Source organism: Streptomyces sp. NPDC101118, assembly GCF_044759445.1.
Taxonomy (GTDB): Bacteria; Actinomycetota; Actinomycetes; order Streptomycetales; family Streptomycetaceae; genus Streptomyces.
On sequence record NZ_JBIVZG010000013.1, the window covers coordinates 1 to 55369 of the forward strand.

A 55369-nucleotide genomic window follows, 5' to 3' on the forward strand; every position below is an offset into this window, starting at 1 on the left:
AGGCCCTTGTTGAGGAAGGCCATCTCCTGGAAGCGGCGCGAGAGCGTCTCGAAGGAGTACTCGGTGGTCTCGAAGATGTCCGGGTCGGCCCAGAACGTCACCGAGGTCCCGGAGTCCGAGACCTCCTCGTGCTTGGCCAGCGGAGCGGTCGGAGCGCCGAGCTTGTAGTCCTGGGTCCAGCGGTGGCCGTCGCGCTTGATCTCGACGGAGACGCGGCTGGACAGGGCGTTCACGACGGAGACGCCGACGCCGTGCAGACCGCCGGAGACGGCGTAGCCGCCGCCGCCGAACTTGCCGCCGGCGTGCAGGACGGTCAGGACGACCTCGACGGCCGGCTTCTTCTCCACGGGGTGGATGTCGACCGGGATGCCTCGGCCGTTGTCGATCACGCGCACGCCACCGTCGGCGAGGATGGTGACGTCGATGGTGTCCGCGTGGCCGGCCAGGGCCTCGTCGACGGAGTTGTCGACGACCTCGTAGACGAGGTGGTGCAGTCCTCGCTCACCGGTCGAGCCGATGTACATGCCGGGTCGCTTGCGGACGGCGTCCAGGCCCTCGAGGACTGTGATCGCGCTGGCGTCGTACGAGGTGGTGACCTCGCCGTTCTCGCCGGCTGTGGACGGAGTGTTCTCGTTGGGGTTGCCGGAATCGGCCACGAAGCGCCCTTTCTGGCACAGCACAGGCCAGACTCCGAGCAAGCACCGGTGCGAGCAGGAGCGGCTGCGTCGATCTGCGTTGTCAGCGTTTTCAGCGGGATCCCGCGAGCAGGGCGGGATTATCTACCAGTCTACCGGTAGCGCTGACATGAGTGGGGGTTTGCCGGTACCTGAGTCCGCATGTGCCGCCCTGAACCGCCGTCGTCCGACTCCCCATATTCGGGAAGGGGCTCAAAGAGGCTCACACGGGCTTTCAGCGCTTCGGGCTGTCAACCTCCGGCTACCGTGAGGGACACCTCACTCCACAGGGGTCCCACAGGAGTCCGCAGGTGTCCCGCGGGGCGTCGTTCAGCCCCTGTTCCCGTCGTTCCGGGTGGTGCCGGGGGCCCTCAGCCGGCCCGAGTACGAGGGCCTGCCGGTGTTCGGCGACAGCACCCTGATGAGCCGGACCGTGCCCTGCCCGAGGTCCTCGTTCAGCCGCGCGACCAGCTGCGCGCTCAGCATCCTCAGCTGGGCCGCCCAGGCGTCCGAGTCGCACTGCACGTGCAGCTCGCGCTTGTCCGGGTCGTCCTCGTACTTCAGCGGTACGCAGTGCCGGGCCAGCTCCGGGCCCACCAGCTCCGGCCAGCGGCGCATCACGCCGGCCACGGCGAGGGGGTTCTCCCAGCCGTGCTCGGTCTGGAGCCGGGACAGCGCGGTGCCCAGCCGCATCGGGTCGCGGCCGTCCGCCCGGGCGCCCGAGCGCAGGCCGCCCCGCTGCTTCTTCCTGTCCTTGCCCGCGGCCTGGCCGCGCGCCCGCGCGGCCTCCCTCGCGGCCGCCAGCGCCTGGCGCGCCAGGTCCACCCCGGAGGGCTCCGGGACCTTGCGGGGCTCCTCGCCGCCGCCCGCCTTGCCTTCTCCGTCCGTCACAGCCGGGTCACCTCGCCGTTCGAGACCGCGTACCGGGCGCCCACCAGGACGTCCGGCACGTCGTCGTCCACCGCCGCCGTCACCAGGACCTGCTCGCCCGGGGCCACCAGTTCCGCCAGCCGCTCGCGGCGCCGGGAGTCGAGCTCGGCGAAGACGTCGTCGAGCACCAGCACCGGCTCGTTCCCCTCGGAACGCAGCAGGTCGTACGAGGCGAGCCGGAGCGCCAGGGCGTACGACCAGGACTCGCCGTGGCTCGCGTACCCCTTGGCCGGCAGGTCGCCCAGCCGCAGCACCAGCTCGTCACGGTGCGGGCCGACCAGGGTCACGCCGCGCTCGATCTCCTGCTTGCGGGCCTCGCCGAGGGCGGCGACCAGCGCCTCGTACAGCTCCTCGCGCGTGCGGTGGACGGCGGCGTCGACCGCCTCCCCCACCGAGCTTCGGTACGTGAGCCCGAGCGGGCCGCCGCCGGGGGCGAGCTGCTCGTACGCCTTGTCGGCGAGGGGCTGGAGGGTGGCGATGAGGTCGAGCCGCTGGGCCAGGAGCTCGGCTCCGGCCCGGGCCAGGTGCTGGTCCCACACGTCGAGCGTGGACAGGTCCGCCCCCGAACTCCGTCCGGAAGACGCCCCCTGGCGGCCGCCGTGCCGACGGGCCATGGCCGCCGACTTCAGGAGGGTGTTGCGCTGCTTGAGGACCCGCTCGTAGTCGGAGCGGACCGCGGCCATCCGCGGCGAGCGCGCGGTGATCAGCTCGTCGAGGAAGCGGCGGCGCTCGCCGGGATCACCCTTCACCAGGGCCAGGTCCTCGGGCGCGAACAGCACCGTGCGCACGATCCCGAGCACGTCCCGCGGCCTGACCTGCGAGGACCTGTTGATGCGGGCGCGGTTGGCGCGGCCCGGGTTCAGCTCCAGCTCGACCAGCTGCTGCCGCTCCCCCTGGGTGACGGCGGCACGGATGACGGCGCGGTCGGCGCCCATCCGTACCAGCGGGGCGTCGGAGGAGACGCGATGGCTGCCGAGCGTGGCGAGGTAGCCCACCGCCTCGACCAGGTTGGTCTTGCCCTGGCCGTTCGGGCCCACGAAAGCGGTCACGCCCGGGTCGAGTGGGACCTCGGCCCGGGCGTACGAGCGGAAGTCGGCCAATGACAGGTGCGAGACGTGCATGATGCGGCCGACCTCCCCCGGCTCCTGCTGTTCGTCCCCAGCCTGTGGACGGGGACGGTGTACTACTTCTTGGTCTCGACCGCGTGGCCGCCGAACTGGTTGCGCAGCGCGGCGATCATCTTCATCTGCGGGGAGTCGTCCTGGCGCGAGGCGAAGCGCGCGAACAGCGACGCGGTGATCGCGGGCAGCGGCACCGCGTTGTCGATCGCCGCCTCGACCGTCCAGCGGCCTTCGCCGGAGTCCTGGGCGAAGCCCTTGAGCTTGTCGAGGTGCTCGTCCTCGTCGAGGGCGTTGACCGCCAGGTCGAGCAGCCAGGAACGGATGACCGTGCCCTCCTGCCAGGAGCGGAAGACCTCGCGGACGTCGGTGACCGAGTCCACCTTCTCCAACAGCTCCCAGCCCTCGGCGTAGGCCTGCATCATGGCGTACTCGATGCCGTTGTGGACCATCTTGGCGAAGTGGCCGGCGCCGACCTTGCCTGCGTGGACCGCGCCGAACTCGCCCTCGGGCTTGAGGGCGTCGAAGACCGGCTGCACCCGGGCGACGTTCTCCTTGTCGCCGCCGTACATCAGCGCGTAGCCGTTCTCCAGGCCCCAGACACCGCCGGAGACACCGCAGTCGACGAAGCCGATGCCCTTCTCGGCCAGCTCGGCGGCGTGCTTCTCGTCGTCCGTCCAGCGGGAGTTGCCGCCGTCCACGACGACGTCGCCCGGCGAGAGCAGGCCGGCCAGCTCGTCGATGGTCGACTGGGTCGCCTCACCGGCGGGGACCATCACCCACACGACGCGCGGGGCCTGGAGACCGTCCACAAGCTCCTGGAGGCTGTGGACATCCGCGAGGTCCGGGTTGCGGTCGTATCCGATGACGGTGTGGCCTGCGCGGCGGATGCGCTCGCGCATGTTGCCGCCCATCTTGCCGAGACCGACGAGACCGAGCTCCATCAGGTGGTTCCTTAACTGTGTGTGCGGTTTCGTACCCGCGTCCGAGCCTACGCCCGGACGCGGATCCACACCTTCCCCCGGGCGCCGCCCGGGGTGCACCGCGTCAGCCGGACAGACGCACCGGCATGATCAGGTACTTGTACGCCTCGTCCGCCTCGGCGTCGACGGCCGGGCGGCCGCTCAGCAGCGCGGGCTTCGTCGAGGTCGTGAAGGACAGCTGCGCGACCGGGGAGTCGATGGCGCTCAGGCCGTCGAGCAGGAAGGTCGGGTTGAAGGCGATCGAGATGTCGTCGCCCTCCAGCTGCGCGTCGACGCGCTCCACAGCCTGTGCGTCGTCGCTGGAGCCGGCCTCCAGGATCAGCACGCCCTGCTCGAAGCTCAGCCGGACCGGGGTGTTGCGCTCGGCGACCAGGGCCACGCGCTTGACGGCCTCGACGAACGGGGCGGTCTCGATCACGGCGACGGAGTTGAACTCGGTCGGGAAGAGCGTGCGGTACTTCGGCAGGTCGCCCTCGAGCAGGCGGGTGGTGGTACGGCGGCCAGCGCCCTCGAAACCGATCAGGCCCTCACCGGCACCGGAGCCGGAGAGCGCCAGCGTGACGGTGTCACCGCTGGTCAGGGACTTGGCGGTGTCCAGCAGGGTCTTGGCGGGCACGAGGGCGACGGCGGAGGCGTCCGGGCTCTCGGGCTTCCACAGGAACTCGCGGACGGCGAAGCGGTAGCGGTCGGTGGAGGCCAGCGTGACCCGGTCGCCTTCGATCTCGATGCGCACGCCGGTGAGGACCGGCAGCGTGTCGTCGCGGCCGGCGGCGATGGCCACCTGGGCGGCGGCCGACGCGAAGACCTCGCCCGGGACGGTGCCGGTTGCGGTGGGCATCTGGGGCAGCGCCGGGTACTCCTCCACAGGCAGGGTGTGGAGTGTGAACCGCGAGGAGCCGCAGACCACGGTCGCCCGTACACCGTCTGTGGAAATCTCCACCGGACGGTTGGGGAGGGCGCGGCAGATGTCGGCGAGCAGCCGGCCGGAGACGAGGACGGTGCCGTCCTCCTCCACGTCCGCCTCGACCGAGACGCGGGCCGAGACCTCGTAGTCGAAGCCGGAGAGGCTCAGCGAGCCCTCCTCGGCCTTCAGGAGAAGGCCCGCGAGAACGGGGACCGGCGGCCGGGCCGGGAGGCTACGGGCCGCCCACGCCACCGCCTCCGCGAGTACATCGCGCTCCACCCGGATCTTCACCGGAACCGCCTCCTGCTGTTGCTGGCTCGCCCTGCTGGCCTTCGTCGTCGGCTGAATGCCGGAGACCAGTCTGACGTACGGCGCCGACAGTCGGTGCTGCTGCCCGTCAAGTCGGGCCGAAGTCGTCGGGAGAGCCGAGAGGCGAGTTGTGCACAGGCCCTGCTTGAAAACCGATCCAGGCCTAACTGTCTATGGGGGTAGTAGTAGGGCCTGTGGATTCCGTGGATAACCGCGTCCGCGCAGGTCAGCAACCGTTTTTTGTCCACCGACCCTGTGGGCGGAGGCAGTGGACAACAGGGGTCTCCTGTGGAGAAGCGAAAGTTCTGCACAGTCCGTCCCCAGGTGACCCGGGGTACTCCACAGCTCTGTCCCCAGCTTTACCCGGTTTCCCCACAGCCCAACCATCCACATCGGTGTGACGCCTTTCACTCGGGCCGGTGAGAGGGGCGGTGTGGTTGCCGAACAGTGGACAACGGTGTGGAGAAGCTGGGGAAAGCTGGGGACAACCGGGCCCGGGCTGTGGGCCACCGGTGGACAACCATGGGGACGGTCCTGTGGACAGCTTGATCGTCCACAGCCTGTGGACTGCCGTCGCGCACAATTCCACAGCCCCCTGACCAGCCCTGATGCTCCATCAACAGGGGTGCCTGTGGACGGAATGTGGGTGGATCCGGGGGTCCCCAGGGTGTGGACGGGAAAAACTCCAAGATCTGTGGAGGACGCCCGTAACCAAGCGGCTAATCGAACAGATCCCGGTGTTCACGCGAACGGCCTAGCGAATCGCCGGGGGGCCCTGGGGACGCCGAAACGGCCCCCGGACGGTCCCGAGGCGGCTCCGCGACGGTCCCGAGGCGGCTCCGCGACGGTCTTGAAGCGGCCTCGCGACGCCCTCGGACGCCCTCGCACTGCCCCCGGGAACGGCGAAGGGCGCCCCGGGATCGAGTCCCGGAGCGCCCCTGAGGCGGTGCGGTCAGCCGTTCTTGATGCGGTTGGTCAGCTCGGTGACCTGGTTGTAGATGGAGCGCCGCTCGGCCATCAGCGCGCGGATCTTCCGGTCGGCGTGCATCACGGTCGTGTGGTCGCGGCCGCCGAACTGCGCGCCGATCTTCGGCAGCGACAGGTCGGTGAGCTCCCGGCACAGGTACATCGCGATCTGTCGGGCCGTGACCAGCACCCGGCTCCGCGAGGAGCCGCACAGGTCGTCAACCGTCAGCCCGAAGTAGTCGGCGGTGGCCGCCATGATGGCGCCGGCGGTGATCTCGGGTGCGGTGTCCTCACCGCCCGGGATCAGGTTCTTGAGGACGTCCTCGGTCAGGCCGAGGTCCACGGGCTGCCGGTTCAGGCTGGCGAACGCCGTGACGCGGATCAGCGCGCCCTCCAGCTCGCGGATGTTCCGCGAGATCCGGGAGGCGATGAACTCCAGCACCTCCGGCGGAGCGTTCAGCTGCTCCTGCACCGCCTTCTTCCGGAGGATCGCGATCCGGGTCTCCAGCTCGGGCGGCTGGACGTCCGTGATCAGACCCCACTCGAAGCGGTTGCGCAGCCGGTCCTCCAGGGTGACCAGCTGCTTGGGCGGCCGGTCGGAGGACAGCACGATCTGCTTGTTCGCGTTGTGGAGCGTGTTGAAGGTGTGGAAGAACTCCTCCTGCGTCGACTCCTTGCTCGCCAGGAACTGGATGTCGTCGACCAGCAGGATGTCCATCTCGCGGTACCGCTTCCGGAAGGCGTCGCCCTTGCCGTCGCGGATCGAGTTGATGAACTCGTTCGTGAACTCCTCCGAGCTCACGTACCGCACCCGGGTGCCCGGGTACAGGCTCCGCGCGTAGTGCCCGATCGCGTGCAGCAGGTGCGTCTTGCCGAGACCGGACTCGCCGTAGATGAAGAGCGGGTTGTACGCCTTGGCCGGCGCCTCGGCGACGGCCACCGCGGCGGCGTGCGCGAAGCGGTTCGACGCCCCGATGACGAAGGTGTCGAAGAGGTACTTGGGGTTCAGGCGCGCGGTCGGTTCGACCGGTCCCGAGGACGAGCCGGACGAGGGCGGGGGCGGCGCGGCCTTCGGCTCGGCGCGCTGCTGCTCGTACGGCTTGGGCTCGTACGAGGGCTGCTCGAAGGACGGCTGCTCGTACGCGGGCGGCTCGTACTGCTTCGGCTCGTACGGGCGCGGCTCGTAGGACGGCCCCGGCTGCTCGTACCCGCCGGACCCGGAGGGCGACGCGTACGGGTCCCGCTCCTGGAAGCCGCCCAGGCGCGGCTGCTGCCAGCCGTACTCCTCCTGCTGGGAGGGGCGCGGCCAGGCACCGGGCTCGGGACGCTGCGGCTGGTAGTCCGGGTAGGCCGGACGGGCCGTGGGCAGCTGGTCGTAGCCGTCGTCGTAGCGCGGACGGTCCTGCGGGGCGGGCGGCGCGGGGGCCGGTGCGGGCTCGCCGACCGAGTCGTCCACCGTGATGGCGATACGGATCGGACGGCCGCACTCGCGGCTGAGGGTCTCGCTGATCAGCGGGGCCAGCCGGCCCTCCAGGACGCGCTTGCCCCATTCGTTGGGGACGGCCAGGAGAGCGGTGTCGGCGACCAGCGCGAGCGGCTGGCAGCGCTCGATCCACTGCTTGTCCTTGGCCTCGATGCCCTGCTGTCCCTCTCCCAGGAGATGCTCGAGAACCCTCGGCCACACTGCGGCAAGATCGGCAGGTACGTCAGCCACAGGGCACGCTCTCTCACAGGTCCCACGAATGTGTGGTTCTTTGGGACGGTCGGGACAAAAAAATGCGGGGTCAAGCCAAGGTAGTCAGCGCGACCCGTGCGGTTCAAGTTGTTGTCCACAGGCTGTGCACAGTGCGGGTCGGGCTCGACTCGGTTTGACCGGATGGACTAGTCCCGCGTACCGTAACCAGGTCGAGTTGTCGATGGCTGCTGCCGCCTGCCTACCGATGGGCGAAGATCACGGAATGTGATCGTTTAGCGGTGTCCACTCGGGCGAACACGCGAAAGTTCCTCGTGGGCGCACGGTGACAGCCAGGCGATGTACCGCCACAACGATTCATTTTCTGGAGCCCCCGAGTGAGCAAGCGCACCTTCCAGCCGAACAACCGTCGTCGCGCCAAGACCCACGGTTTCCGTCTGCGTATGCGTACCCGTGCCGGCCGTGCGATCCTCGCCAACCGCCGCGCCAAGGGTCGCAGCGCCCTGTCCGCGTAATCGCGCACAGGTCATGACGTCGTGCTGCCTACCGAAAATCGGCTGAGGCGGCGCGAGGACTTCGCGACCGCGGTACGACGAGGCCGCCGGGCCGGCCGCCCGCTCCTCGTCGTCCACCTACGTACCAGCGGTGCAACGGACCCGCACGAGCCGGGGGACTCAGCTTCCCCGACGCGTGCGGGTTTCGTCGTCAGCAAGGCAGTGGGCGGTGCGGTCGTCCGCAACCAGGTCAAGCGCAGACTGCGCCACCTGATGCGCGACCGGCTCGCCGAGCTGCCCCCCGGTAGCCTGGTGGTGGTACGTGCGCTGCCCGGATCGGGCGACGCCGACCACGAACAACTGGCCCGGGACCTGGATGCCGCCCTGCAGCGGCTGCTGGGAGGCGTGGCTCGATGAAGTACCCGCTGCTCGCTTTGATCAAGCTGTACCAGTGGACGATCAGTCCGCTGCTCGGGCCGGTGTGCCGCTACTACCCGTCGTGTTCGCACTACGGGTACACGGCCATCGACCGGCATGGTGCGGTGAAAGGGACGCTTCTGACCGCCTGGCGGATCCTGCGGTGCAATCCGTGGTCCCCAGGCGGAGTCGATCACGTCCCACCTCGCAAACGCCCGCGTTGGCACGAACAGCTGCGCAGTGCGTTGCGTAGACCTCGCAATGCTCAAGGAGCCTGATTAGTGGACACGATTGCCAGTCTGTTCAGCTTTATCACCACGCCCGTGTCGTGGGTCATCGTCCAGTTCCACAGTCTGTACGGGGCGATTTTCGGTCCTGACACCGGTTGGGCCTGGGGACTGTCCATCGTTTCCCTGGTGATCCTGATCCGCATCTGCCTGATCCCGCTCTTCGTGAAGCAGATCAAGGCCACGCGGAACATGCAGGCGATCCAGCCGAAGATGAAGGCCATCCAGGAGCGCTACAAGAACGACAAGCAGCGCCAGTCCGAAGAGATGATGAAGCTGTACAAGGAGACGGGTACCAACCCGCTCTCCTCGTGCCTTCCCATCCTGGCGCAGTCGCCGTTCTTCTTCGCCCTGTACCACGTACTCAGCAACATCGCGAACAACAAGCCGATCGGCGTCATCGACCAGTCGCTGCTCGACAGCGCCCGTCAGGCGCACATCTTCGGCGCCCCGCTCGCCGCGAAGTTCACCGACAGCGCCGAGAAGGTCGAGGCCCTGGGCGCTTCGCTGACCGACGTGCGCATCGTGACCGCGGTCATGATCGTGCTGATGTCGCTGTCGCAGTTCTACACGCAGCGCCAGCTGATGCAGAAGAACGTCGACCTCACGGTCAAGACCCCCTTCATGCAGCAGCAGAAGATGCTGATGTACATCTTCCCGCTGATCTTCGCGGGCATGGGCATCAACTTCCCCGTCGGTGTCCTCGTCTACTGGCTGACCACCAACGTGTGGACCATGGGCCAGCAGATGTACGTGATCAACCAGAACCCCACCCCGGGTTCCAAGGCTCAGGACCAGTACCTCCAGCGCCTGCTCAAGCACGTCGCCTCGCACGGGAACGTCAAGGGTCGTCGTCGCAAGAACGTCGTCGCCGCGATCGTGGCCAAGGGCCCGGACCGCAACGACAACGAGCGGAAGTTCGTCTCCGCCCTGGCCAAGCAGGGCCTGGCCGCCCAGGCGGACGGCACGGTCTCCAAGAGCACCGTGGCCACCGCCGACGCGGACTCCGCCAGCAGCTCCGCCGCCAAGCGGCAGCAGCCCAAGCGGCAGAGCAAGTCGCAGCGCCAGACCCCCAAGACCTCTCCCAAGAAGTAAGAAGGAGTCCATCCCGTGACGGAAGGCACCACCTCCGCCGCCGCCGAGGGTGGCGACACCCTCACCCGCCTCGAGCAGGAGGGTGAGATCGCGGCCGACTACCTCGAGGGTCTGCTCGACATCGCCGATCTCGATGGCGACATCGACATGGACGTCGAGGCCGATCGCGCCGCCGTGTCGATCATCAGCGACTCCGGCAGCCGTGACCTGCAGAAGCTGGTCGGCCGCGACGGAGAGGTCCTGGAGGCGCTCCAGGAGCTGACCCGTCTCGCGGTCCACCGCGAGACGGGTGACCGCAGTCGCCTGATGCTGGACATCGCCGGCTACCGCGCCAAGAAGCGCGAGGAGCTGGCGGCGATCGGCGCCAAGGCTGCGGAAGAGGCGAAGAGCTCCGGCGAGCCGGTGAAGCTCCAGCCCATGACGCCGTTCGAGCGCAAGGTCGTGCACGACGCGGTCGCGGCCGCGGGTCTGCGCAGCGAGTCCGAGGGCGAGGAGCCCGCGCGCTTCGTCGTTGTGCTCCCGGCCTGACCGGAATAGTGGAGTGGTCGGCCCCGTCTGTATCGCAGACGGGGCCGAAGTTTGTCAGCCTGGCATTTCAACCAGCACATGTGAGTCGACCGCAGTGCGTACGGAAGGACGGTCCCCCGTGACGGAGGCAGCAGCTGAGCTTCCCCCGGCGCCCGAAGAGGCGCGGACGGTGTTCGGTGAGTATTTCCCGGAAGCTGTCCGCTACGCGGAGCTGCTGGCGGATGCGGGGGTCAAGCGCGGCCTGATCGGTCCGCGTGAGGTGCCCCGCCTCTGGGAGCGGCACCTGCTGAACTGCGCCGTGCTGGCCGAAGTGGTGCCCGAGGGCGTCACCGTCTGCGACGTCGGCTCGGGTGCGGGACTGCCGGGCATCCCGCTCGCCCTGGTGCGGCCGGACCTGAAGATCACCCTCCTCGAGCCGCTGCTGCGGCGGACGAACTTCCTGCAGGAGGCCGTGGAGCTGCTGGGCCTGGACCACGTCACTGTGGTGCGGGGCCGGGCCGAGGAGATGTTGGGCAAGCTGCCGCAGGTGCATGTGGTGACCGCCCGTGCCGTGGCTCCGCTGGACCGGCTGGCCGGCTGGGGTGTGCCGCTGTTGCGTCCGTACGGAGAGATGCTCCTGCTGAAGGGCGACACGGCGGACGAGGAGCTGCTCGCCGCGAAGACGGCGCTCGCCAAGCTCGGTGTGGTGAAGACCTCGGTGCTCCAGGTCGGCGAGGGCGTGGTGGACCCGATGTCCACCGTGGTCCGGGTCGAGGTGGGCGAGAGCCCTGGCGGCGTGCGTTTCGCGGCGAAGCGGGCCAAGGCCGCGCGCGTGGGGCGGGCCCGCAGGCGCCGTTGAGGTCCCGACGGTATGGATTTCGGAGTGTCGTAGCGGGATGAAGTGCCCGCGCGTGCATCGTGTTTCACGTGAAACGTCGCTCTCTGCTGCACGGAATCATCAGCCGCGGCCGAGCGGTTGCGTCCCCCCGCAACCGCCAGGAGACGGGGGTCGCGGGGTTGTCCACATCTGTGGATTCATCCACAGGAGTACGGGCCCCGCTGGTTCGCACCCCCGTAGACATGGGAGGCTCTGTTCATTCCGAGCCTGAAGTCGAGGAGAGTGAATCCGTGCGGTCCGACGCCAACCTCGCGGGGCCGGTGGCCGACCCGGTCCCCGGACCCCGCACCGAGTCCCCGGGGATGGGGGCATCCCCAGCGGACGCGGCGGGAGATGTTTCACGTGAAACACCGCCTCCGATGGACGACACCCCCATCGGCCGCGCCGCCCAGCTGGCGGTCGAAGCCCTGGGTCGTGCGGGTGAAGGACTTCCTCGTCCGGAGCAGACGCGGGTCATCGTGGTCGCCAACCAGAAGGGTGGCGTAGGCAAGACCACCACCACGGTGAACCTGGCGGCCTCGCTGGCGCTGCACGGAGCCCGGGTGCTGGTCATCGACCTCGACCCGCAGGGCAACGCCTCGACGGCGCTCGGCATCGACCACCACGCAGAGGTGCCCTCGATCTACGACGTGCTCGTCGAGAGCCGGCCGCTGCTGGAGGTCGTCCAGCCGGTACCGGACGTCGAGGGCCTGTTCTGCGCGCCGGCCACGATCGACCTGGCGGGCGCCGAGATCGAGCTGGTCTCCCTGGTGGCGCGGGAGAGCCGACTGCAGCGGGCCATCCAGGCGTACGAGCAGCCGCTGGACTACATCCTCATCGACTGCCCGCCCTCGCTGGGCCTGCTCACGGTCAACGCCCTGGTGGCCGGGGCCGAGGTACTGATCCCGATCCAGTGCGAGTACTACGCGCTGGAGGGTCTGGGACAGCTGCTGCGCAACGTCGACCTGGTGCGGGCCCACCTCAACCCGGCCCTGCACGTCTCGACGATTCTGCTCACCATGTACGACGGCAGGACCCGGCTGGCCTCCCAGGTCGCCGAAGAGGTGCGCAGCCACTTCGGGAACGAGGTCCTGCGGACGAGCATCCCGCGCTCGGTCCGTATCTCGGAGGCGCCGAGCTACGGCCAGACGGTGCTCACCTATGATCCTGGCTCCAGTGGCTCCCTCTCCTACCTGGAAGCGGCGCGCGAGATCGCGCTGCGAGGAGTGGGAATCCAGTACGACGCCCAGCACGCCCACCTGGGCGGCGGCAGTAACAGCACGCAGAACATGTCGGAGGGGATCCAGTGAGTGAGCGACGTAGAGGGCTTGGGAGGGGGCTCGGCGCTCTGATCCCTGCGGCTCCGCAGGAGCAGTCGGGTCCGGTGGTGGGTGCGGGGTCGACCTCGCCCGCGGCCGTACCGGTGCTGACGGCGGAGCGTGGAGTGGCGGCGGCCAAGGTGGCGACCCTTCCGCACGCGACTGTTTCACGTGAAACGGAGGCGCCGGAGCCGGCGGCCGTGCAGCCCGAGGCCGCTGAGGTGGCCGGTGCGACCTTCGCGGAGCTGGAGCTCGACTCCATCACCCCGAACCCGCGCCAGCCGCGTGAGGTGTTCGACGAGGACGCCCTGGCCGAGCTGGTCACCTCCATCCAGGAGGTCGGCCTGCTGCAGCCCGTCGTGGTGCGCCGGCTCGGGCCGGAGCGCTACGAGCTCATCATGGGCGAGCGCCGCTGGCGGGCCTGCCGTGAGGCCGGCCTGGAGCGGATCCCCGCGATCATCCGCGCGACGGACGACGAGAAGCTGCTCCTGGACGCGCTCCTGGAGAACCTCCACCGGGCACAGCTCAACCCCCTGGAAGAGGCGGCCGCGTACGACCAGCTCCTCCAGGACTTCAACTGCACCCACGACCAGCTCGCGGACCGCATCGGGCGGTCCCGCCCGCAGGTGTCCAACACGCTGCGTCTGCTGCGGCTGTCTCCGCCGGTACAGCGCAGGGTCGCCGCGGGCGTCCTGTCCGCGGGCCACGCCCGTGCGCTCCTGTCCGTGGAGGACTCCGAGGAGCAGGACCGCCTCGCCCACCGCATCGTGGCCGAGGGCCTCTCGGTCCGCGCGGTCGAGGAGATCGTCACTCTGATGGGGTCGCAGCCGACCAGCTCGGTGAAGCCGAAGGGTCCCCGCGCGGGGACCCGGGTCTCCCCCGCGCTGACGGAGCTGGCCTCGCGGCTCTCCGACCGCTTCGAGACCCGGGTGAAGGTGGACCTCGGGCAGAAGAAGGGCAAGATCACCGTCGAGTTCGCGTCCATGGACGACCTGGAGCGAATCCTGAGCACGCTGGCTCCCGGTGAGGGGCGTGTGCTCGCGCAGGGCGACAGCGAGAGCTGAGCCGAGGGCGGACCAAAGGGCGGGCTGAGGCCCGCCCTTTGCTTTTCGCCGGTGTTGGCGCCCGGGCTCCGTGGCTACGATGCAATCAGCTATGGCGTATCCACTCGGAGACACCTCATGAAGAGGGGGCGGGGGCCATGCGATCGGTGAGACGTACCGGCCTGCTGACGGCGGGCCTGGGACTCGGAGCCGTAGGAGGGTTTGTCGGATCATGGGTCGTCGGCTTGTACCGCTCACGTTGGACAACCTCCGGGACCTCCCCAAGCGCTGCCGGTCCTGCGTCTTCTGGGAACTGGACCCGGTCAGCGGCGAAGCCGCGATAAAGGCCGGCACCCCGGAGCTGGAGAAGGAGGCGTGGATCTCCGCCGTCCTGTTGGAGTGGGGCTCCTGCGGGCGCGTGGTCTACGTCGACGAAGTGCCGGTGGGCTTCGTGCTCTACGCGCCCCCTGCCTATGTCCCGCGGGCCATTGCCTTCCCCACCAGTCCGGTCTCGCCCGATGCCGTCCAGCTGATGACGGGCTGGATCATGCCGGGCTACCAGGGGCAGGGGCTGGGCAGGGTGATGGTGCAGACGGTTGCCAAGGATCTGCTGCGCCGCGGCTTCAAGGCCATCGAGGCGTTCGGGGACGCCCGTTGGGACGGTCCGGCGTGCATGCTGCCGGCCGACCACCTCCTGGCGGTGGGGTTCAAGACGGTGCGTCCGCACCCCGTGCATCCGAGGCTGCGGCTGGAACTGCGCTCCACGCTGTCCTGGAAGGAGGACGTGGAGCTGGCTCTGGACCGCCTCTTGGGGGCGGCGCGCAAGGAGCCCGTACTGCGTCCGCTCTGAGAGCTCCAGAGAGCAAGGGACGTCAGACGCAGGAAGCGGGAAAGGGGGCCGCCCACAGGGCGGCCCCCTTTCGATGTTTCACGTGAAACATGGCTCCACGTGAAACGGGGTCTTACTTGGCCTCGATGAAGACATCCAGGTCGCGGAGGAGCGCGGCCTTCGGCTTGGCGCCGACGATCGTCTTGGCGATCTCGCCACCCTGGTAGACGTTCAGCGTCGGGATGGACATGACGCCGTACTTCGCGGCCGTCGCCGGGTTCTCGTCGATGTTGAGCTTGACGATCTCGATCTGGTCGCCGTGCTCGGCCGCGATGGCCTCAAGGGACGGGGCGATCTGGCGGCACGGGCCGCACCACTCTGCCCAGAAGTCGACCAGGACGGGCTTCTCGCTCTTGAGCACAACCTCGTCGAAGTCCGCGTCGGTCACGTTCTTCAGGGTGCCGGCCACTGGGGCCTCCTTCTTCTTTACTGCGGTGGGGTGTGGGGGAAGGCGGTCAGACGGTCGCGGCCGCGTGCTCCGAGTCGGAGAGGGCCGCGAGGAAGCGCTCCGCGTCCAGCGCGGCGGAGCAGCCGGTGCCGGCGGCCGTGATGGCCTGGCGGTACGTGTGGTCCACGACGTCACCGGCACCGAAGACACCGGTGATGTTGGTGCGGGTCGAGGGGGCGTCCACCTTGAGGTAGCCCTCCTCGTCCAGCTCCAGCTGGCCCTTGAACAGCTCGGTGCGCGGGTCGTGGCCCACGGCGATGAAGAGACCGGTCACCGGGAGTTCGGAGGTCTCACCGGTCTTGGTGTTGCGCAGCGTCAGACCGGACAGCTTCTGCTCGCCGTGGATCTCGGCGACCTCGCTGTCCCAGGCGAACTTGATCTTCGGGTCGGCGAAGGCGCGCTCCTGCATGGCCTTCGAGGCGCGCAGGCTGTCACGGCGGTGGACGATCGTGACCGACTTGGCGAAGCGCGAGAGGAAGGTCGCCTCCTCCATCGCGGTGTCGCCGCCGCCGACGACGGCGATGTCCTGGTCCTTGAAGAAGAAGCCGTCGCAGGTCGCGCACCACGAAACGCCGCGGCCGGACAGGGCGTCCTCGTTGGGAAGGCCGAGCTTGCGGTGCTGCGAGCCGGTGGTGACGATCACGGCCTTGGCGCGGTGGACGGTGCCCGCGGTGTCGGTCACGGTCTTGATCTCACCGGTGAGGTCCACGGCGACGACGTCGTCCGGCACCAGCTCGGCGCCGAAGCGCTCGGCCTGGGCACGCATGTTGTCCATCAGGTCCGGGCCCATGATGCCGTCACGGAAGCCGGGGAAGTTCTCGACCTCGGTGGTGTTCATCAGCGCGCCACCGGCGGTGACGGCACCCTCGAAGACGAGCGGCTTGAGCGATGCGCGTGCGGTGTACAGGGCGGCGGTGTAACCGGCCGGCCCGGAGCCGATGATGATCACGTTACGGACGTCGCTCACGGGTGCTTTCCTCGTCTCTGCGGACTGCCTGCTGACTACCGGGGGGCCGGTCTCTGGTCTCACCCCACCCAACGGATCCTACGGCGCCCGCATTCCCCGGTTGTCCGCCCTGTGGACCAGGGCTGTCAGGTCCGGGGGTAGGTGCCCGTCAGCAGGACCTTCCCGCGGCCCGTGGGATCGGAGACCGTGCAGGCCGAATCGACGACGTAGGCATCGGCACGAGACTCGTCACCCTTGTGCGGCAGGACCACCAGATAGGCGTCGTGCCCCTGGAAGATCCCCCGTTCGGCGGCGAGGGGCGAGTCCGTGCGGCCCGTGCCCGCGGCCACACACGCGGGCAGCGTCCCGGCCATGGGCTTGCCGGTATCCAGGAGCTCGGGCTTCGGGGCCGTCCGCTCGTCGAAGGTGCTGGCTGTCCCGGAGGGGGCCTGGGCGTTCCGGTCGCCGCTCAGCAGCCGCTGGACGTCGCCGGGCAGGCGCGCGGCGCTGTACTCCCCCGGACCGTCCGCGGAGCTGACAGCGGTGGCGTCCTTCTTGGCGTCGAAGGCGCCGTCCACGCCGAGGTTCTGGAAGAGCATGACGCCGACGGCACAGGCCGCCGCGGTCACGATGCCGGTGAGGACGGCCACCCGGCGGCGGCTCCGCCTGCGGCCGGGACCGGTCGCGCCCGTGGCGTGGCCTGCCGGACGGGTGGTTGCGGACGTCTTCCGAGCCGCGGACGTGCTCGATGTTTCACGTGAAACATCGCTTGCCGCCGTGTGAGAGGGGACGGAGGGCTCGTGGTCCGCGCCTCCGGGGGCGATGGTGTCCAGGAGCGCCTCGGCCGCCAGGGCGGCGTCGATGCGTCCGGCGATGTCGGCCGGCATGCGCTGCGGCCCCGGCAGGGTTCCCAGGAGGCCGCGGATCTCCTCCAGGGACGCCCGGACGTCCGCGCACAGCGGGCATTCGGTGAGGTGTGTGCGCACCTCGGCCGTCCTGGCCGGCGAGAGGAGGCCTTCGGTGAGATCGGAGATCTCCGAGACGTCCGGGTGCCGGATCGTGCCGGTCTTGGAAGTCACGCTCGCCCACCTCCGCCCTTCACAGCATCTGGGTCCCTGGATTCTGCTGCCGGTGGGACGGGTGTCCCCTGCGACCGGTTCCTTCCCCGGTCAGCGGCACTGTTATCCCCGGCATTCGAGCGCAGATGAGTGAGCAGGGGAAGAAGTCTCGCCCGTCCCCGGGCGCAGCGGCTCTTCACGGTGCCCGTGGGCACGTCGAGCATCCGCGCGGCCTCGGCCACCGGGTAACCCTGCATGTCGACGAGGACCAGAGCAGCTCGCTGCTCGGCAGGAAGGGTGTTCAGAGCGGCCAGCAGCTCACGGTGGAGGTCCTGGCGCTCGGCGGGCGCCTCGGCGGACTCATGGGGCTCCAGGAGCCTTTCGAAGGTCTCTGGGTCGTCCACTGCGGAGGTCCTGCGCGAGGCGACCTTCCGAGCCCGGTCCAGGCACGCGTTCACGGTGATGCGGTGCAGCCAGGTGGTCACCGCGGACTGGCCCCGGAAGGTGTGCGCGGCGCGGTAGGCGGAGACGAGGGCGTCCTGGACGGCGTCCGCCGCCTCCTCGCGGTCCCCGAGGGTGCGCAGGGCCACGGCCCAGAGCCGGTCCCGGTGGCGGCGTACCAGCTCGCCGAAGGCTTCGGGGTCGCCGGCGACATGTCTGGCCAGGAGTTCCTGGTCGCCGATGCCCCCGGATGCGGCGTCGTCCAACGGTGAGCCCCCTCCCCCTGTCGTCGTGTCAGCCGGTGAACTTCACGTCGGTGATGCCCTGCTTGTAGCCGGATCGGCTGAACTCGTCGGACCCGGACTTGGGTACGTCGGTCAGCCAGAGGACCACGTAGCGGGTCTTCTTCGGCTGCTTGGCCTTGACTACCAGTTTGTCGGCCGACGTGGTACCCGATGCGATCTTCTTCTTCGGGTCGAGAGCGGCACTCGTGGACATCGAGTCGACCGCGTAGAGCACGGCCGTGGTGTGGTCACCGCTGTAGCGCAGCGCTATCGACGCGGCGCTGACCTCCTTCTCGGAGCCGAGGTCGAAGACCAGGCCGACACCTTCCTTGAAGGGGGCGAGCTTCGGTCCGTCGACGTAGCTCTTGGAGCGCCAGTAGGTGGAGGTGTCGCCGTCGTAGGCGTTGGCCACGCCGTCCCGGTTCTGTGACGTGCCGTCGGGGAAGTACTCGTCGGCACCCTTGACGGCGAGCGGGACGGGCGCCTTGTTCTTCGGGCCCTCCTCGCCCTCCTCCGTCTGGGACTGGGTGGTCCCTCCACCGCTCTTGCGGTCGAGGATGGTGTCGGCGAGCTGCCAGCTGCCGAGGCCGAGCGCGGCGATCAGGAGCGCGGCCACACCCCACTTGAGCACGCGGCCGGTGCCGCTCTGGAGCGGCGCGGGCGGCGGTGCCGTCGCGATGACCTGGGTGACGCCTCCGGGGCGCGCGGCGGCGCGCCCGTAGGTCCCCTGCTGGTAGGTGGTCTGCTGGTACTCGGGCGGAGCCGCGAAGGTCGGCTCCGGGGGCCGGATGCGCGGCATGGCGGCGACGGCCTTCGCCAGCTCCTCCGGCGTGGTGCAGGGCGGTTCCTGACGCGAGGCGGTGGCGCCGTCGTTGGCGAGGGCCCGCATCGCGATCTCGGCCAGTCCCCGGTGCACGCCGGCGCGGACCTGGTCCGGGGGCAGCAGGCCGACGCCCTTGGGCAGGCCTGACAGACCGTACGCGTCGTTCTCGTACGGCCAGCGCTGGGTGAGGGAGGCGTACAGCAGCGCGCCGATCGCCTCGGTGTCCGCACGCTGCGGGGTGTCGCTGCTGATCCCGCGCAGCGCGGCGTTCACGGCCAGTCCCCGGATCCGGTACTGGCCGGTGGACGTGCGCAGTATCGCGCTGGGTGTCAGCCGCAGGTGGGCCAGGCCCTCGCGGTGGGCCGCTGCCATGGCCTGCGAGATCTGGGTGACCAGCTGGTACGACTCGTGGGCCTCCAGCGGGCCCGCGGCGAGCAGCGCGGTCAGCTCCGTGGAGTCCGGCAGCCACTCGTGGACGACGTAGACGAGGTCGTTCTCCTCGACCGCGTCCAGGACCTGCACGAAGCGGGGATCCCCGAGCAGGGCTGAGGAGCGGGCGGCGGCGAGCACGGACCTGGCGCGGGGGTGGTCTGCGGGCAGCAGGTGGACCCCCACGGCCCGGCGCAGCTTCTCGTCCATGGCACGCCAGGAGCTGAAACCGTCCAGACGGGTGACGCACTCTTCGAGGCGGTAGCGTCTGGCCAGCTTGTGGCCGCTGTGCAGTTCGGGTGCGGAGGCCGCGCTCCTGCCGCGTTCGCCCTCCGTCTCGGCCGTGGTCCTGTCCGTCGCCTGCCGGGATTCCTGGGTGTCTGCCGCCCCGTCGGCCGTGGCCTTCTCCGCCTTGGCGGTCAGCGGCTCGTCGCCGCCGTTGTCGGCCACGTCGACGGCAGCCGTGCTACGTTCCGCCACCGTCGTTCCTGCCTCCCCATCCGTTGCGCGCTGTCGGCCAGTCTGCAAAGCCATGCCAATTGTGCCCACAGTCCGCCGCTATGCACGACACGCGTCGGCGGCGGAAGGTTGTGCTGGACCTACTCCCCCGGCCGCCGGCCGGGGACGGTCCCGCCCGGCGGCAGCTGGAGGGTTCAGCGGCCCAGACGTCCGCGGACCATCCCGACCATCGCGTTGAGTTCCTCGATCCGCATGCGCTTGGCCGCCACGAAGAAGACGCCCAGCAGCACGACCCCACCGGTCAGCAGGGCGGCCAGGGAAGCCAGCGCTCCGCTGCCGAGCAGCCGGGTGATGGCGAAGGCCACCCCGCCGCCGAGCGCGGCCGCCGGGACGCAGGCGCCGGCGAGGCGCGCGTACGTCCGCACGACGTGGGAGCCGTCGAGGTCGCCGCCGAGGCGGGTGCGCAGGCGGCGCCACGCGACGCCCACGCCGACCGCGAAGGCGAGCCCGTAGGCGCCGGCCATGCCGACGACGGCCCAGCGCGCGGGCAGGACCACGAACGCCAGACCCGAGACCGCCGCGTTCACGGCGGCCACGATGACCGTGTTGTAGAAGGGGGTCCGGGTGTCCTCGTAGGCGTAGAAGCCGCGGAGCACGACGTACTGCACGGAGTACGGGATCAGGCCGAGGCCGAACGCCATCAGCACGTAACCGATGTTCTGGGCACCGCTGCCGGACCCCGCGTACAGCAGGGTGGCCATCGGGACGCCGAGCGCCAGGAAGGCGAACGCGCAGGGCACGATCGCCACGGCCGAGGTGCGCAGGCCGTACGAGATGTCGTCGCGGACGGCCGCGGCGTCACCGTCGTGGGCGGACCGCGAGATGCGGGGCAGGACGGCGGTCATCACCGAGACGGTGATGATGGCCTGGGGCATCTGCCACAGTGCCAGCGCGTAGTTGTAGGCGGTGATGCCCGTACCGGAGTGGCCCTGCTTGTCCGCGACCGAACCGGCCCAGGTGGCGAGCTGGGTGACGACCACGAGGCCGACCTGGTTGGCGAGGACGAAGAAGAAGGTCCACTTGGCGAGGCCGACGGCCTTGCCGAGGCCGTGGCCGCGCCAGTCGAAGCGCAGCCGGGGCTTGAAGCCGGCCTCGCGCAGGTACGGGACCATGGCCAGGGCCTGGACGGTCAGGCCGAGCAGGGTGCCGATGCCCAGCAGCCGCACGCCCTCGGGGGTCACCGAGGCGGCGCTGACGTGGGTGCTGGTGAAGCCGCCGAAGGCCCAGATGAAGGCGCTGAAGGTGGCGATCACGACGATGTTGTTGAGGACCGGGGTCCACATCATCGCGCCGAAGCGGCCGCGGGCGTTGAGGATCTGACCCATCACCACGTGGACGCCCATGAAGAACATGGTCGGCAGGCAGTAGCGGGCGAAGGCGACCGCCACCTCGTTCTGCTGCGGGTCCGAGGCGATCTTCGGGGACATCATCGCGATGAACAGCGGGGCGGCCAGGACGCAGATGGTGGTGACGCCTGCGAGCAGCACCACGACCAGGGTCAGCAGCCGGTTGGCGTAGGCCTCGCCGCCGTCCTCGTCGTTCTTCATCGCCCGGACCAGCTGCGGGATGAAGACGGCGTTGAGCGCGCCGCCGCCGACGAGGATGTAGATCATCGTCGGCAGGGTGTTGGCGATCTGGTAGGTGTCGTTGAACGTGCCGACACCGATCGCGGTGGCCATGACCAGCGTGCGCAGGAAGCCCGTGATGCGGGAGACGATCGTGCCGGCGGCCATCAGCGCGCTGGACTTCAGCAGGCTCGCCGCGCGGCCGGCCGGCTTGCTGGGGGCCGGCGCGGCCACCGGGGCGTCCTCGGCGGGCGCGGCCGGCGCCGCCTGCTGGTCGCGGTAGAGGTGTGCGAAGGCGTCCGGCTCGGGCGGGGCGTCGGTGGCCTTGGTCACCAGCGCGTCCACGCCCACGAACTGGGTGGTGGTGGCGTGGTCGCCGTACGGCAGGTGGCGGGACGGGCCGTCGGGCTCGGGCGGCGGGGTCTGGGCCCAGACGCGCGGGTCGGGGGAGTGCGCGGGTGCGGACGGCCGGTCGTACAGCGGACCGGGCTCCCGGAACGTGCCCGGAGCCGGCGGCGGGTGCGCCGCGCGGTCGTACAGCGCCTCGGTCACCGGGTCCTGGGCGGCCAGGTCCTGGGCGCGGTACGGGTCCTGCTCGTATGCCTCCTGGACGTACGGGTCCTGGGCAGGAGCGGCGGGCGGCGGGACCTGCCCCGGTACGGGGGCGTCCTGGCCCGTCTCTCTGGTGCCGCTCGCGCCCTGCGCGCGGTCACCGTCGTACGGCGCGTTCATCGAAACCCCACCTCATCGTCCCCAGGCCCGGCCGGCCACGGTGTCGCTCAACGGTCCACTGTCTCACCCGTGCCGGAGGAGCTGTTGCTTTCCGGTCCGGTGTCCGGCGTCGGGTCACTCGGCTGCGTGCTCTCCTCGGCGGCGGCCCTGGCCGCGACCCTCTTGCGGCTGGCGTACATCTTCACCCCGGCCAGCACGAGAAGCAGCACCCCGCCCGCGATGACGAGCAGCACGGTCGAGGTGATCTCCGTGGCCTCGACCTTGAAGCGGCGCTCCTCGCCGTAGGGGATGCCGTCCTTGGTGTAGAGCTGCGCCACGACCTCCACGGGACCGCTGGCGGTCGCGTTGGCGGTGAACTTCACGGACTGGCTGTGGCCGCCCCGGACGTCCACCTCCTGGTCGGCCTCGCCCTTGTCGCCGAACATCAGGCGCGTCGGGTTGGTGGACTTCAGCCGCAGGATCAGCCCGTGCACGTCCTGGACCAGGCCGTTCTGCACCGTCACCGGGATGGTCGCGCTGCGGCCCGAAAGATGGGCCTTCGTCTTGGGGATCAGCTTGACCTGCCGGGTCAGCTCGATCAGGTAGTCCTGAACGCCGTCGCGGTACGCCCGCGCCTCGTCCGGACGCCCCCGCCACGACGTGGACATCTCCCGGTTGAAGGTGTTCCCGAAGGGGATGTCGACCCGCTCGGGGTGCGAAAGGATCACCTTGAAGTGGTCGAGCGTGATCTGCGTCGTGCGGATCTTCTCGAAGGCCGCCTGGGGCAGCTCCTGCCTGCGCAGGGAGTTCGGGTACTGGCCGGCTCCGGGGACCAGGGTGGTGGCCCGCGGGTCGGGCTTGGCCTTGGCCGCCGCCTCCAGGTCGCTCGCCTGCGTCCAGCGGCTGCCGCCCAGCACACCCAGGGCCTCCGCCATCGACTGGGCCTGGCTGGTCGTGGGCATCCGCTGGGGGGCGATCACGATGCTGCGCTGGGCGTCGACGTCCTGGAGGTTGAGGGCGAGGCTCTGCGCCAGGAACTCCTGCACGGCCAGCGTCGACTTCTCGGAGTTCAGCATGTCGCCCTCGAAGGCCTTCGAGAGCCGGGCGTCGGCGACCACGGCCGTGGCGCCCGCGCCGATCGGACGCGCGGCGGTGGGCGTGTACCCCAGGCCGCCCGTCTCCTGGAAGGTGTCGCTGCGGGCCAGCACGTTGTGCGCGCCCGCCGAGGTGGCCACGTTGACGATCGCCGGGTCCAGCGCGCCGTCGACCGGCCAGGCGAAGTCCGTCGAGGGCTCGACGTGGAGCACCGTCTCGACGGCCTGCCTGGCCTTGTCGGTGGCCGGACGCAGCTGGCCCAGCGATCCGGAGACGTTCTTGCCGCGGTGGGCGAGCGAGGCCAGATCGGGATCGGCGAACGGCAGGGCGACGACCTTCTTGCCCTGCACCGCCGCTTCGAGTGACGCCAGCCACTGCTTGGCGACGGCCTGGTTCCTGCCCCGGACGGTCTCGCCGTCCTCCGTGACGACCTTGTAGTTGCCGGCCATGGCGGCCACGCTCGCGAGGAGGTCCGGATCGATCACCCAGGTGACCGGGAGCTGGCTGCCGAGCGAGACGAGCTGTTCGAGACGGCCTCCGGGACGCAGCTCCGCCGCCAGGTCCTCGTTGCGGAAGACCGGGGTCTGGAGCTCGTCGGAGCCCGTCTGCGCCAGCAGGTGCGTGGCGGAGATCAGCGGCCAGGCGTAGCTGACCTGGGTCTTCTTGGCCGCGCCCTCGGGCTGCCAGGGGAGGAAGGTCCGCTCGATGCCGAGCACCTGCTCGTCGGGCCTGCTCTCGGTCTCACCGGACACCGAGACGCCCAGCTGGTAGACACCGTCCTCGCCGAGTCCGAGCTTGCTCACCGGGATCTTCAGGGTGAAGGGCTGGGCGACGTCCGGCGGCAGGGCCGAGATCTTCACCGCGGAGCCGGCGACCTCGGGGGAGTCGCTGCCCGGCCGGAAGCCGGTGCGGTCCGCCGCGTCGTCGATCGTGCCGCGGTCGGTGAGCCGCTGGCCGACCCGGAGGCCGACGTGGGCGTCGGTGACCGTCTCCTTGCCGTGGTTGGTCACAGTGCCGGAGATCGTGAGGGTGTCGCTCTTCACAGGCGCGCTGGGGGCCAGCGAGTCGAGGGAGACGTCGACCGTGGACGAACCGTTGGAGGCGGGCGCGGCCTGGGCAGGGGACTCCGCCGGCACGTAGATCAGACCGGCCAGGACGGGGGTACCGGCGAGCAGGACCACTGCTCGGCGCAGCCAGCGGCGGGCAGGGGCGGGGGAGCTCCCCAGGTTGTCTGCCGCCTCGGCCACGCGATCGCCCGTCCTCGTCGTGTCAGTGGTCGTCGGTTGTGCGTCCACGCATGGTAACGAGGCCCGCTGTGCCGGAGTGCCGCGGACTGCTCCACATGAACGGGCGGGCTCGGGGGGTGTCCGGAGCCTCACAGCGGGTAAACGAGGGAGCTCCTGCGGGGAGGGCCACGTACCCTTTTCTGTTGTGCCGAACGCCAACGAAGACAACCCCAGCGCCCTGAGCCAGGTGCAGCACCGCGCCGTGAGCGAGCTCCTGCGCGTCGCGCCCGTCGCCGACGATCTCGCCCGCCGTTTCAAGGAGGCGGGCTTCAGCCTCGCCCTCGTCGGCGGGTCCGTCAGGGACGCCCTGCTGGGGCGCCTCGGCAATGACCTCGACTTCACCACCGACGCCCGTCCCGAGGACGTTCTGAAGATCGTCCGCCCGTGGGCGGACTCCACCTGGGACGTGGGCATCGCCTTCGGCACGGTCGGGTCGCAGAAGGACGGCTACCAGATCGAGGTCACGACGTACCGGTCGGAGGCCTACGACCGGACCTCGCGGAAGCCCGAGGTCTCGTACGGCGACTCCATCGAGGAGGACCTCGTCCGTCGCGACTTCACGGTGAACGCGATGGCCGTGGCCCTGCCGGAGAAGGAGTTCATCGATCCGCACGGCGGCCTGGACGATCTCGCGGCCCGGGTCCTGCGTACCCCCGGCACCCCGGAGGACTCCTTCTCGGACGACCCGCTGCGCATGCTGCGGGCGGCCCGTTTCGCGGCGCAGCTGGACTTCGAGGTGGCCCCCGAGGTCGTCGCCGCGATGACGGCCATGGCGGACCGCATCGAGATCGTCTCTGCCGAGCGTGTGCAGGGTGAGCTGAACAAGCTCCTGCTCGCCTCCCACCCCCGCAAGGGGCTGGGGCTGCTCGTGGACACCAGCCTCGCGGCGCACGTACTGCCCGAGCTGCCCGCGCTGCGGCTGGAGAGCGACGAGCACCACCGGCACAAGGACGTGTACGAGCACTCCCTGATCGTCCTGGAGCAGGCGATCGACCTGGAGGAGAACGGCCCGGACCTGGTCCTGCGCCTGGCCGCCCTGCTGCACGACATCGGCAAGCCCCGCACACGCCGCTTCGAGAAGGACGGCCGGGTCTCCTTCCACCACCACGAGGTGGTGGGCGCCAAGATGACCAAGAAGCGCATGACTGCGCTCAAGTACTCGAACGAGATGGTCAAGGACGTCTCCCGGCTCGTGGAGCTGCACCTGCGCTTCCACGGCTACGGGACGGGCGAGTGGACCGACTCCGCCGTGCGCCGTTACGTACGTGATGCCGGCCCGCTGCTGGACCGGCTGCACAAACTGACCCGCTCGGACTGCACGACCCGGAACAAGCGCAAGGCGAACGCCCTCTCCCGCGCCTACGACGGGCTGGAGGAGCGGATCGCCCAGCTCCAGGAGCAGGAGGAGCTGGATGCCATCCGTCCCGACCTGGACGGCAACGAGATCATGGAGGTCCTGGGTGTCGGCCCGGGACCGGTGATCGGCAAGGCGTACCAGTTCCTGTTGGAGCTGAGGCTGGAGAACGGGCCGATGGAGCGCGACGCCGCGGTGTCGGCCCTCAAGGAATGGTGGGTCGGCCAGAGCTGAACCCGGGGCGATGTTTCACGTGAAACATCGCCCCGTTTCACGTGAAACATCGCTCGGGCTGTCGTCCCCGCCGCGCGAGCGCCAGGGCCACCGCACCGTAGATAACGGCAACGGCCACGATCAGGGGGACGGACTTCCCGTCGGGCGGCAGCATGAGCGCGGCCACGCCCGCCGCCCCTACAAAGGCGACGTTGAAGAGCACGTCGTAGACGGCGAAGACACGGCCGCGGAAGGCGTCGTCCACCCGGAACTGCACCTCCGTGTCCGTGGAGATCTTCGCTCCCTGGGTGACCACGCCCAGGAAGAAGGCGGCGACCAGCATGGGCTCCGGGGCGAAGGGCAGCCCCAGGGCGGGGACGAGCACCGCCGCGACCCCCGCCAGTCCGGTGATCCAGCCGAGCGTTCCGAAGCGCCCCGCTCCCCAGGGTGTGATCACGGCCGCTATGAAGAAGCCGCCGCCGGAGACACCGACCGCGAGTCCGAGAAGGGCGAGCCCCTCGGATTCGGTCGTGGACCAGGCGTAGCGGCAGAGCATCAGCAGCATCACCGTGAGGGCGCCGTATGCGAAGCGCATCAGCGTCATGGCGGTCAGCGCCCAGGCGGCCGGTCGCCGCTCCCCCAGGTGCCGCAGGCCCGCGGCCATCCCGCGGACGGTCAGCACCACGGCTTCCAGCACGGACGGATGAGAGTGCCCGAGGTCCCGGTCGGGGCCCAGCAGCGCGACGGGGAGCCGCAGCGAGGCCAGGGCGGCCCCGAGGTAGAGAACGGCGCCCACGAGGACGACCACGGCGTTGGAGTCCGCGGCCAGCAGCCGGACGGCGAAGGCCAGACCGCCGCCGGCCACGGCCGCCAGGGTGCCGGCGGTGGGCGAGACCGCGTTGGCCATCACCAGCCGGTCGGTGTCCACGACACGGGGCAGTGAGGCGGAGAGGCCGGCCAGCACGAAGCGGTTCACGGCCGTCACCGACAGGGCGGAGGCGTAGAAGAGCCAGTCGGGGACGGAGGCGAGGACCAGCCCGGCAGTGCCGCAGGCCAGGAGGGCCCGCAGCAGGTTGCCGTAGAGGAAGACCTGCCGGCGCCGCCAGCGGTCGAGCAGGACTCCGGCGAACGGCCCGATGACCGAGTACGGCAGCAGCAGGACGGCCATCGCGGAAGCGATCGCCGCGGGCGAGGTCTGCTTCTCCGGGGAGAAGACCACGTACGTGGCCAGGGCGACCTGGTACACGCCGTCGGCCGACTGGGAGAGCAGTCGTACGGCGAGCAGGCGGCGGAAATACCTCACGCGCAGGAGTACGCGCAGATCACGTACGACAGGCATGAGGGCAAGACTCACACACGCGAAGGGTCCCCGGGCACATTGCCCGGGGACCCTTCGCGAAGATCGGGTGAGGAGCCCGCACAGAGCGGGACACACCGGTCTTGCTTAGCGCTCGACCTCGCCCTTGATGAACTTCTCGACGTTCTCGCGGGCCTCGTCGTCGAAGTACTGGACCGGCGGGGACTTCATGAAGTACGAGGACGCGGAGAGGATCGGGCCACCGATGCCCCGGTCCTTGGCGATCTTCGCGGCGCGCAGGGCGTCGATGATGACACCGGCGGAGTTCGGGGAGTCCCACACCTCGAGCTTGTACTCGAGGTTCAGCGGAACGTCACCGAAGGCACGGCCCTCGAGGCGGACGTAGGCCCACTTGCGGTCGTCGAGCCACGCGACGTAGTCGGACGGGCCGATGTGGACGTTCTTCTCGCCCAGGTCCCGGTCGGGGATCTGGGAGGTGACGGCCTGGGTCTTGGAGATCTTCTTGGACTCCAGGCGCTCGCGCTCGAGCATGTTCTTGAAGTCCATGTTGCCGCCGACGTTCAGCTGCATGGTGCGCTCGAGGACGACACCGCGGTCCTCGAAGAGCTTCGCCATCACGCGGTGCGTGATGGTGGCGCCGACCTGCGACTTGATGTCGTCACCGACGATCGGGACACCGGCCTCGGTGAACTTGTCGGCCCACTCCTTGGTGCCGGCGATGAAGACCGGGAGGGCGTTGACGAAGCCGACCTTGGCGTCGATGGCGCACTGCGCGTAGAACTTCGCGGCGTCCTCGGAACCGACGGGCAGGTAGCAGACGAGGACGTCGACCTCGCGGTCCTTCAGGACCTGGACGACGTCGACCGGCGCCTCGGCGGACTCCTCGATGGTGGCCTTGTAGTACTTGCCGAGACCGTCGAGGGTGTGGCCGCGCTGGACGGTGACGCCGGAGGCGGGCACGTCGCAGATCTTGATGGTGTTGTTCTCGCTGGCGCCGATGGCGTCCGCCAGGTCGAGACCGACCTTCTTCGCGTCCACGTCGAACGCGGCGACGAACTCGACGTCACGCACGTGGTAGTCGCCGAACTGGACGTGCATCAGGCCGGGGACCTTGGACGCCGGGTCGGCGTCCTTGTAGTACTCGACGCCCTGCACCAGCGAGGCGGCGCAGTTGCCCACGCCGACGATGGCTACGCGAACCGAACCCATTCCGGTTGCTCCCTGTTTGTTCTCGGACGAGGCCTGCACGACGCAGGCCTCACTTTGCAGTGTCGTCGGACGGGCCGGATCGCATCTGATCCTTTCCCGCCCGCTCGCTCTCGATGAGCTCGTTCAGCCAGCGCACTTCGCGCTCCACGGACTCCATGCCGTGACGCTGCAGCTCAAGCGTGTAATCGTCGAGCCGTTCGCGCGTCCTGGCGAGCGAGGCCCGCATCTTCTCCAGCCGTTCTTCAAGCCGGCTGCGGCGACCTTCGAGGACCCGCATGCGCACTTCCCGCTCGGTCTGGCCGAAGAAGGCGAAGCGGGCGGCGAAGGACTCGTCTTCCCAGGTGTCGGGGCCGGTGTGCGAGAGCAGCTCTTCGAAGTGCTCCTTACCTTCCGCCGTCAACCGGTAGACGATCTTGGCGCGGCGCCCTGCGAGTGAAGCGGCGAGAGCGTCTTCCGGGGCGCTGCCCGGCTCTTCGATCAACCAGCCGTTGGCGACCAGCGTCTTGAGGCAGGGATAGAGCGTCCCGTAGCTGAACGCCCGGAACACCCCCAGCGAGGTATTGAGCCGTTTGCGCAGCTCATAGCCGTGCATGGGGGATTCGCGCAGCAGACCGAGGACGGCGAACTCAAGGATGCCGGAGCGCCTGCTCACCCGCCGATGCCTCCTCTGCCCCTAGTCCCTTATGCCGAGCTGATGTATCGGCTCGATACATCCAGACGATAGAACTGGCCGTCGCACTCGGCAAGGGGAGACATGGTGACCGGCGTCACATCATCAATTCGTTGGGGGCAAGTTGCCTGATTTGGGGTGAACTTCGGCACTGCGAGGGTTTTGACCGTGCGTAGTCTGTGCGCCATGACTCCGGTGGAACCGGAATTCACCTGCCGCTTCCAGGCGCACTCGCCTGTCCGAGGAGTAGTCGTTCGATGAGCGAGCACCGTCGCAAACCGCCGCAGCCGCAGGGCGGGGGACGCGCCGCCAACCGGCGGGCCGCCCAGCAGGGCTCCGGCCGCCGGGCCGCGACCGGGCGGGACGTGCCCACCGGGTCGCCCTCAGGTCCCTACGGGCAGCAGTCGTACGGACAGGATCCGTACGGCCGCCCTCCGCACGGGCAGGAGCCCGCGTACGGCGGCCGCGCCGAGGCCCGCCGGGCCGCGCAGCGCGGAAGCGGAAGCCGCAGGCGCGCGCCGGAGCAGGGCGCCGGGCGCGGCCGTACCCCGGACAAGCGCTTCATCAACTACCCCCGCTCCGACAAGGACGGCTGGAAGCGCTTCGTACCCTCCTGGAAGCTGGTGGGCGGTACCGCCCTCGGCTTCTTCGCGGCCATGACCGCCGCCACGGGCATCGCGCTGGCCATGGTCGGCGAGCCCGACGTGAACGACCTGGCCGTCGCTGAGAACAACGTCTACTACTGGGCGGACGGCACCCAGATGGCCGCCGTCGGCGGCGAGCGCAACCGGCAGATCGTCCCCTTCGAAAAGATCCCGAAGGAGATGCGGGACGCCGTCATCGCGGCGGAGAACGAGTCCTTCGACACCGACCACGGCGTCGACCCGATGGGCATCGCCCGTGCCGTGTGGAACATGGCCAAGGGCGGCTCGACCCAGGGCGGCTCGACGATCACCCAGCAGTACGTGAAGAACACCTTCCTCGACGCGGACCAGACGCTCACGCGCAAGGCCCACGAGCTGCTGATCTCCGTGAAGCTGGGCTACACCGGCGACAAGAACAAGGTCATGGCGGGGTACCTCAACACCGCCTACTTCGGCCGGGGCGCCTACGGCCTCCAGGCCGCCGCGCAGGCGTACTTCAAGAAGAACGCCGAGCAGCTCGACCCCTCCGAGTGCGCCTTCCTCGCCCAGATGCTCAAGGGCCCCAACCTCTACAACCCGGATGGCGGCATCGGCGCCGCAGCCACCCCCAAGGCCAACACCGACCGTGCCAAGCTCCGCTGGGCCTGGGTGCTGGACCGGGAGGTGGAGGTCGGCCGGATGACGCAGGAGGAGCGCAACAAGTACCGGACCTTCCCCAAGATCCAGCCTCCCGCGGAGGCCCTGTCCCTCAGGGGCCAGACCGGCTACCTGGTCGAGATCGCCAAGCAGTATGTGCTCAAGAAGTCGGGCATGACGATCAACCAGCTCGACCACGGCGGCTACCAGATCCACACGACCTTCGACAAGAAGAAGGTCGACGCCCTGGCCAAGGCCGTGGACCAGACCCGCGAGGAGTTCCTGGACGAGAAGGAGCGCCCCGAGACGGACAAGTTCGTCCAGTTCGGTGCCGCCTCGGTCGACCCCAAGAGCGGTGCGATCGTCGCCATATACGGCGGCGCCGGCATGGACAAGAAGCACTTCACCAACAACGCCAACACCTCCGGTGTCCCGGTCGGCTCGACCTGGAAGCCGTACGTGCTGGCCGCGGCCATGGAGTACGGCACCCAGAACACCGACGGTGAGGGCCTCTCCCCGGAGAGCAAGTACAACGGCAACGACCTGATCGTCATCAAGAACCGCGACGGCGACCCGGTCATGGGCAGCAACGGCCGTCCGTTCCGGCAGAAGAACGAGAGCCCGACCCGCTACGGCATGGTCACGCTCGACGAGGCCATGCAGAAGTCGATCAACACGCCGTTCGTACAGCTCGGCTTCGACGTCGGCCACAGCAAGGTCCGCGAGGTCGCCGAGTCCACGGGCATCCTCGACGAGTCGATGAACCCGAACAACGACGCCTCGTTCATGCTCGGCACCTCGACCCCGAGCGCGATCCGCATGGCCGACTCGTACGCCACCTTCGCCGCCTCCGGCACCCACCACGAGCCCTACTCCGTGACCAAGGTGGAGACCAAGGACGGCCCGCTGGAGGGCTTCGAGAAGCCCGCGGCCAAGCGCGCCATGGACAACTCGGTCGCGGACAACATCACCAAGGTGCTCGAGAACGTGGTCAAGCAGGGCACCGGTACCAAGGTGAAGAAGCTGGGCCGGCCGGCCGCCGGCAAGACCGGTACCACCGACAAGAACAAGTCGGCCTGGTTCGTCGGCTACACCCCGCAGCTGTCCACGGCCGTGACGCTCTTCCGTACCGACCCCACCAGCGAGGACAAGGAGCTGATGTCGATGAACGGCACCGGCGGCGTCTCCTCGATCCACGGTGGTGACATCCCGGCCGAGATCTGGACCACGTACATGAAGGCGGCCCTGAAGGGCCAGCCCGAGCTGGACTTCCCCGAGGCCGAGGACATCGGCGTCGAGGCCGACGGCGACGGCGGTCCCTCGCCTTCGCCGACCCCCTCGATGACCGTCTCCGAGTCCCCCTCGCCGGAGCCGAGCGAGTCCCCCTCGCCCACCGCGACCCGCACCCGCAAGCCCAAGCCCACCTGTGGCCCGCGGGACTGGAACTGCGGTGAGGACGGCGGCACCGACTCCGGCACCACCGAGGGCAACGACGGCGGCGGGGACGGCGACCCCTCCGGCTTCCCGAGCCCGACGTACAGCAAGCCGACCAGCGGCGGACGGAGCGGCGGAGGCAACAACGGCGGCCTCCTCGGCGGTACGGACAACTAGTCCCCCGCCGCCGGAGCCGGCACGGCGCAACACGTACGAGGGCCGTCGCACCACCCGGTGCGACGGCCCTCCGCGTTCCCGGCCGGGTACGGCAGGATGAGCGCATGACGAAGGTGCACGAGGACCGCCCCGTACTGCCCACCCAGCAGGACGAGGTCGCCGCGGCCGGCAGCGTGCTGTTCGGCGGCCCGCTGGGACGCCGCGCGCTGCTCGGCGGCCACTGGCTGACCCCGGTCCGCGTCATCGCGCTCGTGACCATCGGGATGTTCGCGCTGGGCATGGTCCAGAAGGTGCCCTGCTACGACTGGGCGTGGTTCCGCGGCGCCACGGCGCAGTACACCCACGCCTGCTACTCGGACATCCCGCACCTCTACGTGGCGCGCGGTTTCTCCGACGGCCTCACGCCGTACTTCGACCGGCTCACCGGCGACATGCAGTACCTGGAGTACCCGGTGCTCACGGGTCTGTTCATGGAGGTCGCCTCGTGGCTGACCCCGGGCAGCGGTTCCATGCAGCACCGCGAGCAGATCTACTGGATGGTCAACGCCGGCATGCTGATGGCCTGCGCGGTCGTGATCGCCGTCTGCGTCGCGCGCACCCACCGTCGCCGCCCCTGGGACGGGCTGCTGGTGGCCCTGGCCCCCGCGTTCATGCTGACGGCGACGATCAACTGGGACCTGCTCGCCCTGGCCCTCACGGCCGCCGCGATGCTCATGTGGTCGCGGAGCAGGGCACTGGCCGCCGGCATCCTGATCGGCCTGGCGACCGCCGCGAAGCTGTACCCCGTCCTGCTCCTCGGGCCGCTCTTCCTGCTCTGCTGGCGGACCGGGAAGTGGCGCGAGTTCGGGCGGGCCGCCCTCGGCGCGCTCAGCGCGTGGCTGCTGGTCAACGTGCCCGTGATGATGTGGGCGCCCGAGGGGTGGAAGAAGTTCTACACCTTCAGCCAGGAGCGTCCGGTCGACTTCGGCTCGTTCTGGCTGATCATCTCGCAGCGCACGGGCAACCCGCTGGAGGACGTGAACACGTACGCCACGCTGCTCATGCTGGGCCTGTGCGGGGCGATCGGCCTGCTCACCCTGACCGCGCCGCGCCGTCCGCGCTTCGCCCAGCTGGCCTTCCTGGTCGTGGCCGCGTTCATCCTGACCAACAAGGTGTACTCGCCGCAGTACGTGCTCTGGCTGGTCCCCCTCGCGGCGCTGGCCCGGCCGCGCTGGCGGGACTTCCTGATCTGGCAGGCCGGGGAGGTCCTCTACTTCCTGGGCATCTGGTTCTACCTGGCGGGCACGACCGGCGGCGAAGGGGCGAAGGGCCTGCCCCTGGAGGGCTACCACCTGGCCATCGCCGCCCACCTGCTCGCGACGCTCTACCTCTGCGCCGTGGTCGTGCGCGACATCCTGCTGCCCGAGCGGGACGTCGTACGACGGGACGGGTCCGACGACCCCTCGGGGGGCGTGCTGGACGGGGCGCCGGACGTGTTCGTGCTCGGACACGCCACGAGGGCGCCGCACGACGCGGCGCCCTCGGAGGGTCAACGGGTGGACTGGGGGGCCTCCGTACGCGACTGACGTACGGCGGGCCCGCCCGCCCGGGTCAGCGGTCGACCAGCCGGTCCGGCTGCGTGGTGGTGTGCCGGAGGTGGGCCACCAGCTCGTCGCCGACCGTCGGCTCCGTGGCGTCGGAGGGCACGAAGAGGATCGAGACCTGCATGTGCGGGGGCTCGGCGAACCAGCGCTGCTTGCCGGCCCAGACGAAAGGCGAAAGGTTCCGGTTGACGGTCGCGAGGCCGGCCCGGGCGACGCCCTTGGCCCGGGGCATCACGCCGTGCAGGGCCTTCGGGGCCTCCAGTCCCACGCCGTGCGACGTGCCGCCGGCCACCACGACCAGCCAGCCGTCCGAGGCCGCCTTCTGCTGGCGGTAGCCGAAGCGGTCGCCCTTGGCGACCCGGGTGACGTCGAGGACCGCGCCGCGGTACTCGGTCGCCTCGTGGTCGCCCAGCCACAGCCGGGTGCCGATGCGGGCCCGGAAGCGGGTCTGCGGGAACTGCTGCTGGAGCCTGACCAGCTCCTCCGCCCGCAGGTGGCTGACGAACATGGTGTGCAGCGGCAGCCGGGCGGCGCGCAGCCGGTCCATCCAGCCGATGACCTCCTCGACGGCGTCGGAGCCGTCGGGGCGGTCGAGCGGCAGGTGGAGGGCGAAGCCCTCCAGGCGGACGTCCTCGATGGCGGCCGCGAGCTGGCCCAGCTCGTCCTCGGAGACGCCGTGCCGCTTCATCGAGCTCATGCACTCGATGACCATGCGGACGCCCACCAGGGCGCGGACACCGTCCACGGAGGACACCGACCGGATCACCCGGTCCGGCAGCGGCACCGGCTCCTCGCCCCGCCGGAACGGGGTGAGGACCAGCAGGTCGCCGCTGAACAGGTCCTTGATCGAGGCGGCCTCGTACGTCGTGCCGACCGCCAGGATGTCGGCGCCCAGCCGCGTCGCCTCCTCGGCGAGCCGCTCGTGGCCGAAGCCGTAGCCGTTGCCCTTGCAGACGGGGATCAGTCCGGGGAACTGGTCCAGCACCTGCTTGTGGTGCGCACGCCAGCGCGCGGTGTCGACGTAGAGCGTGAGCGCCATGCCCGACCGGAACCTTTCTCGAGTGTGTGAGGGGTGGGGTGCTGCTGTCAGCGCCGCGACATGTAGATGTCGAGGGCCTTGTGCAGCAGCTTGTTGAGCGGGAAGTCCCACTCGCCGACGTACTCGACGGCCTCGCCGCCCGTGCCGACCTTGAACTGGATCAGGCCGAAGAGGTGGTCGTTCTCGTCGAGGGAGTCGCTGATGCCGCGCAGGTCGTAGACGCTCGCGCCCAGGGCGTAGGCGTCGCGCAGCATGCGCCACTGCATCGCGTTCGAGGGGCGGACCTCGCGCTTGTGGTTGGCGGAGGCGCCGTACGAGTACCAGACGTGCTGGCCGACCGTCAGCATGGTGGCGGCGGCCACGGCTTCGCCCTCGTGCTTCGCGAGGTAGAGCCGCATCCGGTTCGGGTCCTCGGAGTTGAGGGCCGTCCACTGGCGCTGGAAGTAGCTGAGCGGGCGGGGGCGGAACTTGTCGCGTTCCGCCGTGATCTCGTACAGGCGCTGCCACTCCGGCAGGTCGTCGTAGCCGCCCTGGACGACCTCGACGCCGGCCTTCTCGGCCTTCTTGATGTTCCGCCGCCAGAGCTGGTTGAAGCCCTTGAGGACGTCGTCGAGCGAGCGGTTGGCGAGCGGCACCTGGAAGACGTACCGGGGCTGGACGTCGCCGAAACCGGCGCCGCCGTCCTCGCCCTGCTGCCAGCCCATCCGGCGCAGCTTGTCGGACACCTCGAAGGCGCGCGGCTCGATGTGCGTCGCCTCGACGTCACGCAGGCGCTTGACCTCGGGGTCCTGGATGCCCGACTTGATCGCGGTCGCGTTCCAGCGGCGGATGACGACCGGCGGGCCCATCTTCACCGTGAAGGCGCCCTGCTGCTTGAGGTGGGCCAGCATCGGCTGGAGCCACTCGTCCAGATTGGGGGCGTACCAGTTGATGACGGGGCCCTCGGGGAGGTACGCGAGGTAGCGCTTCACCTTGGGCAGCTGGCGGTACAACACGAGGGCCACGCCCACGAGTTCGCCGCTCTTGTCGAACCATCCGAGGTTCTCCGAACGCCACTCGTTCTTGACGTCGGCCCACGCCGGGACCTGGCAGTGGCTCGCCGAGGGCAGGCTCTGGATGTAAGCCAGATGCTGCTCTCGGCTGATGGTCCTCAGGGACAGGCTCATGCGGGGCGTCTCCTCCGGCGGCTTCGCTGGTATGGCGCGAAGCCTACTGCGACAAGGGCGCCACCCATCTGGGGGACGTCCCGTGGACGTGCCGGGCCGTCCGGTGGCGCCCTGCCGCGGAGGAGGCCCGGTCAGCCCATGAGGCCGCCGAACAGGCCGCCGTGCGCCATGCCGAGGCCGAAGCCGATCGCGGACGCGCCGAGCCCCAGAACCATGCCGAAGCGCTCGCGTGTCGTCTCGGAGATGAACTGTCCGTACGCGCCCGTCACGATGCCGATCAGGCCGGCCCACGAACTCAGCAGGTGCAGGTTGTGGAAGAACGCGGTGACGAAGGCCACGGCGCCGAGCACCAGCGTGATCGCGAGAAGGGTGTCCTGGAGCGGGTGCGGCTTGCCGTCGGTCGCGAAGAGGGAGATCTGGGACTGGGGTCGCATTGCCTGTGCCATGAGGGCACCTCCCGGCGATGGAGAGTGGTGCCGCGGGGCCGCCCGGCCGTCTGCCGGGCATAGCACCGCGCACACCCGTTGTGTACAGATTGTGGCCCCTCGCTGCCGGATTTCAACCGGAAGGAGGTGAGCAGGTACTCTGTACGGTCTGCGCGGTGTCTGCTCTCAGGCCAGTCGGCTCTGGGAACGCCGCGCGGCACGCATCACGACCCTCCTGCCACGGAACGACCGTGGCCGCTGAGTCCAAAGGAGGTGGGTTCCACATGCGTCACTACGAGGTGATGGTCATCCTCGACCCCGATCTCGAGGAGCGCGCTGTCTCCCCGCTGATCGAGAACTTCCTCTCCGTCGTCCGTGAGGGCAACGGAAAGGTCGAGAAGGTCGACACCTGGGGCCGTCGTCGTCTCGCTTACGAGATCAAGAAGAAGCCCGAGGGCATCTACTCGGTCATCGACCTGCAGGCCGAGCCTGCGGTCGTCAAGGAGCTCGACCGCCAGATGAACCTGAACGAGTCGGTCCTCCGGACCAAGGTCCTCCGCCCCGAGACCCACTGAGCTTCCGCTCAGAGGTAATCGGGTTCGAGTAGCACAAGCAGCCAGCAGCAATCCCCGCCGAGAGGTTCATCCATGGCAGGCGAGACCGTCATCACGGTCGTCGGCAATCTCGTCGACGACCCCGAGCTGCGCTTCACCCCGTCCGGGGCGGCAGTCGCGAAGTTCCGTGTCGCGTCCACCCCCCGCACCTTTGACCGCCAGACCAACGAGTGGAAGGACGGCGAGAGCCTGTTCCTGACCTGCTCGGTGTGGCGGCAGGCGGCCGAGAACGTCGCCGAGTCGCTTCAGCGCGGCATGCGCGTCGTCGTGCAGGGCCGGCTGAGGCAGCGGTCGTACGAGGACCGCGAGGGTGTCAAGCGCACGGTCTTCGAGCTGGACGTCGAGGAAGTCGGCCCCAGCCTGCGCAACGCCACGGCCAAGGTCACCAAGACCGCCGGTCGTGGTGGCCAGGGTGGCTACGGCGGTGGCGGCCAGCAGGGCGGCGGCGGTGGCGGCGGCTGGGGCGGAGCCCCCAGCGGCGGTCCGCAGGGCGGCGGAGCTCCCTCCGACGACCCGTGGGCGTCCAGCGCGCCGGCCGGCGGCCAGCAGGGCGGCGGCGGTGGCGGCTGGGGCGGCAGCTCCGGCGGCAACGGCGGCGGCTACTCGGACGAGCCGCCCTTCTAGGGCGGCCCGTACCCAAACTTCTTGATCACACAGGAGAAACACCATGGCGAAGCCGCCTGTGCGCAAGCCTAAGAAGAAGGTCTGCGCGTTCTGCAAGGACAAGACCGCGTACGTGGACTACAAGGACACGAACATGCTGCGGAAGTTCATTTCCGACCGCGGCAAGATCCGTGCCCGTCGCGTGACCGGCAACTGCACGCAGCACCAGCGTGACGTCGCCACGGCCGTCAAGAACAGCCGTGAGATGGCGCTGCTGCCCTACACGTCCACCGCGCGATAAGGGAAGGGTGACCAACTAATGAAGATCATCCTGACCCACGAGGTCTCTGGCCTCGGCACCGCCGGCGACGTCGTCGACGTCAAGGACGGCTACGCTCGCAACTACCTGGTCCCGCGTGGCTTCGCCATCCGCTGGACCAAGGGCGGCGAGAAGGACGTGGCGCAGATCCGCCGCGCCCGCAAGATCCACGAGATCGCGACCATCGAGCAGGCCAACGAGGTCAAGGCCCAGCTCGAGGGTCTGAAGGTCCGCCTGGCCACCCGCTCGGGTGACGCCGGTCGCCTCTTCGGTTCCGTCACCCCGGCCGACATCGCCACGGCGATCGAGTCCTCCGGTGGCCCGAAGGTCGACAAGCGCCGCGTCGAGCTGGGCTCGCCGATCAAGACCCTGGGTGCGCACCAGGTCTCCGTGCGTCTGCACGCTGAGGTTGTCGCGCAGCTCGGTGTCGAGGTCGTCGCCGCCTAAGTGCCGCGCATGAAGGGCCGCACCCTCCGGGGTGCGGCCCTTCGTCGTTTCACGTGAAACATCGCCCGTCCGCTGTTTCACGTGAAACAGCGGACGGGCGGACAGCGGGACAGGTGGTCCGCGGCAGTGGCAGCGGTCAGCGGGTGGCGCCGGTGACCAGCCAGCGGCCCGACCGGGCGCGCAGCTGCAGGGTCGCCATCCTGACCAGCATCATCAGCGTCATGGCCCACCACAGAGCCGTGAGGCCACCGCCGAGGGCGGGCACGAGGAGCGCGGCGGGCGTGAACACGGCCAGGGTGAGCAGCATGGCCCAGGCCAGGTAGGTACCGTCGCCCGCGCCCATCAGCACACCGTCGAGCACGAACACGATGCCCGAGACCGGCTGTGAGAGGGCGACGACCAGGAGGGCGGGCAGCAGGGCGCTCTCCACGCTGGGATCACTGGTGAACAGCGGGATGAAGAGCGGCCGGGCGACGACGACCAGCAGGCCGAGGACCACGCCCGAGACGATTCCCCACTGCACCATCCGGCGGCACACGGCCTTGGCGCCCGTGGTGTCGCCGGCCCCGAGGTAGCGGCCGATGATGGCCTGGCCCGCGATGGCGATGGCGTCGAGGGCGAAGGCGAGCAGGCTCCACAGGGACAGCAGGATCTGGTGGGCCGCGATTTCGGCGTCGCCCAGTCGGGCCGCCACGATGGTCGCGATCACCAGGACGGCCCGCAGGGAGAGCGTCCGGACCAGCAGGGGCGCACCTGCCTGGGCGCAGGCCCGGATGCCGGCGGGGTCGGGGCGCAGTGAGGCGCCGTGGCGCCGGGCGCCGCGCACGACCACGACGAGGTAGGCGACGGCCATGCCGCACTGGGCGATCACGGTGCCCCAGGCGGAGCCCGCGATGCCCAGTCCGGCACCATAGACGAGGCCGACGTTCAGGGCGGCGTTGGCGGCGAACCCGCCGATGGCGACGTACAGGGGCGTACGGGTGTCCTGGAGGCCGCGCAGCACCCCGGTGGCGGCCAGTACCACGAGCATGGCCGGGATGCCGAGAGCGGAGATCCGCAGGTAGGTCACGCCGTACGGGGCCGCGGTGTCGGAGGCGCCGAGCAGGCCGATCAGCCAGGGTGCCGCGGGCAGGACCACGGCGATCACCAGGGCGCCGAGCAGCAGGGCGAGCCAGATGCCGTCCATGCCCTGGCGGATCGCCGCACCGAGATCGTCGGCGCCGACGCGCCGGGCGACGGCCGCGGTGGTCGCGTACGCGAGGAAGACGAAGACGCTGACGGCCGTCGTCAGGAGCGCCGCGGCCACACCGAGCCCGGCCAGCTGGGACGTCCCGAGGTGGCCCACGATGGCACTGTCGGCCAGCACGAAGAGAGGCTCGGCGACGAGCGCGCCGAAGGCCGGCAGGGCGAGTGCGAGGATCTCGCGGTCGTGCTGCCGGGGCCTCGCCTCGGGTCCTGGGGGCGCTTGTGTCATGTGCTCAATCTAATCTTCCACAGGTAATAGATGCAATGGCCGAATGACCATTACGTCGGGGTGTCGTACGACACTCCTCGTGCGCCGTTCGCGCCGATCTTGAAACCCTCGCCAAACTTTTTGTCCCCCACAGGTGCTGCATGGGGAAAGGCCAGGTCAGATGGGGTGTGGGGGGAGTGGCTATGAGTTTGTCCACAGTGCCGTCCCCCGCTCCGTACACAGGATCCGGAGAGTTACCCACAGACTTGGCGTGCTCATCCACACAGCCTGTGGATAACCAGATTGGCTGACGGTGCCCGCGGGCCTACCGTTGTGCGTCGTCCCGCCTCTCTTCCGGCACCTGCCGGCCGGGGGACACCCCCCGCCGGAGGCGGGGGGAGAGTGCCCCGGAGAGCGCGATTCGGACGCCTGAAATGTCAGAGCCGTGTCGTAGAAAGAGTGACACGGCGAGGTCCGCGCGGCGGACGGGAGGAGACGGCCCGGTGAGCATTCCCGAGCCCATGGACGACCCCTGGGCCGACAGCGGACCCAGCGACGTTCTCCCGGTCTCCCGGCCCCGTCGTGGCGACCGCCCGCGCCGCGGTGAGGAACAGCACGAGCGCGGCCGTGAGGGCGGCGACTGGGACGGCGGTGGAAGCGGCTTCGAGCGCGTGCCCCCGCAGGACCTCGACGCCGAGCAGTCCGTGCTCGGCGGCATGCTGCTGTCCAAGGACGCCATCGCCGACGTGGTCGAGGTCCTCAAGGGCCAGGACTTCTACCGGCCGTCGCACGAGACGATCTACCAGGCGATCCTGGACCTCTATGCCAAGGGCGAGCCCGCCGACCCGATCACCGTCGGCGCGGAACTCACCAAGCGCGGCGAGATCACCAAGGTCGGCGGCGCGGCCTACCTGCACACCCTGGTGCAGTCGGTGCCCACCGCGGCCAACGCCGAGTACTACGCCGAGATCGTCCACGAGCGGGCCGTGCTGCGACGGCTGGTGGCCGCCGGCACCAAGATCACGCAGATGGGCTACGCGGCCGACGGCGACGTCGACGAGATCGTCAACAGCGCCCAGGCCGAGATCTACGCCGTCACCGAGCAGCGCACCTCCGAGGACTACCTGCCGCTCGGCGACATCATGGAGGGCGCCCTCGACGAGATCGAGGCGATCGGCTCGCGCAGCGGACAGATGTCCGGTGTGCCGACCGGCTTCACCGACCTCGACTCCCTGACCAACGGCCTCCACCCGGGCCAGATGATCGTCATCGCGGCCCGCCCCGCGATGGGCAAGTCCACCCTGGCGCTCGACTTCGCCAGGGCCTGTTCGATCAAGAACAACATGCCCAGCGTCATCTTCTCCCTCGAAATGGGCCGCAACGAGATCGCGATGCGCCTGCTGTCCGCCGAGGCCCGGGTCGCGCTGCACCACATGCGGTCCGGCACGATGACCGACGACGACTGGACCCGGCTCGCCCGCCGGATGCCCGACGTCTCCGCGGCGCCCCTCTACATCGACGACTCCCCGAACCTGTCGATGATGGAGATCCGCGCCAAGTGCCGCCGCCTCAAGCAGCGCCAGGACCTCCAGCTCGTCGTCATCGACTACCTCCAGCTGATGCAGTCAGGTGGCGCGCGGCGCCCCGAGAGCCGCCAGCAGGAGGTCTCGGACATGTCGCGAAACCTCAAGCTGCTGGCGAAGGAGCTCGAGGTCCCGGTGATCGCGCTCTCGCAGCTGAACCGTGGTCCCGAGCAGCGCACCGACAAGAAGCCGATGGTCTCCGACCTCCGTGAGTCCGGTTCCATCGAGCAGGACGCCGACATGGTCATCCTGCTGCACCGCGAGGACGCCTACGAGAAGGAGTCGCCCCGTGCGGGCGAGGCCGACCTGATCGTCGCCAAGCACCGAAACGGTCCTACGGCGACGATCACCGTGGCCTTCCAGGGCCACTACTCCCGCTTCGTCGACATGGCCAACACCTGACCCGCCACCTGGAGGGTCAGAACCTGCGCAGCGAGCGACGCGCTCGCCCCATGCGTGAGGTCTGACCGTCTCCGCCAAGCCCGCCCTGGTTCCTCAGTCCTTGGCGGAGACGTCCAGGGCGGTCCCGTACAGGCGCGCGACCCGGAGCAGGATGGTCACGCGCCGGTCGGGCAGCGGCTGCTCACCAGGGGCCGCCGCGTCGGCCGGATCCACGATCTCCGCCTCTCCCTCCGCCACGGCGAACGACCAGATGTCCGGGCCGCTGACATGCAGTGAGGCGTGCGGGTCGCGGCGCAACTGGCGGACCTTGAGGCGGTCGGCGGTGGAAGAGACCCTCAGCACGCGCTCCTCGGCGTTCCAGTCGTAGAGGACGGTCGACAGGTGCGGGTGGCCGGTGCTCCTGACGCTCGCGAGTACGCCGAACTGCTGCCGGCTCAGCAGCTGGGAGAGCTCTTGGTCGGTGAGCGCTCGGGGGGCCGGGCCGTCGTTCCGGGTGGTGCCGGTGGTGGTCCCGGTGGCGGTGTGCTCGCTCATGTCGGTCAGCCTTTCGGTGGGGGGCGTGCGCGCGATGGGGCGGAGTCGAATGCGGCCAACGCCTGGTCTCCCGTGCAAGTGGTCGCAACAAAGGAGACCGTAGCAGATAGTTCCGTTGCGGACTATCTGGTTCAGTCTCATTCAAGAGCAGGGGTCGCCGCCGTCGACCCGTCGGTTCGCGCGTCGGTGCTGCTGCTCAGCGCCTCGTCCCGTACCTGGTCAGGACCACGCCGCCGGCGATCGTCCGCGTCTCCAACAGGTCCAGCTTCACCCAGCCGTCCAGCGCGGTGAAGAACGGCGTGCCGCCGCCCACCAGGACCGGATGGGCGGCGATCACGTACTCGTCGACCAGCCCGGCGCGCATGGCGGCCCCGGCGAGCGTCGCGCCGCCGATGGTCATCGGTCCGCCGTCCCCGGCCTTGAGACGGGTGATCTCGGCGATCGCGTCGCCGGTGACCAGGCGGGCGTTCCAGTCGACCCTGTCGATCGTGGAGGAGAACACCACCTTCGGCGTGTCACGCCAGTTCCGTGCGAACTCGATCTGCGCCGGGGTGGCACCGGGCTGCTGGTCGCCGGTCGGCCAGTAGGAGCTCATCGTCTCCCACAGCTTGCGCCCGTACAGCGACAGGCCACTCGCCAGCTCGTGGTCGAGCCACCACTGGAACAGCTCGTCGCTCGGCGGTCCGCTCCAGCCGATGTCGTCACCGGCCGCGGCGATGTAGCCGTCCAGCGTCAGGTTCATGCCGTAGATCAGTTTCCGCATGGTCCGGCCTTCCGTTCCGTGGGTGCCCGGCGCACGGACCAGGGTGGTGTACCCCGCCGCACGCCGCCCCTCACTTGGCCGGTGTGTCCTTGAGGGAGTCCGCGTACAGGGCCACGGCGACGCCGACGACGACGTAGGCGATGTTCGCGTAGACCTCGTAGCCCGCCGGGCTGAGGTACCGGAGGAAGCCGAAGAGGCGGAAGCCGCCGAACCATTCGTGGACCAGCCCGCTGATGCCGCCCGCGATGAGGACGAAGCCGAGGAAACCGAGGATCTTCTTCATGCCTCCGACGGTAGGAAGCCGCGCGGGGTGCCGGTATCGGGCTGCGGGTGACTCCGGTGCGACCGAAGTACCTGTGCGCGGCCGGGCTGTCGTCCGAAGGTATCGGCTCCGCCCCGAGTACGGCCCGCGCCTCCGCGTGCGGCCTAGATTTGCCGGTATGAGCCGTCCCACCGCCCGTGACCGCCTGGCCGACCTCGGCTTCGTCATCTTCGCGGCGGTCTTCTCCCTGGTCACCGCGGAGGAAGCGCTGGCAGGCCGGGAACTCTCCGAGCAGGCGTTGTTCTACGACTCGCTCGTCGGCGGCCTCGCCTGCGCGGCGCTGTTCCTGCGCCGCAGCCTGCCGGTCCCGCTGGCCGTCGTACTCCTCCTCGCGGGCATGTTCTCGCACTTCGTCACCGGGCCCGCCCTGGTGGCCGTGTTCACCGTCGCGGCGACGCAGCCGCTGCGCGTCACGCGCTGGGTCGCCGCCGTCGCGGTCGCCCCGCTGCCGGTGTTCCTGATCCGGCGGCCGGACGCCCCGCTGCCCGTCTTCACCTCGGGCGTCGTCTACTTCGCGCTGGTCACCGCCGCCTTCGGCTGGGGTCTGTACGTACGCTCCCGACGCGTACTGATCACCGAGCTGCGGGACCGCGCCGAGCGGGCCGAGGCGGAGGCGCAGCGCACCGCGCGCGAGTCCATCGCCCGTGAGATGCACGACGTGCTGGCCCACCGGCTGTCGCTGCTGAGCGTCCACGCCGGGGCGCTGGAGTACAACGCCGGTGCGTCGCCGGACGAGGTCCGCCGGGCCGCCGGGGTCATCCGGGACAGCGCCCACCGTGCGGTGGAGGACCTGCGCGAGATCATCGGCGTCCTGCGGGCCCCGGCGGGTGCGGACGGGGGCGAGCGGCCCCAGCCCACGCTGGCCGACCTCCCGCGCCTCGCCGCCGAGTCCAGGGAGACCGGCGCGTCCGTGGGACTGGACCTGGCGGTGACCGATGCCGGCGAAGTCCCCGCGCCGACCGGCCGTACCGCGTATCGGATCGTCCAGGAGGGCCTCACCAACGCCCGCAAGCACGCGCCCGGTTCCCGGGTGGGCGTGAGGGTCGGGGGGACACCCGGCACCGGGCTGGAGGTGGAGGTGCGCAACGCGCTGGCCGGGGTCGGCCGGGAACGGGCCATACCGGGGACGGGACACGGTCTCGTCGGGCTGGCCGAGCGGGTGCGGCTCGCGGGCGGTCGGCTGGAACACGGCACGCAGGGCACGGAGTTCCGGCTGTACGCGTGGCTACCGTGGGAGCCGCCCCGTACGCCGTCCACTCCTGGAGCCCCCTCGTGACCGAGCAGCCGGCGATCCGCGTCCTCCTCGTCGACGACGACCCGCTGGTCCGCTCGGGCCTCCGCCTGATGCTCGGCGGCGCGTCCGACATCGAGGTGGTCGCCGAAGCGGCCGACGGCGCCGAGGTCGCCCCGCTGGTGGACGCGCACGCGCCCGACGTGGTGCTGATGGACATCCGGATGCCCGGCGTGGACGGGCTCGCCGCCACGGAGACGCTGCGCGCCCGGCCCGGGCCGCCCGAGGTGATCGTCCTGACCACGTTCAACACCGACGAGCACGTGCTGCGCGCCCTGCGCGCGGGAGCCGCCGGCTTCGTCCTCAAGCACACCCCGCCCGCGCAGATCGTCGACGCGGTCCGCCGGGTCGCGGCGGGGGAGCCGGTGCTCTCGCCGGCCGTCACGCAGCAGCTGATCGCCCAGGTCGCGGGCGGCTCCGGGCAGCCGGGACGCGCGGCACGGGCCCGTGAGCAGCTCGCCGGACTGGGCCCCAGGGAGCGGGAGGTGGCCGTCGCGGTCGGCGAGGGGAAGGCCAACGCCGAGATCGCCGCGGAGCTGTACATGAGCCTGCCGACCGTCAAGACCAACGTCTCCCGGATCATGGCGAAGCTGGGCCTCAACAACCGCGTCCAGATCGCCCTTCTCGTGCACGACGCCGACGAGATCTGATGCGAAGCTCTGGGCATGACTTCCGCACCTGAAGAGCTGCTGCCCGCGACCCATCGTGCCCTGCTGCACAGGATCGCCGTCGCCCAGGCCGAGGGCCGGGCGCCGTCCCTCGTCGCCGCCGTCGTCCGGGGCGGCGCGACCGTGTGGGAGGGGGCCAGGTCGTGCGTCGAGGGCCACGCCCCGGACGGCGGGGTGCAGTACCGGATCGGCTCGATCAGCAAGACCTTCACCGCCGTGCTCGTGCTGCGGCTCCGCGACGAGGGCCTGCTCGACCTGTCGGACCCGCTGGAGAAGCACCTTCCGGGTACGGGAGCCGGTGAGGTGACCATCGGTCAGCTGCTGTGCCACGCGGGCGGCCTGGCGGCCGAGACGCCCGGACAGTGGTGGGAGCGCTCGCCCGGATCGCTGCGGCCCGAACTGGCCGACGTCCTGGGAGGGGCCCCGTTCAAGCACGCCCCGGGCCGCCGGCACCACTACTCCAACCCGGGGTACACGCTCCTCGGCGCGCTCGTCGCCGCCGTGCGCGGGCGGACCTGGGAGGAGGTGCTGCGCTCCGAGGTCCTGGAACCGCTGGGCCTGACCCGGACGAGCGCGCTGCCCGAGGCCCCGCACGCGGGTGGCTGGGCCGTGCACCCGTGGGCCGACGTGATGCTGCCCGAGCCCTTGGAGGACCTCGGGCTGATGGCGCCGGCCGGTGCGCTGTGGTCGACCACCGAGGACCTGGCGCGGTTCGCCGCCTTCCTGCTCAGGGGCGACGACCGGGTGCTCGGCGCCGCGACGGTACGGGAGATGCGCGTGGCCGTGTCGCCGCCGGAGCCCGGCCTGGCCGATCTCGGCTACGGGCTGGGGCTCCAGATCCAGCGGTCCGGCGACCGCACGCTCGTGGGCCACGGCGGATCCCTGCCCGGGTTCGTCGCGGGGCTCTGGCTGAGCGAGACGGACGACGTGGCGGCCGTGGTGCTGGCCAACTGCACGTCGGGGCTGGCGGCTTCGACCCTCGCCACCGATCTCGTACGGATCGTCGCCGAGGCGGAACCGCGGATCCCGGAGCCCTGGAGCCCCGCACCCGAGGCGGATCCGGCGCTGCTGGAGCTGACCGGCCCCTGGTACTGGGGCACCGCCCCCCATCTGCTGCGCCTGACGCGGGACGGGAACCTGGAGCTGGCGCCCCTCGGGGGCCAGGGCCGCGCCAGCCGGCTGCGCGCCGAGAACGACGGCACCTGGACGGGCGAGAACGGCTACCACGCGGGCGAGACCCTGCGCGCGGTGCGGCGCCCCGACGGCACCCTGAGCCATCTCGACCTGGGCTCGTTCTGCTTCACCCGGACGCCGTACGACGAGACCGCGCCGGTCCCGGGCGGGGTGGACCCGCGCGGCTGGCGGGGCTCGCAGCAGGGCCTGTAGGCAGCGCGAAGCAGCGCCTCTAGGCGACCAGTTCGCGTTCGAGCGGGGTCCGGAAGCGCGGGGTGACCCGGGCCCCGCCCAGCCAGGCGCCGAGGCGAGCGGCCTCGGCGCCGATCAGGGCCGCGGCCTCGGCCCCGAGGTCCGACAGCAGCCGCCACACGATCTCGCCGTCGGAGCGCTGGGCCCAGCCGCCCACGACCTCGCCGTTCCACCAGACCGAGGGGCCGATGTTGCCGGCCCGGTCGAAGAGCGCAGGGCGATGGCCGGGGTCGAGGTGGAAGCCCCGGTCGGCCCAGCCCATCCCAGTGGGGTCCAGCGCGGGGAGCAGAGCGACCCAGGGTTCGGGGGCGGGTACGGGTCCGCTGTCGCCCGGCGCCACCAGGGCGGTGGCGCCGCCGTCGAGCAGCACCTCCTCCGCGCCGACGGCGGCGAGGGCCCTGCGCGCCTCGGTGAGCGTCCAGCCGGTCCACCACTTCAGGTCGGCCGCGGTCGCCGGTCCGTACGCCCACAGCCAGCGGCGCGCGAGCTCGGCCCGGGCCTCCGCGACGGGGAGCGCGGGCCAGGGCTCGGAGTGCGTCCAGCGGAACTGGCTGGAGGTCCAGGTGCCCCGGGGGCGGTCCCGCCGGATCCGTCCCTCGGCGGCGAGCACCCGCAGGACCCGCGTGGCCACCCCCTGGACGGTCTCGTACTTCTTGCCGGGGAACACGGTGATCTTCCGGCGGAGGGTCTCGACGGACGACGACAGCTGGGTGCCGGTCAGTGGGCCCCGCGCATCGAGTTCCGCAAGCGTGTCCGCCTCGGCGCGGGCCAGCCAGGCGGCGTCCAGCCCCTGGCCGTCCTCCTCGAAGTGCTTGAGCAGCGTCGCGCGCTCCTTGGCGGCGATCGCCCGGGCCGTGGACGCGTCCACGTACGGGGCCAGTTCTCGCGAGACGGCGAAGAGGGTGTTCCGCATGCTCAGCAGGCGGACCACCGCGAGGTCCTCGTAGAACTCGCCCTCCATCGCGGTGATGTCGGGGTCCTCCAGCCGGGCCCGGGCCGAGAGGAAGACCGTCGCGGCATCCGTGGCGTGCAGGGCGACGACCGCGTCCGCCGCTGCGGCCACGGTCGCCGCACGGGCGGAGGGCGCCAGGCAGTGGCGGACGCCCAGCCGCGCCCGGCGCTCGGCATCGGTGATCGTGCGGAGGCTCTTGCCCATGCCCAGGATGGTAGGGGTGGAACGGCCCGGTCAGAGCTGGAGCTTGAATCCGACGTGCGAGGCCGTGAAGCCGAGCCGCTCGTAGAAGCGGTGGGCGTCGGTGCGCGTCGCGTCCGAGGTGAGCTGTACCAGCGCGCAGTCCTGCCGGCGGGCCTCGGCCACCGCCCACTCGATCAGCTCGGAACCCAGACCGCTGCCGCGTTCGTCGGCGTGCACCCGGACGCCCTCGATGAGCGCCCGGGTGGCCGCGGTCCGGGAGAGCCCGGGGATGACCGTCAGCTGCAGGGTCCCCACGATCCGGTCCCCGCGCACCGCGGCGACGAGGTGCTGGTTCGGGTCGTCCGTCAGCCGTCGCAGGGCCGTACGGTACGGACCGAGGTCGTCCGGGGTTTCGCGGCTCGCGCCCAGCGGGTCGTCCGCCAGCATCGAGACGATGGCCGGCAGGTCGGCCTCGGTGACCGGGCGGATCTCCAGCTGCTTCGATTCGTTCATGATCACGAGCCTAGGCTCAACCCGCCGCCACGGTCAGGGGGGCGAAGCGCCGGGTCCAGTCCCCGGGCAGGTCCGGGAGGCCCTTGGTCATCACCGCGTTGAAGGCGATCGATTCCAGGCCCCGGGCCTTCAGCCAGTCCCGCAGCTCCTCGTGGCGCACGTCCACGTCCGTGCGCAGCGGCCGGTCGGTTCCGGCGGCCAGCCCGCTCACCAGCGCCTTGGCCGTCTCCGTGTCGCGGGCGATCAGCGGACCCACGACATGGGTGCTCATGTTGGGCCAGGCCGACGCGTACCCGATGAGGTTGCCCGCCCCGTCCTCGGCGACCAGCAGCCGGTCCGAGAAGGCGGGCAGGCGCGTGATCATGTGGGTGCGGTCGGCACCGAAGACGTCCGCGTCCAGACGCAGGATGGCGGGCAGGTCCCCCGCGACCGCCGGCCGGACCTTCACGCCGGACCCGCCGTCCGGGCCGGCCGCGGCCTCGAAGTGCCCCATCAGCATCTCCGCGCGCCCGGGGGTGTCGAAGCCCAGTTCCTCGTAGAGCGGCCGTCCGTAGGGTGTGGCGTGCAGGGTCAGCGGTAGCGGAGCGAGTTCCTCGCAGACGGTGGTCATCAGCCACCGCCCCAGCCCCTGGCGTGCGAAGCGTTCCGCGACCAGCACCATGCCGATGGCCGCCAGTTCGGGCCCGGTGCCCGTACTGCCGTACCGGGTGACGACACAGGCGGCGGCCAGGCCCTGCCCGTCCGGGGCGTCGACGCCGTAGCCGGTCCCCGCCGCGAGCAGCAGCCCCCATTTGTGCTCTTCGCGAGGCCAGCCGCGGTCCTCGGAGAGATCGGCACAGCGGGGCACGTCCTCCACGGTCAGCGTGCGGATCGTCGGGGTCGGCAGCGGCGTGGACAGCGATGATGAGGGCATTCGATCAGCCTGGATCACCACCGGGTGGCAGTCCAGCCGATTTCACCCGCGTCCTGCGAGTCTTCTCTCAAGATCGCGATGTTTCACGTGAAACATGACGGCTGGCACCGTCTAGCCTCGACTGCCATGACGGCACTCCACCTCTTCGATCTCGACGGCACGCTGATGCACGGCACCGCCGCACCCGCCGAGATCTCGCGCCAGCTCGGTCTGTCGACGGAGATCGCAGCCCTGGAAGCGGAGTTCAGCGCCCGCCGGATCGGGCCGCCCGACTTCGCGGTACGCCTGCACACGCTCTGGGCCGGGCTCACGACGGAGCACGTCCGCGCCGCCTTCGACGGGGCGCCCTGGCTCCTGGGCATCAAAGAGGTCTGGCAGGAGATCCGCGAGCGGGGCGACTACTGCGCCGTCATCTCGCTGTCCCCGTCGTTCTTCGTGGAACTCCTCCTCGAATGGGGAGCCCATGCCGCCCATGGCTCGGTCTTCCCCGAGGTCCCGTTCACCCGGCCCGTGGACATCGCCGGGATCCTCACGCCCGCGGGCAAGGTGGACGTGGCCGACCGTCTCTGCGCCCGCTTCGGCGTGAGCCGGCAGGACTGCGTGGCCTACGGGGATTCCGCGACCGATGCGGCACTCTTCGAGGCCGTCCCGGTCTCGGTGGCGGTCAACGCCCGCCCCCATCTGGCGGCCGTCGCCACCCATGTCTACCAGGGCTTCGACCTGCGGGAGGCGTTCCGCCTGGTGCAGCAGCCACGGCGCGCGGGGGACGGATCCTAACCCCAAATTCGGCGTGAAACGCGGAGTTTCCGCGTTTTGCACCGACTGCGGTAGTGGGCTGGCATGCTGCGAAAGCCCGGAATCACGGATTCGAGGCCGAGGCGCGCGCATACGAACGAGTTGCTACCGACCGAGTTGCTCGAAGCGAGGCACCGCATGGACGCTCCGCCCACCAGACCGGCCAGGGGTATGGCCCAGATACGCAAGGTGGGCCGCTCGCAACCCAGGCCCGCCTCCCGTCCCGCCCCCGGCGTACCGCCCCCCGCGGCAGAACCGGTCCTGCCGCCCCCGACGGGCACCGTGCAGGACACCCCGGAGGGCGCCCCGCCGGACGAGGCGGCGGATCCCCTGGCGGGCGGAGCCGAACCCTCGCCGGACGCCGTGCTCATCCGCCGCACGCTGGCGGAGATCGCGCCCATCGCCGACAAGGTCACCTCGTACTTCTACGCGCTGGTGTTCACCCGGTACCCCGATCTCCGCGCGATGTTCCCGGCGGCGATGGACGCCCAGCGGGACCGCCTCCTCAAGGCCCTGCTCACCGCGGCCGAGCACATCGACAACCCGGCCGTCCTCGCCCCGTACCTGCGCCGTCTCGGCAGCGGCCACCGCAAGTACGGAACCCTCCCCGACCACTACCCGGCGGTCGGCGAGGCCCTGATCGGCGCGCTGTCGCGGTACGCAGCGGACACCTGGGGTCCGGGGGCCGAAGCCGCCTGGGTGCGGGCCTACACCGCGATCTCCCAGATCATGATCGACGCGGCCGCCGAGGACGAGCGGGCGCGGCCGGCGTGGTGGCAGGCCGAGGTGGTCTCGCACGAGCTGCGCACCCCGGACATCGCCGTCGTCACGGTCCGCCCGGACCAGCCGTACCCCTTCCTGGCCGGGCAGTACACCAGTCTGGAGACGCCGTGGTGGCCGCGGGTCTGGCGGCACTACTCCTTCGCCTCCGCGCCCCGCGGCGACAACCTGTTGTCCTTCCACGTGAAGGCGGTCCCGGCCGGCTGGGTCTCGAACGCCCTCGTCCGGCACGCCCGGCCCGGTGACGTGCTGCGCCTGGGGCCGCCCGCCGGATCCATGGTGGTCGACCACTCCACCGACAACGGCATGCTCTGCCTCGGCGGGGGCACGGGCATCGCCCCGATCAAGGCGATGATCGAGGATGTCGCCGAGCACGGTGAGCGCCGCCCGGTCGAGGTCTTCTACGGGGCGCGCAGCGATGTCGACCTGTACGACATCGACACGCTCCTCGGCCTCCAGCAGTCGCACCCGTGGCTGTCCGTACGCCCGGTGGTCTCGGACGGACTGACCGGCCAGTTGCCACAGGCGATGGGCGAGCACGGCCCGTGGAACTCCTACGACGCCTACATCTCCGGTCCCCCGGCGATGATCCGCAGCGGGGTGGCCGCCCTCAAGCGCATCGGCATCCCGGGCGAGCGGATCCGGCACGACGCCGTCGAGGAACTGGTGTCCGCGGGCTGAGCGGTCCGGGCGGCCCAGGTCTCTGGATGCGCCGGCCCAGTGGACCGGGTCCGCCCGGTGAGCCCGCGTCAGCCCAGGTCGGGCGCGTGCATGGCGCGCACGCCCTCGATGTTGCCGTCGAGGTAGTGCCGCAGGGACAGCGGTACGAGGTGGACGGCGGCGATCCCCACCCGGCTGAAGGGCACGCGCACGATCTCGTACTCGCCCTGCGGCTCGTCGACCTCGGGGCCGTGCCGCTTCGAGAGGTCCATGGACTCCAGGCGGCAGACGAAGAAGTGCTGCACCTTGACTCCGGTCACCCCGCCCTCGGCGATGTGCTCCACGGTGTCCACGAAGCAGGGCACGACGTCGGTGATCTTCGCGCCGAGTTCCTCGTGCACCTCCCGGTGCAGGGCGTCGACGACCGTGGCGTCGGTGGGCTCGACTCCCCCGCCGGGGGTGAGCCAGTAGGGATCGACCCCGGGCTTGGTGCGCTTGATCAGGATCAGGTCTTCACCGTCGAGCAGGATGGCGCGGGCGGTGCGTTTGACCACGGGACGTTCGGTCATGGGAGAAGATTGGCCCAGGACACCCCGTCTGAAACTCACCAGGCCCCGGCTTCCGCCAGCAGCCGCTCGTGGGCCCGGGCGAGGTGCGGCAGCCCCAGCGTCCCCGCCCGCGCGACCAGGAAGTACGTCCGCAGCGGCGGTACGGGCGGCTCGATCAGCGCCACCACCTGCCCCAGCGCCAAAGCCTCCTCGCACAGGTAGCGCGGCAGTACGGCCAGCCCGGCCCCCGCCGTCACGCACGCCAGCACCGCCCGCAGGTCGGGGACCACCACGGCGGCGGGCGCGCCCGGTACGGCGTCGAAGACCGCCGCCCAGTACCGGGTCACCAACGGCAGCGATTCGTGCACCTCGACGAGCGGCAGCCCGGCCAGCACCCCGGAGCCCTTCTCGCGCAGGGCGACCGGGTCGGCATACGCGGCCCAGGCGGGGGCACCGACCAGGACGTGCTCCTCGTCGCACAGGGCGTGCACCGTGAACAGCGGGCCGCGGGGCCGGGCGGTGGTGACGACCAGGTCGTGGTGTCCGGCGGCCAGGCCCTCCAGGATCTCGTCGGCGTCCGCGAGCAACGAGGTCCGCAGCGTCTGGCCCGCCTCGACCAGCGGCGCGAGTGCGGGCATCACGCGCAGGGAGACGAATTCGGGCGGCCCTGCCAGGTGCAGGGAGCGCAGGCCGGGGCGGGTCGCGTCGGCACCCGTGCCGGTGATCTCCAGCAGCGCGTCCAGGTGGGGGGCGGCCCTGTGCGCCAGCTCGTCCCCGACCGCCGTCGGGGTGACCCCCCGGGCCCGGCGCAGGAACAGGGGGCGGCCCAGCTGCCGCTCCAGGGTGCGGATCTGGGAGGTCACCGCGGGCTGGGACAGGCCGAGCAGGGCGGCGGCCCTGGTGAACGACCCGGCGCGGTGAACGGCGACGAAGGTGCGCAGCAGGGAGAGGTCCATGGCTGCCCCTCTCCGGTAGACGTCGCCCCACGGGCTCCCGGCGGACTCCCCACTATAAATATGTCGATAGGTCGCTGTCGTTAACGTGATTGGACTCTGACGCAGAGTCAACTAGCCTTGTCCGCGTGGTTCTTAGCGCCCTGACCGCGCGGGACCCCGGACGCTCCGAGCCATGAGGGGGGAGGCTCGGAGCGTCCTGCTGCGCTCTGTGTGTCCGCAGGTCAGCGGGCGGCGGCCGCGTCCAGGGCCCTGAGCACGTCCGCGACCAGGTCCTCGGTGTCCTCGACGCCCGCCGAGAAGCGGATGAACCCCTCCGGCACGGCGTCCCCGCCCCAGCGGCCGCGCCGCTCGGCGGTGGACCGCACGCCTCCGAAGCTGGTGGCGTCCTCGACCAGCCGCAGGGCCGTCAGGAACCGCTCGGCGGTGGCGCGGTCGGGAAGCGTGAAGGACACGACGCCCCCATAGCCCCACATCTGCCGGGCGGCCACCTTGTGCGAGGGGTCGGAGGGCAGCCCGGGATAGCGGAGACCGCTCACCCCGTCCCGTCCGTCCAGGGCCTCGGCGACGGCGAGGGCGTTGGCCCACTGCCGCTGGACGCGCAGCTGGATCGTGGCGATCGAGCGGTGTGCCAGCCAGGCCTCCATGGGCCCGGGGATCGCGCCGACCACCTTGCGCCAGCGCCTCACCCGCGCCGCCAGATCCGGGTCGCGGCAGGTGACGTAGCCGAGCAGCAGGTCGCCGTGGCCGGTCAGTCCCTTGGTCCCGCTGGCCACGGAGAAGTCCGCGCCCAGCTCCAGGGGCCGCTGCCCCAGGGGCGTGGCCAGGGTGTTGTCGACCGCGACCAGGCAGCCCCGCTCGTGTGCCGCCTCGGCCAGCCGCCGTACGTCGCAGACGTCGAGGCCCGGGTTGGACGGGGTCTCGATCCACAGCAGTGCCGCGCCGTCCAGGACGTCCAGCTGCGCTTCCCCGGCGGTGGGGGCCGTGCGCACGTGAACGCCGTACGCCTCCAGCTGCTCGCGCACCAGCGGCAGGGCCTGGTACCCGTCGGAGGGCAGCACGACGGTGTCGCCGGACCGGGCGCCGGAGAGCAGGACGGCCGAGACCGCCGCCATGCCCGAGGCGAAGACCACGGTGTCCGCGTCGTCGTGGCCGGGCGCCTCCAGTTCGCCGATGGCCCGCTCCAGCAGGGTCCACGTGGGATTGGTGTCACGGCCGTACGTGTACGGACCCGCCACCTCGCCCGGCAGGTGGAAGTGCGCGGCGAAGGCCGGGCCGGGGAGCACCGGCTCGTTCTTGACCGGCTCGGGGACCCCGGCGCGGACGGCGCGGGTGCCGTCGCCGTATGCGTCCCGGGCGTTCATGCGGCGGTCCTTCCCATGGTGGTGCCGATCAGTCGTTGTCGGGCAGGAGCACGTTCAGTGCCCACGAGACGACGCTGATGATCAGGCCGCCGACAAAGGCGGCCCAGAAGCCCTCGACGTGGAAGTCGAGGTTGAGCTTGCCCGCCAGCCACGAGGTCAGCAGCAGCATCAGAGCGTTCACGACCAGGGTGAACAGGCCCAGGGTGAGGATGAACAGCGGCAGGGAGAGAAGTTTCACCACCGGTTTGACCAGGAGGTTGACGAGTCCGAAGACCAGCGCGACCAGCAGCAGGGTCAGCGCCTCCCTGCCCAGGCTGTCGCCGGTCAGCGTGATGTCGTGGACCCGCCAGATGGCCACGGCCAGCGCGCCCGCGTTCGCGAGTGTCTTGACTAGGAAATTCGTCATGTGTCTGATCGTGGCAGAGAAGATCCGTGACGGACATCGGCAGAAGAGCAGATCCGGGAAACACTAGGGGCGCAAGGCGATGAAGGCATTCCGGCTGGACGAGCTCGAGGCGGAGCGCGCGGCCAACGAGGGCGCGTACCTCCAGTTCCTGAGGGAGCGGAACATGTCGGTCGGGCTGTACGCGCTCGACGCGGGCCAGAACGATCCGCAGCAGCCGCACCGCCAGGACGAGGTGTACTTCGTGGTGAGCGGCCGCGCGTCGATCACGGTGGGGGACGAGACGACGACGGTGGCCCGTGGCAGCGTCGTGTACGTGCCGGCCGGGGTGCCGCACAAGTTCCACCACATCTCCGAGGACCTCAAGGTGCTGGTGGTGTTCTCGCCGCCGGAGGCCTGATCGGGGTCGGGGGCGCCGTCCCCCTAGGGGTTGGATCAGGGGACTCCAAGGGCTCGGGAGTCCCCGTTCCCTTCGCCGCGCTCCTAGCATCGAAGCCAGGAACGAACCCGAAGGGAAGAGGTAGAGGAAATGGACGGCATCCGGGAGATATTCGCAGGCATGCCCTGGTGGGTGAAGTGGGTCGCTGTCCCGCTCCTCGCACTGCTGGTCTTCGGCGGGGTCATCACCTCCTTCCTCACCGCGCTCATCGGCATCGTGTTCAAGGTCCTCGTCTTCGTCGCCCTCGTCGGCGGTCTGATCTTCGTGGTCCGCAAGTTCACGGGCACGAAGAGCACGTCGACGCGCGGCGACTGGTAAGCGGTGGCCCGCCGGTACGGGCGTTAGCCCGCCTGAGGGAACGTGACTCCCCAAACCGCCCGCAGGTCAGGAATCGGCGGATAGAGTGGCAATCTGTGCCGTCCCTGGGCGCCGTGCGGCCGGTTCCCCTCTGACCAGCGGTTTTC

At 70.3% G+C, this 55369-nt stretch carries 52 protein-coding genes and 2 pseudogenes; 24 read left to right on the forward strand and 30 right to left on the reverse strand.

The window, feature by feature from the left end; all coding sequences use genetic code 11:
- From ACIQUQ_RS20985 to dnaA, 6 genes are all read right to left on the reverse strand, one after another.
- Window positions 1–680, reverse strand: a 680-nt coding sequence (locus ACIQUQ_RS20985) for an ATP-binding protein (RefSeq protein ID WP_403977872.1), incomplete at its 3' end; no start/stop codon positions are given.
- A gap of 324 nt (window positions 681–1004) precedes the next feature.
- Window positions 1005–1565, reverse strand: a complete 561-nt coding sequence (locus tag ACIQUQ_RS20990) for a DUF721 domain-containing protein (protein WP_403977875.1) — start codon at window positions 1563–1565, stop codon at window positions 1005–1007.
- A complete protein-coding gene (gene recF, locus ACIQUQ_RS20995) occupies window positions 1562–2725 on the reverse strand; it encodes a DNA replication/repair protein RecF (protein ID WP_403977878.1) in 1164 nt (387 codons plus the stop codon). The genes ACIQUQ_RS20990 and recF overlap by 4 nt, the downstream gene beginning before the upstream one ends.
- Window positions 2726–2787: 62 nt before the next feature.
- Entirely contained in the window at window positions 2788–3666 is an 879-nt protein-coding gene (gene gnd / locus ACIQUQ_RS21000) for a phosphogluconate dehydrogenase (NAD(+)-dependent, decarboxylating) (RefSeq protein ID WP_403977881.1), read from the reverse strand.
- 103 nt (window positions 3667–3769) lie between these two features.
- Window positions 3770–4900, reverse strand: a complete 1131-nt coding sequence (gene dnaN / locus ACIQUQ_RS21005) for a DNA polymerase III subunit beta (RefSeq protein WP_399944052.1) — start codon at window positions 4898–4900, stop codon at window positions 3770–3772.
- 970 nt (window positions 4901–5870) lie between these two features.
- Window positions 5871–7598, reverse strand: coding sequence for a chromosomal replication initiator protein DnaA (dnaA, locus tag ACIQUQ_RS21010; protein ID WP_403977884.1), 1728 nt, complete (start codon window positions 7596–7598; stop codon window positions 5871–5873).
- 356 nt (window positions 7599–7954) lie between these two features.
- Between dnaA and rpmH the strand changes: the two genes are divergently transcribed.
- The 9 genes from rpmH (at window position 7955) to ACIQUQ_RS21055 (ending at window position 14466) form a co-directional block, all read left to right on the forward strand.
- Entirely contained in the window at window positions 7955–8092 is a 138-nt protein-coding gene (rpmH, locus tag ACIQUQ_RS21015; protein WP_030457638.1) for a 50S ribosomal protein L34, read from the forward strand.
- A gap of 21 nt (window positions 8093–8113) precedes the next feature.
- Window positions 8114–8488 (forward strand): ribonuclease P protein component, encoded by a 375-nt coding sequence (gene rnpA / locus ACIQUQ_RS21020; RefSeq protein WP_403977887.1) that lies wholly within the window; start codon window positions 8114–8116, stop codon window positions 8486–8488.
- Complete coding sequence (yidD, locus tag ACIQUQ_RS21025; RefSeq protein WP_399944060.1) at window positions 8485–8766, forward strand: membrane protein insertion efficiency factor YidD; 282 nt, start codon at window positions 8485–8487, stop codon at window positions 8764–8766. Before rnpA ends, yidD begins: the two co-directional genes overlap by 4 nt.
- A 3-nt stretch (window positions 8767–8769) precedes the next feature.
- Complete coding sequence (yidC, locus tag ACIQUQ_RS21030) at window positions 8770–9870, forward strand: membrane protein insertase YidC (RefSeq protein ID WP_403977890.1); 1101 nt, start codon at window positions 8770–8772, stop codon at window positions 9868–9870.
- Between the two features lie 15 nt (window positions 9871–9885).
- On the forward strand, window positions 9886–10398 hold the full coding sequence (locus ACIQUQ_RS21035) for a protein jag (RefSeq protein ID WP_403977892.1): 513 nt from the start codon (window positions 9886–9888) through the stop codon (window positions 10396–10398).
- Between the two features lie 118 nt (window positions 10399–10516).
- Window positions 10517–11236, forward strand: coding sequence for a 16S rRNA (guanine(527)-N(7))-methyltransferase RsmG (gene rsmG, locus ACIQUQ_RS21040; RefSeq protein ID WP_403977894.1), 720 nt, complete (start codon window positions 10517–10519; stop codon window positions 11234–11236).
- 221 nt (window positions 11237–11457) lie between these two features.
- On the forward strand, window positions 11458–12564 hold the full coding sequence (locus ACIQUQ_RS21045) for an AAA family ATPase (protein ID WP_403977897.1): 1107 nt from the start codon (window positions 11458–11460) through the stop codon (window positions 12562–12564).
- The gene (locus tag ACIQUQ_RS21050) at window positions 12561–13637 is read left to right on the forward strand and encodes a ParB/RepB/Spo0J family partition protein (protein ID WP_403977900.1); all 1077 of its coding nucleotides are present in this window, start codon (window positions 12561–12563) and stop codon (window positions 13635–13637) included. Before ACIQUQ_RS21045 ends, ACIQUQ_RS21050 begins: the two co-directional genes overlap by 4 nt.
- Window positions 13638–13848: 211 nt before the next feature.
- Complete coding sequence (locus tag ACIQUQ_RS21055; protein ID WP_403977903.1) at window positions 13849–14466, forward strand: GNAT family N-acetyltransferase; 618 nt, start codon at window positions 13849–13851, stop codon at window positions 14464–14466.
- Window positions 14467–14578: 112 nt separating this feature from the next.
- Here the strand turns inward: ACIQUQ_RS21055 and trxA are convergent, their stop codons facing one another.
- The 7 genes from trxA to ACIQUQ_RS21090 all read right to left on the reverse strand — a co-directional run bounded on the left by trxA (window position 14579) and on the right by ACIQUQ_RS21090 (window position 24071).
- Window positions 14579–14914, reverse strand: coding sequence for a thioredoxin (trxA, locus tag ACIQUQ_RS21060; protein ID WP_399944079.1), 336 nt, complete (start codon window positions 14912–14914; stop codon window positions 14579–14581).
- 46 nt (window positions 14915–14960) lie between these two features.
- Window positions 14961–15920 (reverse strand): thioredoxin-disulfide reductase, encoded by a 960-nt coding sequence (gene trxB / locus ACIQUQ_RS21065; RefSeq protein WP_403977907.1) that lies wholly within the window; start codon window positions 15918–15920, stop codon window positions 14961–14963.
- Window positions 15921–16045: 125 nt separating this feature from the next.
- Entirely contained in the window at window positions 16046–16978 is a 933-nt protein-coding gene (locus ACIQUQ_RS21070; RefSeq protein ID WP_403977910.1) for an anti-sigma factor family protein, read from the reverse strand.
- The gene (gene sigM / locus ACIQUQ_RS21075) at window positions 16975–17664 is read right to left on the reverse strand and encodes an RNA polymerase sigma factor SigM (RefSeq protein WP_403977913.1); all 690 of its coding nucleotides are present in this window, start codon (window positions 17662–17664) and stop codon (window positions 16975–16977) included. The genes ACIQUQ_RS21070 and sigM overlap by 4 nt, the downstream gene beginning before the upstream one ends.
- 28 nt (window positions 17665–17692) lie before the next feature.
- On the reverse strand, window positions 17693–19414 hold the full coding sequence (locus ACIQUQ_RS21080; RefSeq protein WP_403977916.1) for a protein kinase family protein: 1722 nt from the start codon (window positions 19412–19414) through the stop codon (window positions 17693–17695).
- Window positions 19415–19587: 173 nt separating this feature from the next.
- Window positions 19588–21750, reverse strand: a complete 2163-nt coding sequence (murJ, locus tag ACIQUQ_RS21085; RefSeq protein WP_403977919.1) for a murein biosynthesis integral membrane protein MurJ — start codon at window positions 21748–21750, stop codon at window positions 19588–19590.
- 47 nt (window positions 21751–21797) lie between these two features.
- Window positions 21798–24071, reverse strand: a complete 2274-nt coding sequence (locus ACIQUQ_RS21090; protein WP_403977922.1) for a DUF6049 family protein — start codon at window positions 24069–24071, stop codon at window positions 21798–21800.
- A gap of 184 nt (window positions 24072–24255) precedes the next feature.
- Here ACIQUQ_RS21090 and ACIQUQ_RS21095 point away from each other — a divergent pair, with 184 nt between their 5' ends.
- Window positions 24256–25698 carry a CCA tRNA nucleotidyltransferase gene (locus ACIQUQ_RS21095; protein ID WP_403977925.1) on the forward strand — a complete coding sequence of 481 codons (1443 nt, stop codon included), beginning with the start codon at window positions 24256–24258 and terminating at the stop codon, window positions 25696–25698.
- 37 nt (window positions 25699–25735) lie between these two features.
- Here the strand turns inward: ACIQUQ_RS21095 and ACIQUQ_RS21100 are convergent, their stop codons facing one another.
- The 3 genes and pseudogenes from ACIQUQ_RS21100 to ACIQUQ_RS21110 all read right to left on the reverse strand — a co-directional run.
- Window positions 25736–27016 (reverse strand): MFS transporter, encoded by a 1281-nt coding sequence (locus ACIQUQ_RS21100; protein WP_403977928.1) that lies wholly within the window; start codon window positions 27014–27016, stop codon window positions 25736–25738.
- A 105-nt stretch (window positions 27017–27121) separates the two neighbouring features.
- Entirely contained in the window at window positions 27122–28204 is a 1083-nt protein-coding gene (locus tag ACIQUQ_RS21105; RefSeq protein ID WP_403977930.1) for an inositol-3-phosphate synthase, read from the reverse strand.
- A gap of 52 nt (window positions 28205–28256) precedes the next feature.
- Window positions 28257–28856: pseudogene (locus tag ACIQUQ_RS21110) on the reverse strand (helix-turn-helix transcriptional regulator); the annotation flags it as partial.
- Window positions 28857–29131: 275 nt separating this feature from the next.
- Between ACIQUQ_RS21110 and ACIQUQ_RS21115 the strand changes: the two are divergent.
- Window positions 29132–31765, forward strand: a complete 2634-nt coding sequence (locus ACIQUQ_RS21115) for a transglycosylase domain-containing protein (protein ID WP_403977934.1) — start codon at window positions 29132–29134, stop codon at window positions 31763–31765.
- A gap of 104 nt (window positions 31766–31869) precedes the next feature.
- Window positions 31870–33330, forward strand: a complete 1461-nt coding sequence (locus tag ACIQUQ_RS21120; protein WP_403977936.1) for a glycosyltransferase family 87 protein — start codon at window positions 31870–31872, stop codon at window positions 33328–33330.
- A gap of 25 nt (window positions 33331–33355) precedes the next feature.
- Here ACIQUQ_RS21120 and ACIQUQ_RS21125 read toward each other — a convergent pair whose 3' ends face one another.
- The 3 genes from ACIQUQ_RS21125 to ACIQUQ_RS21135 form a co-directional block, all read right to left on the reverse strand.
- Window positions 33356–34387 (reverse strand): alanine racemase, encoded by a 1032-nt coding sequence (locus tag ACIQUQ_RS21125; protein WP_403977939.1) that lies wholly within the window; start codon window positions 34385–34387, stop codon window positions 33356–33358.
- A 47-nt stretch (window positions 34388–34434) separates the two neighbouring features.
- Window positions 34435–35553, reverse strand: coding sequence for a lipid II:glycine glycyltransferase FemX (locus ACIQUQ_RS21130; protein ID WP_403977941.1), 1119 nt, complete (start codon window positions 35551–35553; stop codon window positions 34435–34437).
- Window positions 35554–35684: 131 nt separating this feature from the next.
- Entirely contained in the window at window positions 35685–35999 is a 315-nt protein-coding gene (locus tag ACIQUQ_RS21135; RefSeq protein ID WP_403668461.1) for a hypothetical protein, read from the reverse strand.
- A 263-nt stretch (window positions 36000–36262) separates the two neighbouring features.
- Between ACIQUQ_RS21135 and rpsF the strand changes: the two genes are divergently transcribed.
- The 4 genes from rpsF to rplI all read left to right on the forward strand — a co-directional run bounded on the left by rpsF (window position 36263) and on the right by rplI (window position 37961).
- A complete protein-coding gene (rpsF, locus tag ACIQUQ_RS21140) occupies window positions 36263–36553 on the forward strand; it encodes a 30S ribosomal protein S6 (protein ID WP_004950685.1) in 291 nt (96 codons plus the stop codon).
- A 72-nt stretch (window positions 36554–36625) separates the two neighbouring features.
- Window positions 36626–37216, forward strand: coding sequence for a single-stranded DNA-binding protein (locus ACIQUQ_RS21145; protein ID WP_403668459.1), 591 nt, complete (start codon window positions 36626–36628; stop codon window positions 37214–37216).
- Between the two features lie 43 nt (window positions 37217–37259).
- Window positions 37260–37496, forward strand: a complete 237-nt coding sequence (gene rpsR, locus ACIQUQ_RS21150) for a 30S ribosomal protein S18 (protein WP_005315025.1) — start codon at window positions 37260–37262, stop codon at window positions 37494–37496.
- A gap of 18 nt (window positions 37497–37514) precedes the next feature.
- Window positions 37515–37961: a 50S ribosomal protein L9 gene (gene rplI / locus ACIQUQ_RS21155; RefSeq protein WP_403668456.1), complete on the forward strand. Its 447-nt coding sequence runs from the start codon at window positions 37515–37517 to the stop codon at window positions 37959–37961.
- A 136-nt stretch (window positions 37962–38097) separates the two neighbouring features.
- Here the strand turns inward: rplI and ACIQUQ_RS21160 are convergent, their stop codons facing one another.
- Complete coding sequence (locus tag ACIQUQ_RS21160) at window positions 38098–39435, reverse strand: MATE family efflux transporter (RefSeq protein ID WP_403977944.1); 1338 nt, start codon at window positions 39433–39435, stop codon at window positions 38098–38100.
- Window positions 39436–39917: 482 nt separating this feature from the next.
- Here ACIQUQ_RS21160 and dnaB point away from each other — a divergent pair, with 482 nt between their 5' ends.
- On the forward strand, window positions 39918–41399 hold the full coding sequence (gene dnaB / locus ACIQUQ_RS21165) for a replicative DNA helicase (RefSeq protein WP_403977947.1): 1482 nt from the start codon (window positions 39918–39920) through the stop codon (window positions 41397–41399).
- A gap of 93 nt (window positions 41400–41492) precedes the next feature.
- Here the strand turns inward: dnaB and ACIQUQ_RS21170 are convergent, their stop codons facing one another.
- The 3 genes from ACIQUQ_RS21170 to ACIQUQ_RS21180 all read right to left on the reverse strand — a co-directional run bounded on the left by ACIQUQ_RS21170 (window position 41493) and on the right by ACIQUQ_RS21180 (window position 42979).
- Window positions 41493–41933 carry a pyridoxamine 5'-phosphate oxidase family protein gene (locus ACIQUQ_RS21170; RefSeq protein WP_403977950.1) on the reverse strand — a complete coding sequence of 147 codons (441 nt, stop codon included), beginning with the start codon at window positions 41931–41933 and terminating at the stop codon, window positions 41493–41495.
- A gap of 196 nt (window positions 41934–42129) precedes the next feature.
- Window positions 42130–42696, reverse strand: coding sequence for a dihydrofolate reductase family protein (locus tag ACIQUQ_RS21175; protein ID WP_403977953.1), 567 nt, complete (start codon window positions 42694–42696; stop codon window positions 42130–42132).
- 70 nt (window positions 42697–42766) lie between these two features.
- Window positions 42767–42979 carry a hypothetical protein gene (locus ACIQUQ_RS21180; protein WP_403977956.1) on the reverse strand — a complete coding sequence of 71 codons (213 nt, stop codon included), beginning with the start codon at window positions 42977–42979 and terminating at the stop codon, window positions 42767–42769.
- Window positions 42980–43136: 157 nt separating this feature from the next.
- On the opposite strand from ACIQUQ_RS21180, the gene ACIQUQ_RS21185 reads away from it, so the two are divergent.
- The 3 genes from ACIQUQ_RS21185 to ACIQUQ_RS21195 are packed head-to-tail and all read left to right on the forward strand — an operon-like array spanning window position 43137 to window position 46363.
- Window positions 43137–44294 (forward strand): sensor histidine kinase, encoded by a 1158-nt coding sequence (locus ACIQUQ_RS21185; RefSeq protein WP_403977959.1) that lies wholly within the window; start codon window positions 43137–43139, stop codon window positions 44292–44294.
- On the forward strand, window positions 44291–44959 hold the full coding sequence (locus ACIQUQ_RS21190; RefSeq protein ID WP_403977961.1) for a response regulator: 669 nt from the start codon (window positions 44291–44293) through the stop codon (window positions 44957–44959). The genes ACIQUQ_RS21185 and ACIQUQ_RS21190 overlap by 4 nt, the downstream gene beginning before the upstream one ends.
- A 15-nt stretch (window positions 44960–44974) precedes the next feature.
- Complete coding sequence (locus ACIQUQ_RS21195; protein ID WP_403977963.1) at window positions 44975–46363, forward strand: serine hydrolase domain-containing protein; 1389 nt, start codon at window positions 44975–44977, stop codon at window positions 46361–46363.
- Between the two features lie 19 nt (window positions 46364–46382).
- Here ACIQUQ_RS21195 and ACIQUQ_RS21200 read toward each other — a convergent pair whose 3' ends face one another.
- From ACIQUQ_RS21200 to ACIQUQ_RS21210, 3 genes are read right to left on the reverse strand one after another with little or no spacing between them, the layout of a single operon-like run.
- Window positions 46383–47558, reverse strand: a complete 1176-nt coding sequence (locus tag ACIQUQ_RS21200) for a winged helix DNA-binding domain-containing protein (protein ID WP_403977965.1) — start codon at window positions 47556–47558, stop codon at window positions 46383–46385.
- Window positions 47559–47588: 30 nt separating this feature from the next.
- On the reverse strand, window positions 47589–48050 hold the full coding sequence (locus ACIQUQ_RS21205; protein ID WP_403977968.1) for a GNAT family N-acetyltransferase: 462 nt from the start codon (window positions 48048–48050) through the stop codon (window positions 47589–47591).
- A 16-nt stretch (window positions 48051–48066) separates the two neighbouring features.
- On the reverse strand, window positions 48067–48963 hold the full coding sequence (locus ACIQUQ_RS21210) for a GNAT family N-acetyltransferase (RefSeq protein ID WP_403977971.1): 897 nt from the start codon (window positions 48961–48963) through the stop codon (window positions 48067–48069).
- A 126-nt stretch (window positions 48964–49089) separates the two neighbouring features.
- Between ACIQUQ_RS21210 and ACIQUQ_RS21215 the strand changes: the two genes are divergently transcribed.
- Window positions 49090–49740, forward strand: coding sequence for an HAD family hydrolase (locus ACIQUQ_RS21215; protein ID WP_403977974.1), 651 nt, complete (start codon window positions 49090–49092; stop codon window positions 49738–49740).
- Between the two features lie 144 nt (window positions 49741–49884).
- A pseudogene (locus ACIQUQ_RS21220) lies at window positions 49885–51219 on the forward strand (globin domain-containing protein); the annotation flags it as partial.
- A 68-nt stretch (window positions 51220–51287) separates the two neighbouring features.
- Here the strand turns inward: ACIQUQ_RS21220 and ACIQUQ_RS21225 are convergent.
- From ACIQUQ_RS21225 to ACIQUQ_RS21240, 4 genes are all read right to left on the reverse strand, one after another.
- Window positions 51288–51767, reverse strand: coding sequence for an NUDIX domain-containing protein (locus ACIQUQ_RS21225; RefSeq protein WP_403977977.1), 480 nt, complete (start codon window positions 51765–51767; stop codon window positions 51288–51290).
- A gap of 35 nt (window positions 51768–51802) precedes the next feature.
- Window positions 51803–52702 carry a LysR family transcriptional regulator gene (locus ACIQUQ_RS21230; protein WP_403977980.1) on the reverse strand — a complete coding sequence of 300 codons (900 nt, stop codon included), beginning with the start codon at window positions 52700–52702 and terminating at the stop codon, window positions 51803–51805.
- Window positions 52703–52923: 221 nt separating this feature from the next.
- Complete coding sequence (locus tag ACIQUQ_RS21235) at window positions 52924–54063, reverse strand: cystathionine gamma-lyase (RefSeq protein ID WP_403977983.1); 1140 nt, start codon at window positions 54061–54063, stop codon at window positions 52924–52926.
- Window positions 54064–54091: 28 nt separating this feature from the next.
- Window positions 54092–54469 carry a phage holin family protein gene (locus tag ACIQUQ_RS21240; RefSeq protein WP_403977986.1) on the reverse strand — a complete coding sequence of 126 codons (378 nt, stop codon included), beginning with the start codon at window positions 54467–54469 and terminating at the stop codon, window positions 54092–54094.
- 79 nt (window positions 54470–54548) lie between these two features.
- On the opposite strand from ACIQUQ_RS21240, the gene ACIQUQ_RS21245 reads away from it, so the two are divergent.
- Together ACIQUQ_RS21245 and ACIQUQ_RS21250 are read left to right on the forward strand one after the other, a co-directional pair.
- Window positions 54549–54866, forward strand: coding sequence for a cupin domain-containing protein (locus ACIQUQ_RS21245; RefSeq protein ID WP_403977989.1), 318 nt, complete (start codon window positions 54549–54551; stop codon window positions 54864–54866).
- A 129-nt stretch (window positions 54867–54995) separates the two neighbouring features.
- Window positions 54996–55223: a DUF5326 family protein gene (locus ACIQUQ_RS21250; protein ID WP_403977992.1), complete on the forward strand. Its 228-nt coding sequence runs from the start codon at window positions 54996–54998 to the stop codon at window positions 55221–55223.
- The last annotated feature ends 146 nt before the right edge of the window (window positions 55224–55369 follow it).

What these genes read in the sequence shown, in the direction of transcription:
- recF (WP_403977878.1), bottom strand. Translation starts at nt 2,725, where the DNA reads ATGCACGTCTCGCACCTGTCATTGGCCGACTTCCGCTCGTACGCCCGG.
- gnd (WP_403977881.1), bottom strand. Translation starts at nt 3,666, where the DNA reads ATGGAGCTCGGTCTCGTCGGTCTCGGCAAGATGGGCGGCAACATGCGC.
- yidD (WP_399944060.1), top strand. Translation starts at nt 8,485, where the DNA reads ATGAAGTACCCGCTGCTCGCTTTGATCAAGCTGTACCAGTGGACGATC.
- ACIQUQ_RS21045 (WP_403977897.1), top strand. Translation starts at nt 11,458, where the DNA reads ATGGGAGGCTCTGTTCATTCCGAGCCTGAAGTCGAGGAGAGTGAATCC.
- ACIQUQ_RS21055 (WP_403977903.1), top strand. Translation starts at nt 13,849, where the DNA reads ATGGGTCGTCGGCTTGTACCGCTCACGTTGGACAACCTCCGGGACCTC.
- murJ (WP_403977919.1), bottom strand. Translation starts at nt 21,750, where the DNA reads ATGAACGCGCCGTACGACGGTGACCGCGCGCAGGGCGCGAGCGGCACC.
- ACIQUQ_RS21100 (WP_403977928.1), bottom strand. Translation starts at nt 27,016, where the DNA reads ATGCCTGTCGTACGTGATCTGCGCGTACTCCTGCGCGTGAGGTATTTC.
- ACIQUQ_RS21105 (WP_403977930.1), bottom strand. Translation starts at nt 28,204, where the DNA reads ATGGGTTCGGTTCGCGTAGCCATCGTCGGCGTGGGCAACTGCGCCGCC.
- ACIQUQ_RS21115 (WP_403977934.1), top strand. Translation starts at nt 29,132, where the DNA reads ATGAGCGAGCACCGTCGCAAACCGCCGCAGCCGCAGGGCGGGGGACGC.
- ACIQUQ_RS21120 (WP_403977936.1), top strand. Translation starts at nt 31,870, where the DNA reads ATGACGAAGGTGCACGAGGACCGCCCCGTACTGCCCACCCAGCAGGAC.
- ACIQUQ_RS21125 (WP_403977939.1), bottom strand. Translation starts at nt 34,387, where the DNA reads ATGGCGCTCACGCTCTACGTCGACACCGCGCGCTGGCGTGCGCACCAC.
- ACIQUQ_RS21130 (WP_403977941.1), bottom strand. Translation starts at nt 35,553, where the DNA reads ATGAGCCTGTCCCTGAGGACCATCAGCCGAGAGCAGCATCTGGCTTAC.
- ACIQUQ_RS21135 (WP_403668461.1), bottom strand. Translation starts at nt 35,999, where the DNA reads ATGGCACAGGCAATGCGACCCCAGTCCCAGATCTCCCTCTTCGCGACC.
- rpsF (WP_004950685.1), top strand. Translation starts at nt 36,263, where the DNA reads ATGCGTCACTACGAGGTGATGGTCATCCTCGACCCCGATCTCGAGGAG.
- ACIQUQ_RS21145 (WP_403668459.1), top strand. Translation starts at nt 36,626, where the DNA reads ATGGCAGGCGAGACCGTCATCACGGTCGTCGGCAATCTCGTCGACGAC.
- rpsR (WP_005315025.1), top strand. Translation starts at nt 37,260, where the DNA reads ATGGCGAAGCCGCCTGTGCGCAAGCCTAAGAAGAAGGTCTGCGCGTTC.
- rplI (WP_403668456.1), top strand. Translation starts at nt 37,515, where the DNA reads ATGAAGATCATCCTGACCCACGAGGTCTCTGGCCTCGGCACCGCCGGC.
- ACIQUQ_RS21160 (WP_403977944.1), bottom strand. Translation starts at nt 39,435, where the DNA reads ATGACACAAGCGCCCCCAGGACCCGAGGCGAGGCCCCGGCAGCACGAC.
- ACIQUQ_RS21170 (WP_403977950.1), bottom strand. Translation starts at nt 41,933, where the DNA reads ATGAGCGAGCACACCGCCACCGGGACCACCACCGGCACCACCCGGAAC.
- ACIQUQ_RS21175 (WP_403977953.1), bottom strand. Translation starts at nt 42,696, where the DNA reads ATGCGGAAACTGATCTACGGCATGAACCTGACGCTGGACGGCTACATC.
- ACIQUQ_RS21180 (WP_403977956.1), bottom strand. Translation starts at nt 42,979, where the DNA reads ATGAAGAAGATCCTCGGTTTCCTCGGCTTCGTCCTCATCGCGGGCGGC.
- ACIQUQ_RS21185 (WP_403977959.1), top strand. Translation starts at nt 43,137, where the DNA reads ATGAGCCGTCCCACCGCCCGTGACCGCCTGGCCGACCTCGGCTTCGTC.
- ACIQUQ_RS21195 (WP_403977963.1), top strand. Translation starts at nt 44,975, where the DNA reads ATGACTTCCGCACCTGAAGAGCTGCTGCCCGCGACCCATCGTGCCCTG.
- ACIQUQ_RS21200 (WP_403977965.1), bottom strand. Translation starts at nt 47,558, where the DNA reads ATGGGCAAGAGCCTCCGCACGATCACCGATGCCGAGCGCCGGGCGCGG.
- ACIQUQ_RS21205 (WP_403977968.1), bottom strand. Translation starts at nt 48,050, where the DNA reads ATGAACGAATCGAAGCAGCTGGAGATCCGCCCGGTCACCGAGGCCGAC.
- ACIQUQ_RS21210 (WP_403977971.1), bottom strand. Translation starts at nt 48,963, where the DNA reads ATGCCCTCATCATCGCTGTCCACGCCGCTGCCGACCCCGACGATCCGC.
- ACIQUQ_RS21215 (WP_403977974.1), top strand. Translation starts at nt 49,090, where the DNA reads ATGACGGCACTCCACCTCTTCGATCTCGACGGCACGCTGATGCACGGC.
- ACIQUQ_RS21225 (WP_403977977.1), bottom strand. Translation starts at nt 51,767, where the DNA reads ATGACCGAACGTCCCGTGGTCAAACGCACCGCCCGCGCCATCCTGCTC.
- ACIQUQ_RS21230 (WP_403977980.1), bottom strand. Translation starts at nt 52,702, where the DNA reads ATGGACCTCTCCCTGCTGCGCACCTTCGTCGCCGTTCACCGCGCCGGG.
- ACIQUQ_RS21235 (WP_403977983.1), bottom strand. Translation starts at nt 54,063, where the DNA reads ATGAACGCCCGGGACGCATACGGCGACGGCACCCGCGCCGTCCGCGCC.
- ACIQUQ_RS21240 (WP_403977986.1), bottom strand. Translation starts at nt 54,469, where the DNA reads ATGACGAATTTCCTAGTCAAGACACTCGCGAACGCGGGCGCGCTGGCC.
- ACIQUQ_RS21245 (WP_403977989.1), top strand. Translation starts at nt 54,549, where the DNA reads ATGAAGGCATTCCGGCTGGACGAGCTCGAGGCGGAGCGCGCGGCCAAC.
- ACIQUQ_RS21250 (WP_403977992.1), top strand. Translation starts at nt 54,996, where the DNA reads ATGGACGGCATCCGGGAGATATTCGCAGGCATGCCCTGGTGGGTGAAG.